This window comes from Pseudomonas sp. LjRoot277 (assembly GCF_964253845.1).
Lineage (GTDB): Bacteria > Pseudomonadota > Gammaproteobacteria > Pseudomonadales > Pseudomonadaceae > Aquipseudomonas.
In genome coordinates this window covers 5,435,417-5,493,087 of record NZ_CAXURI020000001.1, presented here as the reverse complement: position 1 = coordinate 5,493,087, position 57,671 = coordinate 5,435,417, and the positions used below count along the sequence as shown (strand labels likewise).

Below are 57,671 nucleotides of genomic sequence, written 5' to 3'. Positions count from 1 at the left end.
GCCATGACGTGGTGATCAGCGCTGCGCACTTTGCGACCCTTCCTGCCAGCGCCGTTGTCGGGCCGGTGCAGAAGGCCGGTGTGAAACGTTTGCTGGTGGTGGGCGGTGCCGGATCGCTGTTGCTGCCGGACGGCACTCGCGTCATCGACAGCGAGGGTTTTCCGCAGGCGTACAAGGCTGAGGCCAGTGCCGGTGCGCTGTTTCTGGAAAACCTGCGGCAGGAAAAAGAGTTGGACTGGACCTTTGTGTCGCCGTCGGCAGAGTTTGTCGAAGGTGAACGCACGGGGACGTTTCGGGTTGGCAAAGATGATTTGCTGGTGAGTAGCGCAGGGCGGAGCTGGATCACTTTTGCTGATTATGCGATTGCGATGTTGGATGAAGTGGAAGTGCCGAAGCATCCTCGGCAGCGGTTTGCAGTCGGGTATTGAGCTGAAAGCCACCCCTCACCCCAGCCCTCTCCCCATAGGGGAGAGGGGGAAAGGGAGCCGATCTCCATGCTTTTCAAAGCCTGAGTTCGACTCGATATTTCAGGTCGACGTAGCTTGAAAGAACAACTCGATCAGTCCCCTCGCCCCTCTGGGGAGAGGGTTAGGGTGAGGGGTGGATCTAACTGACACACCACGCCACACACATTCACCGCGCCTGAGCCTGCTCCACCAACCACCCCATCAATTCCCTCAACTTCGGCGAAGGCCCGGGTTTATCGGGGAAAACCAGGTAATACGCCAACCCCGTCTTCACCTTCAATTCAAACGGCATGACCAGCCGCCCCGCACTCAAATCATCGCCAATCAGCGACCAATCCCCGATCGCCACGCCTGTCCCCTGGGACGCCATCGACATCGCCAAATCCAGCGTTTCGAAATGCTGACCCTTGCCGACATTGCTCAAGCGAATATCCGCAGTGGCCAGCCAGGCTTTCCAGTCCCGTTCATCCCGTGTCGGGTGCAGCAACATGTGCTGCTCCAGATCCTCCGGCGTCATCAGCGGCACTGGACCTTCCAGCAGAGGTTTGGAGCAGACCGGTGTCAGTTGCTCATCGAACAAATGAAAAGAGGCCAGCGCGCTGTCCGGCGGTGCGCCGTACATCACCGCTGCATCGAACTGCTCGCGATGAAAATCCACACCGTGCTTGACCGTGGTGGTCAATTCCACCGGCACATCCGGGCGCTCACGTTGCCACTGCAACAGCCGTGGCAACAGCCAGCGCATGACACACGTCGGGGCCTTGAGTTGCAGGGTTTCGCGCTTCTCGCCGATCTGCTCCACCGCCTCGTCGATCAAGCCGAAAATCTGCTGGACCCGTGGCAGCCATTCCCGTCCTTCGGCCGTCAGGTCAAGGCCTCGGGCCTGGCGAATGAACAGTTCATAACCCAGATGTTCTTCCAGCCCGGCGATCTGCCGACTCACCGCACCTTGGGTGATGTACAGCTGTTCGGCAGCACGGGTGAAGTTGCAGCACTGCGCGGTAATCAGAAAAGTGTGCAGCGCCGGCAGGGGAGGCAATCGTTTCATTGGGATCCAAGGTATGACGTGAGGACATGGCTAGTATGACTTTTTATCCATTGTTGCGGCTACGTGTCGCCCGTTCCAATGAGGCCATCCCTGGACCTGCCCACTCATCATAAACACTGCGCAGGTCCGGCGTCTCAAACGAACAAGAAGGGCAAAGACATGGCGACGTGCGGCGAAGTATTGGTCAAGTTACTCGAAGATTACGGGGTTGAGCAGGTGTTCGGCATTCCCGGGGTTCATACCGTGGAGCTGTATCGCGGGCTGGCCCGTTCGAGCATCAACCACGTCACTCCGCGTCACGAACAGGGCGCCGGTTTCATGGCTGACGGTTACGCTCGCACCAGCGGCAAACCGGGTGTGTGCTTCATCATCACCGGCCCTGGCATGACCAACATCACCACCGCCATGGGCCAGGCCTACGCCGACTCGATCCCGATGCTGGTGATCTCCAGCGTGCAATCGCGCAGCCAGTTGGGCGGCGGTCGCGGCAAGCTGCACGAGCTGCCGAACCAGAGCGCATTGGTCGGTGGCGTGGCGGCGTTCTCCCACACCTTGATGTCGGCGGCTGAATTGCCGGGCGTCCTGGCGCGTGCCTTTGCTCTGTTCCAGGCCGGCCGTCCGCGCCCGGTGCATATCGAAATTCCGTTGGACGTATTGGTCGAAGAGGCCGATGACCTGCTCGCCAGCGTCCCGGTGAACATCGACCGCGCCGGTGCCTCGCCGAGCGCAATCAGCCGCATGACCGCGCTGCTGGCCGGTGCCAAGCGCCCACTGATTCTCGCCGGTGGCGGCGCCATCGATGCCGCCGCCGAGTTGACTGAACTGGCCGAGTTGCTGGACGCCCCGGTGGCCCTGACCATCAATGCCAAAGGCATGCTCGAATCCAACCATCCGTTGTTGATCGGCTCGACCCAGAGCCTGGTCGCGACTCGTGCGTTGGTGGCTGAAGCGGACGTGGTGCTGGCGATCGGCACCGAACTGGCCGAGACCGATTACGACGTGACCTTCGCCGGCGGTTTCGAAATTCCTGGTGTGCTGCTGCGTGTGGACATCGACCCCGACCAGACCGTGCGCAACTACCCGCCGAAAGTTGCGTTGGTAGCTGACTCGCGCAACGCCGCTCAAGCCTTGCTGAGCGAACTGTCCCACCACTCGCTGGCCGAGCGCCGTAACGATTGGGGCCAGGTCCGTGCCGCACGCTTGCGCGACGAACTGGCTGCCACGTGGGACACTCCGACCCTGGCCCAGACCCGTTTCCTGGAAACCGTCTTGCACGAACTGCCAAACGCAGTCTTCGTCGGCGATTCGACCCAACCGGTGTACACCGGCAACCTGACCTTCAACCCGGAACGCCCGCGTCGCTGGTTCAACTCGTCCACCGGTTACGGCACCCTCGGTTACGCCTTGCCGGCAGCCATCGGCGCCTGGCTCGGCGGCAGCGTTGAAAACGGCGCACGTCCTCCGGTGGTGTGCCTGATCGGCGACGGCGGCCTGCAATTTACCCTGCCGGAATTGGCCAGCGCCGTTGAAGCGCGCACCCCGGTGATCGTCCTGCTGTGGAATAACCAAGGCTACGAAGAGATCAAGAAATACATGGTCAACCGCGACATCGAGCCGGTTGGCGTAGATATCTACACCCCGGACTTCATCGGCGTGGCCAAGGCGCTGGGCTGTGCAGCCGAAGCCGTCTGCGGTGTCGAGCAACTGCGCAGCGCTCTGCGTGCCGCTACTGATCGTCAGGGTCCGACCCTGATTGAAATCGATCAGACTGTGTGGATGAAGGCGGTGTCGAAATGAGTTTTCCAACGACGCTGGATGGCCTTTTCATCAACGGCCAATGGTCGGCCGGCAATGAACACTTACGCGTGATCAACCCGGCAACCGAAGCCCTGTTGACCACCGTGAACGGCGGCGATGAACGTGCTGTCGATCAAGCCGTCACTGCCGCGTCCAATGCTTTCAAGGAATGGTCGAAAACCACCGGCGCCGAGCGCGGCGCGATCCTGCGCAGAATCGCTGCGGGCGTGCAGGCCGGTCGTGAACAGTTGATGCATTTGCAGTCGAGCAACAACGGCAAACCACTGTTCGAAGCGGCCATCGACGTCGACGACGTGATCGCCACCTTCGAGTATTACGCCGGTCTGGCTGAAGGGCTCGATGCCAAGCAAGACAGCAACGTGGAGCTGCCAACCGACGACTTCAGCGCTCGTGTGCGCCGCGAGCCGTGTGGTGTGGTCGGCCTGATCGTGCCGTGGAATTTCCCGATGGTCACCACCGCGTGGAAACTCGCCCCGGCCCTCGCTGCCGGCTGCTGCGTGGTGCTCAAACCGTCCGAAGTCACGCCGCTGCCAGAACTGGAACTGGCGACGATCATCGCCGACGCCGGTCTGCCCAGGGGCGTATTCAACCTGGTCTGCGGCACTGGCCTGGCCGTCGGCGCGCCGTTGTCGGCTGACCCGCGCATCGCCAAGATTTCCTTCACCGGCAGCAACGCCGTCGGTGTTCAAGTCATGCAACGTGCCGCAGAAACCGTGAAGGGCGTGAGCCTGGAACTGGGCGGCAAATCCTCGCTGCTGGTGCTCAAAGACGCAGACATCGAACTGGCCGTGGGAGTGGCCTGTGGCGGCGGTTTCTTCAACGCCGGGCAGATGTGTTCGGCCACCAGCCGCGTGCTGATCGCCGATGAACTGGCGGACGAATTCCTCATCCGTTTGAAGGCCCGCGCCGAAGCCATTCGCGTGTCCGACCCGTTCGACCCGAACGTGGAAATGGGCGCACTGGTCAACCAAGCGCAATACCAGCGCGTGCTCGGTCACATCGATCGCGGTTTGAGTGCTGGCGCCAAGCTGGTTTGCGGCGGCAATCGTCCGGCAGACCTGCCTCGCGGTTATTTTTTGCAGCCAACGATTTTCACCGAAGTGCCCCTCGACAGTGCGCTGTGGTGCGAAGAGATTTTCGGTCCGGTGATCTGCGTACGCAGTTTTGCCACCGAAGCCGAGGCGATTGCCCTGGCCAATGACAGCCAGTTCGGCCTCGTGGCCAGCGTGGTCACCCGCGACGCCGAAGCGGCAGATCGGGTTGCCAACGCTTTGCAGGCGGGGCTTGTGTGGGTCAACGCGCCGCAAGTGATCTTCCCGCAGACCGCTTGGGGTGGCTACAAACAGAGCAGCATCGGCCGCGAATTGGGGCCATGGGGCTTACAGGCTTTCCAGGAAATCAAACACGTGATTCGAGCGGTCTGACGGCTCGAAAAGGGTCAGCGCATGCCTCGTGATGAGGCATGCGCTGGCGTCATGGCTTCAATGAGTTTTTATCGATAGTCAGGTGTTTTACACGACCTCAGGATGAACCCGTCGGCTCAGCGCAAACCCCGTGAATACGGGGGGTTGAAGCAGATCTGGCGGCGCAGATGCAACGGTTGCGACCAGCCTCATACCTACAAAAACAAAGGGAGTCCGTAATGGGCGAGCATGATCTGAACAGACGTCAATTCATCAAAACTGTGGGCGTAGCCTCGGTGGCAGCGGCCGCCATGAGCATGCCGTTCATCAAGGCTAACGCCAGCGACACACGCTTTGCGGGCAAGACCCTGCGTTTGCTGACCTGGTCCGATGACACCGGCTTGGCAGCCCTGCGTAACATCGCCGCAACCTTCGAAGACAAGTACGGCTGCAAGGTCATCGCTGACCGCACCGGCAGCACCTCGGAAATGGTCGCCAAACTCAAGGCTGGCGGTGATCGTCCGCAGTACGACATCATCACCCTGGCCGGCGTCGGCGCCGAAGGTCTGGCCGCCGCCAACCTGCTGGAAAAACCCGACCTCAACCGCATCCCCAACCTGGTCGACGTACCGGAAAAATACCGCACCGGCGCCAACGGTCATGGCATCGGTTACTTGCTCTGGTGCAACAGCCTGGTCTACAGCACCCGCACCATCAAAGAAGCGCCGGACAGCTACGCCTCCCTGTGGGATCCCGAGCTGGCACCGAACATCTTCCTGCCGCCGCCGAACTGGACCGAAGCGATGGACCTGATCATCATCGCCGCCAAACTGGCCGGTGGTGACGAACACAACATCGAGCCTGGCTTCAAGAAACTCGCCGAGCTGAAAGATCGTGTGGTGACCCTGGGTGAAAACCCGAACCAGATCGCCGAGCTGTTCCGCACCGGCTCGCTGGACATGGGTGGCCTGTACGCGCCAGCGTTTTTCCCGAAACAGATCCGCGACCCGGCATACGGTCTGGGCGCTACGTTCGGCATGAAGGAAGGTTTCTACACCGACCTGATGCTCTCGGTGATGCCGAAGAATCGTCCGGGCGATACCGACCTGGCCTACGCCTTCATCAACCACTCTCTGGACCCACTGGTGCAGGGCAAGATGGCTGAGGACATCTACAACGGTCCGGTCAACGCCAAGGCGATCATCTCCGCCGAAGCGCGCAAGAGCCCGTACATCCTCACGCCTGAGCAGATTGCCGAGAAAGCGATCATGCACGACAACGCCTTCCTGGCCTCCGTGCATGACCAATGGATTCGTCGTTACACGGAAATCTTTTCTTCCTGATCGAGTGACGAACACAAGCCCCAAGAGCACAACAAATCAAATGTGGGAGCGGGCTTGCTCGCGAAAGCGGTGTGACATTCAACATTGATGTCGACTGACACGGCCCCTTCGCGAGCAAGCCCGCTCCCACGCTAGAACGTCGTGGTTTCAAGACTTGTGTTTGTCAGCTGCTTTCCATTGACGAGACCCTTGCTATGGAACACCAACCTCTGACTCATCCGGTCGCCGCCGCTCCTGTGCGCGTCAATCGGGGTGTTTCGCCGACGACGCGTGCCTGGATTTTTCTCTCGCCGTCGATGCTGTTTCTGGGCGTACTGATCGCCGCCAGCCTGCTGGTACTGCGCATGAGCGTGGGCACCAAAGGCGCGGAATGGACCGGGTTCAGCCTGGCCAGTTACGCCCAACTGCTGGAACCGTATTACCTCAAATCCTTGCTGCTGACCCTGCGTCTGGCGCTGATCAGCGCGGTGATCGCGGTCGTGTTGGCGATCCCGGTGGCCTACACCATGTCGCGCCTGACCTCACCGTTTGTGCGACGGATCTTCCTCGCCGCGGTGCTGTTGCCGTTGCTGGTCAACCTGTTGCTGCAAAGCTACGGCTGGCTGGTGATTCTGGGACCTGGCGGGATGCTCAATCAGGCGCTGATGGGCCTGGGCCTGATCAAGCGCCCGATCATGCTGCTCTACAACCAGAACGGCGTATTGATGGGCCTGGTGCAAACCGCGTTCCCGTTGGCCGTGCTGCCGATTGCCAGCGCCATGCGCGGCGTCGCCCGTACCTACGAAGAAGCTGCCGCAACGCTGGGCGCCAGTCGCTTGCAGGTGTTCCGTCAGGTGGTGCTGCCGATGAGCATGCCGGGGATCATCACCGGCGCGACGTTGGTATTCGCCTACAACGCCAGCAGCTTCGTTGTGCCTTTGCTGCTCGGTGGCCGACGTGTGCCGATGCTGGCCGTGATGGTGCATGACCAGATCGCCCCGCTGATGAACTGGCCCGCCGCCTCCGCTGCCGGTGTGGTGCTGATTGTCACCACGCTCGCAATCATGACCTTGTCCGAATACATCACTGGCCGTCGTCGGCGCATGCTGGAGGCTTCCCAATGAGCACCCTGATCAAGAAACGTTATGGGCTGCTGCCCGGAGAGACCGGCAAGTTTGCCGGCATCCTGTCGGGCTTCATCCTGCTGCTGGCGGTGTTGCCGATCCTGACCATGATCGTGATGTCGTTCAGCGGTGCGTCGAACCTCGACTTCCCGCCGAGCAGCTACAGCCTGCAGTGGTACAAGGCTGCCTGGCACACCTTCGTGTCGCCGGATTCCAGCGATGTGCTGAGCCTCGGCAAAGCCATGACCACCAGTCTGATGGTCGCGTGCCTGACCATGGTGTTTGCGACGATCGTCGCAGTGCCGGCAGCTTACGCGCTGACCCGTTGCGAGTTCCGCGGCAAGGCTGTGGCGCTGCAACTGATGTCGTTGCCGTTGGTGTTTCCGATGGTGGTGTTGGGGCTGGCGTTGCTGCTGGTGTTCGACAGCCTGCCCTTTCAAATCACGACGTCGCGATTGGTGATTGCCCACGTGATCCTGGCGCTGCCGTTCGTGGTGAAAAACTGCACCGCCGCGATGCTCTCCATCGGCAGCGAAGTCGAAGAGGCCGCACAGATGCTCGGTGCTTCGCCGACCCGGGCGATTATCGATGTGGTAGTGCCGCTGATGAAGTCGGGGATTCTGGCGGGGATGCTGCTGGCGTTCATCGTCTCGTTCAACGAATTCACCGTGACCTACTTCCTCTACACCATCGACGTCATGACCGTGCCGATCTGGATGTACAGCCGCACCGTGTCTTCGCTCGACCCAACCGTTTTCTCGTTTGCCGTGCTGATCGTGCTGATCGACTTCGTCCTCATCTGGGCGCTGGAGAAGCTGGTTGGTGAAGGTGGCGTTTCGTTCTGATTCTTGAGGTGCAACATGACTGGTCTGATTCTGGAAAACGTCGAGAAACATTACGGCTCGGCCTGCGCGGTAAAGGATGTAAACCTGCATTTGCCTGAGGGCAAACTGGTGTGTTTTCTCGGCCCGTCGGGCTGCGGCAAAACCACGTTGCTGCGGATGATCGCAGGGCTCGAAACCCTGAGCGGCGGCGAGATTCGCCTGGACGGTGAAGACATCGGCCATACGCCGGCGCATCAACGCAATTTCGGCATGGTGTTTCAATCGCTGGCGCTGTTTCCGCACATGACGGTGGGGGAGAACATCGCCTATCCGCTGAAACTGCGTGGGGTCAGCAAGGCTGATCAGCAGGCGCGGGTGGTGGAGTTGCTGCAACTGATTCAGTTGCAGGAAATGATCGACCGTCCGGTGTCGAAACTTTCTGGTGGCCAACGTCAGCGCGTGGCGATTGCCCGGGCGATTGCCAATCACCCGAAAATCCTCCTGCTCGACGAACCGCTGTCGGCGCTGGATGCCAAGCTGCGTGAATCGATGCAGGTGGAAATCCGTCAGCTGCAACAACGCTTGAACATCACCACCATCATGGTGACCCACGACCAGCGTGAAGCCATGACCATGGCGGATATCGTTGTGGTATTGGGTGAACATCGCGTGCAGCAAGTGGGCACGCCGATTGAGATTTATCGTCACCCGGCCAATGAATTTGTCGCGGACTTTATCGGCTCGGGCAATATTTTCCCGGCCACGGCGCTGGGTAACGGGAAGGTTGGGTTACCGGGCGGCGATGCGCTGGAAGTGCCGATCTGCAGCAGCATTGTGGTGGGGGAGAAAGTCAAAATGCTGATTCGCCCTGAGGACCTGCAACTGTCGCATCCACAGGCGACGGCGGGGAATCGGTTGCTCGGCAAGGTAACGTTCGTGCGTGATATTGGCGCGACGATTGAAACGACCGTGGAGTGTTCCGGGGTGTCGTTTACGGCGTTGAGCACGCCGTGTCAGGGGTTTGGGTTGAGCATTGGCAACCCGGTGTCGGTGACGTTGCCGGCTGAGGCGTGCCGCGTACTCGGCGCCTGACTTTATAGGTGGATTGACTGTACTGGCCCCTTCGCGAGCAAGCCCGCTCCCACATTCGACCGAGTTCCTTCATGAGAATACGGTCGAATGTGGGAACGGGCTTGCTCGCGAAGAGGGCGGTACATCCGACAAAAACCTCAGTTAGACGGTCAACCGCAGCCGCGCCAAATCCCGCAATGGTGGTGCCCCGAACAACCGGCTGTACTCCCGGCTGAATTGCGAAGGGCTTTCATACCCGACCCGATACCCCGCCGCCGAAGCCTCCAACCCTTCCGCCAGCATCAACCGTCGCGCTTCTTGCAGGCGCAGTTGTTTCTGATACTGCAACGGACTCATCGCCGTCATCGCCTTGAACCGGTGATGCAACGTCGACACGCTCAGGTTCACTTCCTTCGCCAGATCATCGATGCGCAACGGCTGTTCATAGTTGCCGTTGAGCCATTTGATCGCCTGGCTGATGCGATGGCTCTGGCTGTTGGCGATTGCGATTTCGTACAGCCGATGACCCTGCTGGCTACGCAATAGTCGATACAGGATTTCCCGGCGAATCAGCGGTGCGAGCATGGCGATGTCTTTCGGTGCATCCAGCAAACGTGCCAGACGCAACACCGCGTCGAGCATCGCGGTGTCGATCCGTTCGACATACAAGCCGCGTCCCGTCGGCCGGGTGGGCACACCGAGAGGGCCGGCATCGGCAATCAGCGCAGTGATTTCCGCCGGGTCGATATCCAGCCGCACCGCGAGGATCGGTTCTTCAGACGTGACATTCACCACACGCCCGCTCAGTGGCATCGAGACCGACACCACCAGGTAATTCAGCGGATCGTAATTGAAGTATTCATCGGCCAGCCTGACCTCTTTGCGGCCCTGCGCCATGATGCACAGCGCGGGTTGCGCCAGTACCGGGGCAAACTCATGGGACTTGCTATGGCGAGACATGAAGAGCGAGCCGACGGCAGTCGCATAAGTGCCATCCTCCGCCGTGTTATGGCGAATGATAGCGGCCAGTTCCGCGCGCTGTTTCTCCATGTCGGCGTCCAGCGGGGCTTCAAAGTGATCGAGCGACGACATGCACGGCATCCTCTGCAAGGCGTTGGTAATGAGCTGAGCTTAAGTTTGTGCAAGCAACAGCGGTAGACACATCCTGCCAAAAGCTTGCCTGATTCTGCATGGCGTGGATTAACGGTGCCTCTATGACAGGGCAACCCAAGGAAAACTTGCTTGAAAGCGCTGTTTCATTGGCACGAAAGCTTTTACAGGTTGATACGGGTTTTTCGAGAAACCGCGCAGGATTGTGCAATAAGCCGGCAGGAATCGACTAACCGCGCTTCTACCTGCGCGCTTAATCTTGGATCCTGTCGCAGCCCGTCCCACGGCTGCCACTCGAGTACCTGGGAGGGTTGAACATGTCTACGCAGATCCCCGTCAGTCATATGGCCTTTGTCCGAGCTCGCGCCGGGCGTTCGGCGGAGCTCGGCGCGCGCCTGAGCGCCTTGATCGAGCCGTCCCGCAGCGCACCGGGTTGCCTGAATTTTGCCCTGCAACATTCACAGTGCGATCCGGAGTTGTGGCTGGTGTCCGGTTTCTGGACGAACCAGCAGGCCATGACCGCTTACTTCAGCACCCCGGCGATGCAGATTTTTGCCGAGTTGGTGCAAGACCTGGTGGTCAACAGCCTGGATTTTCATACCTTCAAGGACGTGTCGGCTGCCCAGGCGCTGGGGCAGTCCCAGTCGTGGGTACACAAAATGGCGGGTTGAGGGTTTAATGGCTCAATTCTCCATTCAGCCAGGATCCGCGACATGGCACGCAAAGCCTTTGAAACCTTCGAAGCCGTATCTGCCGTAGTACCCCGTGAAGGCGGTTATCACGCCGCAATCGCCACCAAAGCCATCGGTGGTTCGGGTGCGCCGCGCTTTCACAAGCTGCTCGAAGAACAGACCTTCAAAACTGCCCATGAGGCCGATGAGGCCGCAGCCAAGGAACTGACCCGTCTCAGGGACGTCAGCGAAGACGGCGACCTGATCTGGTAATTACTTGACCGCCCCCGGGCGATACATCTTGAACAACGCCTCAGGCCCCAGCTGGAAATAATCCGCTGGCCCACCGCCGCGCAGAATCGGTTCTGCTGCGGCGGTGTCGTACACCCCATCCTTCAACAGCCACTTGGCGATATGCACGGCGACCACTTCGCCGAGAATCAGCCAGCTCGGCACCACGTTGCCATCGGCCCGCTGCAACTGAATGATCTGCGTGACCTTGCACTCGAAGGACACCGGACTTTCGGCGACGCGCGGCACCTGAATGATTTTCGACGCTGCCGGGGTTAGCCCGGACAGTTCGAACTCGTTGACCTCAGGCCTGACCATGGCAGAGCACTGGTTCATCTGCTCGGCCAGCGGACGGGTCGCCAGGTTCCAGGCAAATTCGCCGGTTCGCTCGATGTTATTCAGGCTGTCTTTGCGCCCGACACTGGAAAACCCAATGATCGGCGGAATGTAGTTGAACGCGTTGAAGAAACTGTAAGGCGCCAGGTTCAGGCGGCCATTGGCATCCTGAGAGGAAATCCAGCCAATGGGACGCGGGCCGACGATGGCGTTGAACGGGTCATGCGGCAGGCCGTGGCCGTTGGCGGGTTCGTAGTAATGGATGTCGTCAGCCATGGCATGGGGTTCCTGAATTCGGTTCGTAGCGAAGACGGCCATAGTGCAAGGGCTGACGAGTAATTTCCAGCGTGAGATCAGTTGGTACGGGTTGCTTCGGTGTGATCGGCGCCGTCGGAAGCGACCTCGGCTGAGTCAGTGCGATCGTTTCCAGCGGAGGCGACTGCAGCGCCACTTCCTAAGGTGAAAGCGGCAGAGCCGGTGCGATCGTAACCGTCAGCGGCGAAGGTATTGGCGGCCAGTACAGAGAGGGTCAGGGCGAGGATCAGTTGGGTTTTCATGGTGTGTACTCCAGGTTCGCTTGCACAATGCAATGAATCGGCGAGGAGAGTCCGTGGAGGGCGTTAACCGCTGATTAATTCGCTCTTTTGCTTATGTGACAAAATGTTCGTGGCGCACTGACTTGTCTTGATCGCACGCTTTCAGCGCCAATGAAAAAGGGGCAGACCTTTGCCAGGTCTGCCCCTTTTTTATGTCGCTGGCGGACTCAGTCCGTCTCGATCCGCGAATGTTTGCGGGTGTCTTTCATGGTCACGTAGACCAGCAACGACACGGCAATACACGCGGTGACATACCAGTAGTAACCGGTTTCCATGCCGATGCTCTTGAACCACAGTGCGATGTATTCAGCGGTGCCGCCGAAGATCGACACGGTCAGCGCGTACGGCAGGCCGACGCCCAGGGCGCGGATTTCGGTCGGGAACAGTTCGGCTTTGACCACCGCGTTGATCGAGGTGTAGCCGCTGACGATGATCAGCGCTGCCATGATCAGGAAGAACGCGCCCCACCAGGTCTGCACGGTGTGCAGGGTGGTCAGGATCGGCACGGTGAACAGCGTCCCGAGAATACCGAAGGCAATCAGGATCGGCCGACGACCGACTTTATCCGACAAGCCGCCGATGATCGGTTGCAGGCACATGAACAGGAACAGCGTGGCAGCGGAAATGGTGGTGGAGTCGGAGATGCTCATGCCGACAGTGTTCACCAGGTATTTCTGCATGTACGTGGTGTAGGTGTAGAACGCCAGGGTGCCGCCCATGGTCAGGCCGACCACGGTCATCAGTTCCTTCGGATGGCGCATCAAGGTGCGCATGGCGCTTTCCTTGGCCTTCTCTTTCTTGGTGAACGACTCGGTTTCTTCCATGCCACGACGCAGGTACAGCGCGACCACTGCACACAGCGCACCGATGGCGAACGGGATGCGCCAGCCCCAGGCGTACAGCTCTTCAGTGGTCAGGGTCTGTTGCAGCACGATCAACACGGCCAGGGCGATGAGCTGACCGGAGATCAGGGTCACGTACTGGAAGCTGGAGTAGAAACCGCGACGATCCTTGGTCGCCATCTCGCTGAGGTACGTTGCCGAGGTGCCGTACTCGCCACCGACCGACAGGCCTTGCAGCAAACGGGCGAAAATCAGCAGGATCGGTGCGCCGATGCCGATGGTTTCATAACCCGGGCTCAGGGCGATCAGCAGCGAGCCGAAACACATCAGGTACACCGAAGCCATCAGTGCTTTCTTGCGACCGGCCTTGTCGGCGTAGAGGCCCATCAACCAGCCACCGATCGGGCGCATCAGGAAGCCCACGGCGAAGATCGCGGCGGTGTTCAGCAGTTGTGCGGTGGTGTCGCCTTTGGGGAAAAAGGCCTTGGCGAAGTACAGGGAGAAGGCGGCGTAGACGTACCAGTCGTACCACTCGACCATGTTGCCGACAGAGCCGCTGAAGATCGATTTGATGCGACTGGCAGTGGTTCTTTCTTTGGCAGGCGTAGCTGCCGACCCAAGAGGCAGGGTTTGTGAGTTATCCATGACGGATCCTTCATTTAATTGTTTTTGTGGAGCGCGTTGAAACGCAGCCTGCTTGGGCTATAGCAGGAGCTGTGCCAACGGGAGGAGGGCCGGTTTAGAGGGGTTTTTAAGATTTCGTGAGCGGAAATCCGCTTATGCTGGATGGTGTGTGAGCGGAAAATTGCTTATAGGTCATGAAGTGCGTCGTCTGTGCCGGCCTCTTCGCGAGCAAGCCCACTCCCACATTTGAACTGTGTACACCGGACCATTGTGGGAGCGGGCTTGCTCGCGAAGAGGTCAGGTCAGGCAACGCAAAACTCAGCTGTCTTGCAGGAACATCTCGCGGGTCAGGCCATGACGCTGCATCTTTTCATTGAAGGTCCGGCGCGGCAGTTGCAGTTCTTCAAGCACCGCTTTCACGTCGCCCTTATGCCGGGTCAACGCCGCGCGCAGACAATGCGCTTCAAACGCTTCCTGCTGCGCCGCCAGCGATTGCCCAGGATCAATGCCCGCAGGTTCCGGCTCGCCCAGCCCCAACACTTGCCGCTCGGCGACGTTTGCCAATTCGCGCACATTGCCCGGCCAGTCGTGGCTCAGCAGGTGGCTCAACTGCGGGCCGCTCAGCGGTGGAAACGTACGCCCCAAACGCTCGGCGGCATTTTGCGCAAACGACTCGAACAACAGCGGAATGTCTTCACGCCGCTCGCGCAACGGCGGCAACCGCAACTCGGCCACGTTCAACCGATAGGCCAGGTCTTCGCGAAAGCGTCCGGCCCGGGCTTCGTCGAGCAAGTCGGGTTTGGTCGCGGCGATGATCCGCAAATCCACGCGGATGCTCTGATTGGAGCCCAACCGCTCCAGCTTCTGCTCTTGCAACACCCGCAGCAATTTCACTTGTTGGGCCAGCGGCATGCTTTCGATTTCATCGAGAAACAGCGTGCCGCCGTCGGCGTATTCGAGCTTGCCGATGCGTTTGCCCGAAGCGCCGGTAAACGCGCCGCTCTCGTGACCGAACAGCTCGGCCTCGAACAACTGCTCGGGGATCGCCGCACAGTTCAATGCCACAAACGGCTTGTCGGCACGCGGACCAAAGTCGTGCAGGCAACGGGCAACCAATTCCTTGCCGCTGCCGGTTTCACCGCGAATCAACACATTGACCGGCAGCGTCGCCAGGTCCAGCACTTGCCGACGCAGCGTCTGCAAACCACGGGACACGCCCAGCAACGTCGCATCGAGTTTGGCGCGGTTGTCCGCCTGCTCGTGCAGGGCGCGGTTTTCCAGCACCAGCCGCCGCTTGTCCAGCGCCCGGCGCAGACTGCCGAGCAGGGTTTCGGGGCTGAAGGGTTTTTCAAGGAAGTCGTAGGCGCCATCGCGCATCGCTTCGACCGCCATCGGCACATCGCCGTGACCGGTCAGCAGAATCACCGGCAAGTCGGCGTCGCGCCGCTGAACCTCGGCCAGCAGTTCCAGGCCAGTCATGCCAGGCATGCGCACGTCGCTGAGGATCACCCCGGGGAAATGCTTCGGCAGCTGCGCCAGGCACTCATCGGCGCGGCTGAACAGCTGCACCTCGAACCCCGACAGGCTCAGCCATTGTTCAACGGCACTGCGAATGCTGCTTTCGTCGTCGACCACCATCACTGAATTCAGCATGAGCCAGGAGCCTCCAGGTCGATGGGCAAGGTCACGGTGAACACCGCGCCGTTGGCATGATTGTCGGCGCTCAGGCGTCCGCCCGATTCGTGAACAATGGCAAAGGATACGGCCAGCCCGAGGCCCAGGCCATCACCCACCGGTTTGGTGGTGAAGAACGGATCAAACACGTTGGCCAAATGCTCTTCGGCAATGCCGCCACCGTTATCGGCGACGGTCAGGCGCCAGAGTTGTTCATCGGCTTCGAGACGGATTTCCAGGCGTTTGCAGGGTTTGTCCTGCATGGCGTCCAGGGCATTGCGCAGCAAATTGATCAGCACCTGTTCCAGGCGAATCGCATCGCCACGCACCCAGGCCGGGCGCGTCAGGTGCAGCACCGTGCTGACCTGTTCATCGCGCAACCTTGTGTCGAGCAGCTGCAATGATTGGTCCACCACCGCCGCCAAATCCAGCCGTTCGCGCAGGCCGCTGGGGCTTTTGCGGGCGAAGGTTTTCAGGTGACCGGTGAGGGCGGCCATGCGCGTCAGCATGTCGTCCACCGGTTTGAGCGCCTTGTAAGCGTCGTCGACCCGACCGTGATCGAGCAGCAGCCTCAGAGTAGCAAGCTGCATGCGCTGGGCGGTCAGCGGCTGATTGATTTCATGGGCCAGCGCGGCAGACATCTGGCCGAGGGCGGCGAGTTTGGCCGATTGCACCAGACCGTCCTGAGCGGTGCGCAGGTCGCGAGTGCGCTCTTCCACCAGTTGTTCGAGCTCTTCACGACTGCGCTGGCGCAGTTTGGCAAGACGCCAGCGCTGATTGAGGAACAGCAACAGAAACACCACGGCCAGCCACAACCCGGCGGCGGCGAGCCCGGCGTTACGGCTGTCTTCGAACGCGAGTTGCGGGCGGCGCAGCAGGTGCAGCGTCCAGCCTTCAGTGCTCAGAGGCAGCGATTCCCACAGGTAATTCGCCGTCCCGTCAGGACCCACGACCCGCGTCAGATCACTGTTGTCGTCGAAGCGCCGCACCGATTGATACTCGAGCGGTGTCAGCGGTTGTTTGTCGTATTGGCGGGTGACCTTGAGTTCGGCGTGATCGCTGTCACTCAGCGGTTTCAACAGGCGATAGCGCCAGCCCGGCTGGTTGGCGATGAAGATAATCCCGCGTGCATCGCTGACCAGCAGCGTGTCGCTGCCCTGACGCCATTCGCGCTCCAGTTCCGGAAATTCGAGTTTCACCACCATCGCGCCGAGGAACTGGCCGTCGTCACCGGTGACTGCGCTGGACAGGAAGTAACCGGGAATGCCGCTGGTTACGCCCACCGCGTAAAAGCGCCCGGTGCCTTGGGTGCGCGTCTGGCTGAAATAGGGGCGAAAACCGTAGTTGTGACCGACGTAACTGCTGGGCAGGCGCCAGTTACTGGCGGCCACCGCCAGGCCGGTGTGATCCAGTAATTCGAGGGTCGAGGATTGCGCCGCGCCGTTGATCTTTTCCAGTTTGCGGTTCAGTGCGTCCTGTTGTTCAGCGGATACCGAGCCGTCGAGGGCGCCGCGCAACTCCGGGTCTAGCGCCAATACGGCGGGCAGAGCGCGGTAGCGATCGATCAGGGTATGCAGGGAATTGGCGTACAGCGCCAGTTGCTGATTGGCGCGGGCGGCGTCTTCGACTAGCGCCTGGCGTTCGGCGTGACGCATGGCGAAACCCGCAGCCAGTGCGGCGCCGGCGGCAATCAGCAGGGTATAAAGCATCAAACGCAAGGAACGTGAAGTCGCAAGCATGGAAGTATCAGGCGAAAGACAGGGCGAGCACGATAGCACGCAAAGCGTGACGTGTTGCCGCCCGATCAGGCCGCCCTGAGCATGGTTTGTGTCCGCCTCAATTGTGCAATGGTTGCGTCTGTAGCGCTCCTCACGCTTGCGCGTGTGTCGCCGGGAGACTTCCCGAAAATTTTACTGAGCGGACTATAGGTATGAATTGAACTGCGTCCGGCTTGGTCAAACAGGCTTTCAAGTTCACTTACCCCAGCGTTCAATACCTCGATCATCCCGCTGATGTTTGCGTCCGCTCTGCCTATTTTCTCCTGAGTGAGCTCAGCACCTGCTCCTGCGATTTCATCCAGTATCTCAAATATGCCTGTCACGGTACTGAGCGCAGCGCTGATTTCACTGGCAAAGGGGGTGCCGGAAGCCTTCATACCGATGCCAGCGCCAACGTTCACTGCTTCCTTACCTCCCTTTAGCCACCCCTTTTTGTTCAGTTCAATGATGCCGCGGCCTATTCCCCTGAATTTGTTAATAGCGTATGAGCCATAATTCATGGTCTTGTATTCGCCTTTGGTCACTATTCGGTTTGGGTCCAGTTTGCTTGCCTTGAATTTAACCGAGGCGCCGAGGCTCGAGCGTTCTGAAGCAAAATCTACCCCCAGGCTCACCGCTTTTTTTGCCACGAACCCAAGAAAGATGCCAACGGCGACACCGACAGGTCCTGTGACGCTTCCCAGTGCTGCTGCTGCGGTGCCGATGCCGATGCCCGCTGCGTAACTGATGGATTGTCCTCCGATGTGCGCCACCGTCCTTATCGCTGCGGATTGTCCATGTGCCGTCGCTGACTGGTGGTTGAGAATTTGTGTCTCAGCTTCCTGGGCTCTTCGGGTGGTGAGCTCCAGGATTTTCGTATGTCGTACGATAGCCCCCGATAAGCTCATATTGGCTCTGTATTGAATTTGATCCGCTGCACTCTGACTTTTTCTTGTGGTTTGCTGCTCGTTCGTTTCAAAGAACCCGTCCATGAAGTTGTCAAAAGCCTGTCCATCGGTGTCTGTAAAAACGATCGGATTGTTACCCGCCATCGCGTACAGATTCAGCCCATCCACATCCCCCGCCGGGTCGGCACTCACCCAACGCTGCAACCACGGCGCGTAATAGCGCGCACCGTAGTAATACAACCCGCTGTCATCCATTTCCTTGCCTGAATAGCGGATGGTTTTGTAGTCGACGTCCACCTCGCTTCCCCGCGCGAACGAGGCGGTGGCGCCGAATGGGTAATAACCTTCCTGGCTGATCACCTGCGCCTGTTGATCGAGCTCCAGCGCGCAGGAACCCAAGTGGTCATCGAGGCTGTAGCGCAATTGATCGGCGGCGATGTTGGCAGGCTTGCCGCTGACCCAGTGCAGGCAACGCACGCTGCCGTGCCCGCCGGACAGGGTGATCATGTGCAGTTCTTCGCCGCTGTCACGGATGCGGGTTTCCAGCCCCGGCAGGTAGATGACTTCCTGGAAATGAGTGAGCGAGGGCGTATGGGTTTCATGGCGTTTGTACACGCGCACGCCCTGACTGTAGCGGTAGAACTCCTGGTCATCAGGGGCGTTGGCGCGTTTGATCAGCGTGACCGATGCCAGTTGGTCCAGGCTGTTCCACTGCAAGGTTTTGCCCGGCTGCAAGTCCTGGAGATTGCCGTGGCGGTCGAACAATTCGGGAAAATCGGGTACAGGATCTCCCTCTTTCCAGCGCACACCGCGATTGCTGGTGGGGTCGATGAACATCTCGCGGGTATGTGAGGCACCCGCCCGCACATGACGCAGTTTGATCAGGTTGCCGCCGTGATCGTAATCATAGTGTTGCGTGTAGTTGAGCCGATTGTTCGGATCGCCGGGCAGGGGCCGGCCCGGAATGTCCGACGGCGGGGCATCGTCGTAACCGGTGGCGCGGGTCAGCCGGTACAGCGAGTCATAGGTGAAATCGCGGTGACCGTCGATGAGCTGGTTGGCGAAGTAAATCGGTTTGAACGCGTGGTCTTCGATGCGCGTGATGTTGCCAACGCGATCGTAGAAGTACTCGAAGTTTTGCAGCGCCGGTTCGGCGTTTTTTTGCGCGCGTTGCGTGGACAGGCGGCCATCGGCCGGGTCGTAGGTCCAGGTGCTCAGCACGTCATTGCCGGCGCGTTGTTCGATGATCTGAGTGGCGGCGTTGTACTGCGCGTCTTTGAGAACCGGCTGCCAGTTCGGGCTGCCTTTTAGTCGCAGTTCAACCTGTTTGAGCTGCCCGGCAATGTCGTAACGCGATTGTTGCTGGTGGTCACCGGCATCGGTCTGGCTCAGCACCGTGCCGAGGGGGCCATAAATCCGGCTGCTGCGGTAGGGCTTGCTCTTGAGCAGGGTTCGGGTTTCGCGCAACGGTTGTCCGAGCAGGCTGTAGCTGTCGAGACTCAAGGTGCCGGAGCGGTCGAGCTGCTCGGTCAACTGACCGCGCAGGTTGAAACCAGGGTCGGCGGAGGCATCGGCATAGGTAAAGGTTTCGACGTTCGGCAGGCCGTTTTCCTCGATGCTGAGCGGGCGCAACAGAGCGTCGTAGGTGGTGCGCCAATGACTGCCGCGTTGGTCCCAGTGCTGCAGCGCCTCCCCGGCCAGTCCGGCCAGGCTCAAGCGCCAGCCAGCGTCGACGGAATCTACCTTCAACGGCTCGCCGGATAAGCGGTGTACGGTGATCAGGTTGGGGACGACACCGAACAGTCGCGGGTCCGATTGTTCGAGCAGTCGCCCGGCGGCGTCGTAGTGCTGACGGGTGATCAGGGTTTCCACTGGACCGCCAGCGACCTTGCGCAAGTATTCGATCTGGCAAACCGGCAACCCCCGGCTATCAATGGCCGTCACATTCGGGGTGCGCCAATGAACCGAGGTCGTCACGGCTTGCCTGCCTTCAGCCCACTTTCAGGCGGCGCAACGTAGGTGTCATTAAAGTCCAGGCTGGTGGTGTACCAGGGATGGATGATCTCGAGCGCGACATCTCCTTTGGCGTTGATGACTTTGTTCCGGCGACCCAACACGTCGTAATAGTTCTGATCGTGATGGCCGAACTCATGAAAGGAATGGTCCTTGATATAGCAGTGCTCATTGGCGCAGTAAGGGCGATACGCCCGAACGGGCAATCCCTTGTTGTTGTATTCCACACGTTCGCTGACGCGCCAGCGCGGATCGGCGTGCGCAATTTTTGGCTCGCCGTTTTCAATCACCAGCTCACCGTTTTCCACCACAAAAGCCGGACCGGGCTCGACCAATTGTTTGATCTGCAGTGGCCGGCCGAAACCATCCACGAAGGCTTTGACGATCTGGATTTGCTGCAGCTCATCGTCCCAATAGCGGTCAGCGGTGAGGACGACACTGTGCACCGGCTCGCGGGGAGTCGAGTGGATCAGGTCGAGCAGCGCTTGTTCAGGCCCGGTCAGGGACTTGAGCCGGGACAGGCGAAGGCGGGCGCTGGCGCGAATATGCAGGGTGGGTAGCACGTAACCTTGCGCAATCCAGGTGGTCAGCCAGTCAGGTGTCTGCCTGACGGAATGGGGGAGTTCGCCCATCCAGCTGAACAGGTCCTTGCGCAATACGCTGGCCGCCTTTTGCAGGGCGCCTTTCGGATCTTCGATGGCCGGGTCCGGACGATGGTCTATAGGACGTTCGTGTTCGTCGAGGGGGCGAAAACCCATTTTTTCGCGGTCTTCAGTTCCATAAAAACTGATGGCAAGGGGTTGCCCGGACGGCTCGTAAAGGGCTTCCTCGACATTGTCATTGGCATCGATGCTGCGCATGAGTTGCAGCGCGTGATAGTCATATTCGAAACGGGCTTCGCACTTGTCCGGCTGCGTGATGCTTTTCGGCAGCAGACAGTAGTCGTCGTAGCAGGCTGTCGTGGTGCCGTGACTGGACGTTTCGTTGTACTCCATCACTTTGTAAAAACTGTCGAGCTTGCCGTACTTGGCAAAACCATACCGGGACGACCATAGATTTCTCTCCTTGTCCTCTTCCTCGTCTGCCACCTTGTCTACCCCCAGCACCAGAGGCATGGCCGAATAGCCGATCTTTTCCAGTTCGTCCCGAATAACGATTGACGGCACTGTGTCGTAGGCGTCCAGCGCGGTCTTGTCCAGTTGTGCAATTTCCAGCGGTGCCCGCAGTGCCTCGAACTCGGCCTTGCCATCGGCAAGGGGTGTCTGATTGTCGGTCTTGAGGTAGCGATGTACCGACTGCGTGGTCAGCAACCTCTGTGCGGCCCATTCGGGCGTGGCGTACAGCTCGATAAACCGTTCATGGGAGATATCTGCCGGGGTAAGTCCTGCAGGTGCCGGCCCCTTGGGCAAGACCATTGCGTTGCCCCGTTGCAGATAGGGCAGACCCAGTCGCCAGCTTTGCAGGTCCTCCTTCAAATGAATGAACTCGGCGCGGGATTCGCTCAGGTAATAAGACTGTTGCGCCGGGTCGTGGGCATCCGACCACCATGTTCTTTCGTCGGGATCTTCGAAGGGGTTTTCTATCTTGGTGTTGGTCCTTCGCCGTGCATAGCAGACGGCGAAGGAATGGATGGGCAGACCGAACTCGTCATGGCCCAAGATGGTTTCATGCCGGCACCGAGGATCATTCACAAAGCGTTCGTACTGATAGCTGATCTTCTCCAGTGGCAAGGGCAGCATGATCGGGTAAGCGTCATGGTCTCCCTTTTTGCGCAGTTCGCGGACCTTGTAACGACTTTCCTCCACCGCGAACGGCACCGCCGTGGACGGGTCATCGTCGCCAGCGTAGGTCTCCACGCGCAACACTGAACCAGCGAGGGCGCGGGCGATTTCGTGAACGGTGGTGTCATCGGGTGGCGGGATCGGGTCATCAAAATCGTCGTTGCGGTGATACTGGCAGAACAGCGTGGGTTTCAAATCACACGCTTCGGAGTCACGGTTGAAATAGCCATCGCGTGGCAGGTCGATTTGCCGTCCGGTGTGAAACCAGGTGCAGACCAGCGCCGGGGCGGTAAAACCGATGTCATCTTCAATTGCAGCGGTTTCGCTGTCGGTCTGGCGCAGCAGCCCGAAACCGCGAAACTCCCGGTTCCGGCCATCGTAGTAACCCTGAAAATAATGGAAGCTCTGACTGAGGCAGTTGCCGGTGATTTCATCGAGCTGGCTTTGTTGCTTGACCACAGGCACCGGGAACGGCAGGTAGCATACCGGGTCGGTTGCCGGTTTTTCATCCAGCCATTCCTGCGCCGAACTGCGATAAACCACCTCGGTACTGCAACCCATGTTGTTGTTACTGGCGACCAGCATGTAAGGCTTGGCACCGACGAAATCGTAGCGCCAGTGCCGCGGCTTCATGTGCGGCACGGTCAGGATCAGGCTCGCGCACCCCAGGCCTTGCAGGTCGGCGAGGGTGACCTGGCACAAGTTGTCGTAACGAATGCCATTGGGCCAGGGGACCGTGACGGGGATCTGCTCCAGACCATTGCCACCGTGATTGAAATAGATCTCGAAACCGTCCGACTTCAGATAAATCAGTGCCGGTGCACCGGAGCCGTCGAGGTCGGCAATCCGCACCCGCGCCGCGTCGAATGTCGCGTAATCGAAGGGCAGGGCACTCATGACAAAACCCTTGCCGAACCGACCGTGACCGAGGTTCGGCCAGCATTTGATTTCGTCGTGCCGGATGCGGCACAGCTCGGTCATGTCGCTGCCCAGCAAGTTACCCAGCATCACCAGTTCGCTGCGTGAATGGCTGAACAGCGGCAGGCGATCGGTGTCTGGTGTGTGCTCGACGTCCTGGCCCTGGGCAAAACCGTCCTCACGCCGATTGGCGTACAGGCGCACGCTGCGCGGGCCGATCAGCGCCATCGAGCTGAGCCCGTCGCCCATCAAGTCGCCAGACTGTGAAAGCGTGTGGAAGAACTCCACCGGGAATGCCGAAAAGGGAATGAACCCTGACCAGCTGCGATCGGGGTTGAGGGTGTGGAAACCGCTCATGCCGGGTGAGGCGAGGATCCAGTCGAGCCGGCCGTCGCCGGTCAGATCGGTCAGCGCCTGATAGGTCGCTTGATTGCGATCTGCCACGGGAATTCGGGACAGTTCTGTCCATGGGCCATAGTGGATGTCATCCGCCCCCGTCAGCGCACGCAAGGGTTCGCGGTAATACCAGCTCTTGTCGTAACGACAGATAAATCCGGGCACGCCTTCACCGAACAAATCAACGCACTGATGGTGCACGCCGTCCTCGATGCCGGGCATGTTTTCGAACGGAAAGAACGGGCTCGACTGCTTATTGAGTTCGAAGCCCGAATAGTCGAATTCCACCGGCGGCATGTTTTCCACGGTGCCACTGGCGTCGTACGCCTGATAGTGCGCTGCTGCCAGTTGGGTGTACCCCAGAGGAGTCGTTTGGTATTGCAGCAGTAATCGTCGAATCAGCACCGGATTCGGGCCCAACTGCTCGGGGAAATGGTGAAACATCAGAACTTGATGGCACAGGCGTCGGGTACCCAGTTCGAATCCGTAGGTGTAGCTGTGAAAGGGATCCTTGCGCAGCTGCCACTCACCATAATCCTCGGGGGGCGCATCGAACGGCGGGCCGTAGAGCGGCTTCTTTTCCAGATCCAGGGTCCGCTCGCCATAGTCGAACACCAGGTGGAAATGCCAGTTCAGAGTTGCCGGGTTTTCCACCGTCCAGGCGTACAGGTCTTTGCTGGCCAGGGCATTGCCGTAATACACCCGGTGCAGAAAACTCTGGGCACGATAGTCGTGCGAGTCATCCGGGGAGTGAGTCTGATCTTCGGGCTTGTAGTCGAAACAGATGTGTTCGCCATGGGGGGTCATGCTTTCGAGCAGCAACCACACACCGATACGCTGCGGCGCGTCAGGGATGGCCGGGTCGACAGGCTCTGCACGGCGCGAAGCGTCGGTCTTGCCGTAGACATGAAGACTGCCATCGGCCCCGTGCACCAGCCAGAAGGGCAGCTTTTCTTCCGGTTGCCAGAGCTCGATCCGGTCGAACGAACTCTCGACCCGCGGCCGGTAGCACACCACGCGGTGCTCGCCAATATCATCGAGTTTGCCGTATTGGGTCTCGATTCTGGACTTTAACTTGCCCTCGTCATCCAGCTCGGGCATCAACTCCTCGCCACCTGGACCGACCATGATGTCGGTGGCGAGGTAATCAGGCACGCCTTTACTGGTCCGGCGGGTGATAGCACCGACGCCCAAACGCCAGCCAATACCGAACGGACCGTTACCGCCCTGGCTGTCATAGCTCAGCGCCATGGCGGGGTCGAAACCGCGTCCTCCTGAAAGGGGCAACGGTAACTCGAATGAAGCACTGCCCGTCACGCCGACCGATCCCCAGCTTTTGCCAATCGTGGCAATGGAAGCGCTCTTGGCGATGGAGGGCTCAGTGATGCTCAGGGAGGCTTGTTCTTCCATGGGGCTGATCCTGTGTCGGCTTGGCGCTCTCCCGTAGCAACGGAGTCGCGTGATAGAGCGACGCTAACAAAATCAGGGGAAGGTGTGACCTGTCAGATCTGACAGGTGAGGCGGGTTTTTTTAGATCTAATACTGTGAAAAACGCTGCGCTTTATTGCGAATAGTAAAAGTGGCACGCAAAAAAACGGCCGGATCATCTATAAGACGACCCGGCCGTAATGGCAGGCTGAAGCGCTTACTGCACTTCCACCGCCAGGCTTTCACTGATCTTTTTCTGCCAGATGGCAGGACCGGTGATGTGTACCGACTCACCCTTGCTGTCGACCGCAACAGTTACTGGCATGTCTTTGACGTCGAACTCGTAGATCGCTTCCATGCCCAGTTCGGCGAAAGCCACCACGCGGGATTTCTTGATGGCTTGTGCCACCAGGTAAGCCGCGCCGCCGACTGCCATCAGGTAAACGGCTTTGTGGTCCTTGATCGCTTCGATTGCGGTCGGGCCGCGCTCGGATTTGCCGATCATGCCCAGCAAGCCGGTCTGCTCAAGGATCTGACGGGTGAACTTGTCCATCCGCGTCGCGGTAGTCGGACCGGCAGGGCCCACTACTTCTTCGCGCACAGGATCAACCGGGCCGACGTAGTAGATGAAGCGACCCTTGAGGTCTACCGGCAAGGTTTCGCCCTTGTTGAGCATCTCGACCATGCGCTTGTGCGCAGCGTCGCGACCGGTGAGCATTTTGCCGTTGAGCAGGACGGTTTCGCCCGGCTTCCAGCTCTGCACGTCTTCCGGAGTCAGGGTGTCGAGGTTGACGCGACGGGCCGATGGGCCAGCTTCCCAGACGATTTCCGGGTAGGCGTCCAGCGGTGGCGCTTCCAGCGAGGCCGGGCCGGAACCGTCGAGCACGAAGTGCGCGTGACGGGTGGCGGCGCAGTTCGGGATCATGCACACCGGCAACGAAGCGGCGTGGGTCGGGTAATCCATGATCTTCACGTCGAGCACGGTGGTCAGGCCACCCAGGCCCTGGGCGCCGATGCCCAGTTGGTTGACCTTCTCGAACAGCTCCAGACGCATCTCTTCGATACGGTTCTGTGGGCCACGTGCTTTCAGCTCGTGAATGTCGATGGATTCCATCAACACTTCCTTGGCCATCACGGCGGCTTTCTCGGCGGTGCCGCCGATGCCAATGCCGAGCATGCCCGGTGGGCACCAGCCGGCGCCCATTTCCGGAACAGTTTTCAACACCCAGTCGACGATCGAGTCGGACGGGTTGAGCATGGCCATTTTCGACTTGTTCTCGGAACCGCCGCCCTTGGCCGCCACGTCCACTTCCACGGTGTTACCCGGAACGATGGAGTAGTGGATAACGGCCGGGGTGTTGTCCTTGGTGTTTTTACGAGCGCCCGCCGGGTCGGCGAGGATCGAGGCACGCAGGACGTTTTCCGGCAGGTTGTAAGCCCGGCGCACGCCTTCGTTGATCATGTCGTCCAGGCCCATGGTGGCGCCATCCCAACGTACGTCCATGCCCACGCGAACGAAGACGGTAACGATGCCGGTGTCCTGGCAGATCGGGCGGTGGCCGGTGGCGCACATCCGCGAGTTGATCAGGATTTGCGCCATGGAGTCACGGGCCGCTGGCGATTCTTCGCGCAGGTAGGCTTCGTGCATCGCCTGGATGAAGTCAACGGGGTGGTAATAGGAAATGAACTGCAGGGCGTCGGCAACGCTCTGAATCAGGTCGTCTTGCTTGATCACGGTCATGAGTCGCGCTCCTCTAAAAGACGGGAACATTCAATAAGGTGCTTGCAGCTTGGGTGCATCGGTCGGTTGCAAGCACCTTTACAAGGCACGCCGGGGCTGCTGGCGCGACGCTAAAAAGGCGCGGCAGTATAACGCGCCTCGGTTCCGGGCACACCCGCCGGTAGTCAATCGTTGGTCGCATAGGATTGGGGGGGGTAGGGAGATCCACCCCCTCACCCCAACCCTCTCCCCACGGGGGAGAGGGGGAAAGGGAGCAGATCGTGGGCTTTCAGATCCTGAGATCGACTCGGTAATTCAGGTCGATGTAGAGCTTTTAATCACCTCGGTCAGTCCCCTCGCCCCTTGGGGAGAGGGCTAGGGTGAGGGGAAATGGTTTACACGCGCAGTCATGACATTGGCGCCAGTTTTCCGCCCTTAAAATTGAATGGTCATTTATCAGGCACGCTACTAAAGTGGCATTCGGTCTGTAGAGTAGGACACTCAAGCAGCCTCCCTTCGCACGGTGAGTCAACGATTGACCCATAACGCCATCCAGCGCTTGTTGCTCAAACGCTTTGCCCTCGCAGCCGGCACCTACGCCCTGGCTTTGTTGCTGTTGTGGCTGGCGTTTTTCACCGGTCATTACGATGAATCCCTGTCCAACGTGGCCATCGGCAGTGCGCTGGTGGTCATCAGTCAGGCGGCGTTGTTCGCGGTGTTTTACAGCGGCTGCAACCTGCGTTTTTCCGACCCCAGCCTGACTGAAGCGCAAGTGTTGATGGGGCTGGGTTGGCAAACCTGGCTGATCGCCCATCTGGACGAGGCACGCGGCGCGTTCCTGGTGTTCTACGTGCTGATTCTGCTGTTCGGGTTGTTCCATCTTTCGCGCTTTGCCTTCTTACGGTGCGCGCTGTTGGTGTTCGTCAGTTTCAGCGCGATCACGCTGTGGGAGGGCTACCACTTCCAGTTACCCGACCCGGCACTGGCCGCGTTGCAGGTGTGCGTGCTGCTCATCGTGCTGGTCTGGCTGGAACTTTATGCCCGTCACGTGCAGGCCTCCCGTCAACGCATGCGTCAGCGCCGATTTGCCTTGCAGGCGCATCAGGACACCCTGCGCGGGATGATGCGCCAGCTCGAAGACCTGGTGGCCACCGACGAACTGACCGGGCTGTTTAATCGCCGGCATTTCCTGCGCCTGGCCTCCCGTGAGCTGAAGGCCATGGACGTCGATGTCATGCATGGCCTGGCACTGATCGACCTCGACCATTTCAAACGCATCAACGATGTGCACGGCCATGCCGCCGGTGATCAGGTGCTGCAAGCCTTTGCCGCCGTGGCCACCGCCTGCTTGCGCGATGGCGATGTTCTGGCCCGTTACGGTGGCGAAGAATTCGTCGTGCTGTTGCCCGATTGCAACCCCGAGCGCTTGACCTCCTGTTGCGAGCGGCTGCGCATTGCGTTCACCGATGTAGAGCTGGTCGGACTCAACGTCGCCCATCTCAGCTTGTCGGCGGGTATGACGTTGCTCGAACTGGGCGACGATCTCGATGAAGCCTTGCAGCGCGCCGATCAGGCGCTTTATCGCGCCAAGCGTGACGGCCGCAATCGTTGTGCGGCCGCGTGGGAGAACGTCGATGCCTGAGTTACGGGTCGGCGAACGCCAATGGTCGGTGGCGGCGGGCAGCAACCTGCTCGATGCGTTGAATCAGAACGGCGTATCGGTGCCCTACAGCTGTCGCGCCGGCAGTTGCCATGCGTGTCTGGTGCAATGTGTACAAGGGCTGCCGAGTGACAGCCGCCCCGACGCCCTGAGCGCAGACCAACGACAGCAAGGCTGGCGCCTGGCGTGTCAGTGTCAGGTGGTCGAGGACTTGCAGGTGCACACCTTCGATCCTCAGCAGGATGGCCGCCCGGCCGAGGTGGCGGCTGTCGATTGGTTAAGCGCCAGCGTGTTGCGTTTGCGCCTGACCCCCGAGCGTCCGTTGCGCTACAGCGCCGGCCAGCATCTGGTGCTGTGGGCGGGCAACGTGGCACGGCCATATTCCCTCGCCAGCCTGCCGGAAGAGGATCGCTTTCTGGAGTTCCATCTTGATTGTCGCCAGCCGGGTGAATTCAGCGACGCGGCCCGTCAGCTGAAAATCGGCGATTCGATCCGTCTCGGCGAGTTGCGCGGCGGGGCCTTGCATTACGACCCGGACTGGAACACCCGACCGCTTTGGCTGTTGGCCGCCGGCACGGGTTTGGGGCCGTTGTTCGGTATCTTGCGTGAAGCACTACGGCAAGATCACCAAGGTGCCATTCGCGTCATTCATCTGGCCCATGATGCCGAGGCGCATTACCTGGCCAAACCCCTGCAAGCCATGGCCGCCAGCCGCCCGAACCTGAGCATTGAACTGTGGACAGCGGCCGAGTTGCCCGCGGCTTTGGCGCAACTGCGGCTTGTTTCACGGCAAACCCTGGCCTTACTCTGCGGGGCCCCTGACAGCGTCGACGCCTTTGCCCGGCGCTTGTATCTGGCGGGATTGCCGCGCAATCAACTGCTGGCGGACGTCTTTGTTCTCCGCGGTTGAGCGCTGATTTTCGATGCGAGACCGACCATGAGCGATGCCATCCAATTTGAACGTGAGCGCGGCCTGCTGATCCTGCGCCTCAACCGCCCGGACAAGAAAAACGCCCTGACCCGTGCCATGTACAGCCACTTGGCTGAAGCGTTGAAACTGGCCGATACCGACCCTGAAATCAACGCCGTGCTGATCACTGGCAGCGCCGAGTGCTTCACCGCTGGCAACGACATCGCCGATTTCATCCAGCAACCACCGAGCAACCTCGACAGCCCGGTGTTTCAGTTCATGCTCACCCTGCTCGAATGCCGAAAACCGGTGATCGCTGCCGTGGCCGGTGCAGCCGTGGGCATTGGCGCGACGATGCTGCTGCATTGCGATCTGGTGTATGTCAGCCGCGATGCGCGCCTTCGCATGCCGTTCGTTAATCTCGGGTTATGCCCGGAGTTTGGTTCCAGCTTGATCCTGCCGCGACTGCTCGGGCAGGCCAAAGCTGCCGAGTTGTTGCTGCTGGGCGAAGGCTTCAGCGGTGAGCAGGCCGCGCAGTGGGGGATTGCGACTGAAGCCTTGGGCAGTGGTGAAGAGACGCTGGCCAAAGCGCGGGAGATGGCGTTGCGTTTCGAGTCGCTGCCACCGGAAGCGGTGCGCATCAGCAAGCAATTGATGAAAGCCCCGGACCGCGAACAACTGCGCAAGGCAATAGAAGAAGAGAGCGCACAGTTCACCCAACGGTTGCGCTCTCCGGAAGCGATGGCGGCGTTGACCGGGTTTATCAAACGCCACTGAAAAGCCTGCCCTCACCCCAGCCCTCTCCCGGAGGGCGAGGGAGCCGACCGAGTTGTTTGCGCTAACTACATCGACCTGAACGATCGAGCCGAACTCAGGACCTGAAACGCCCCCGATCTGCTCCCTTTCCCCCTCGCCCCCCCTTGGGGGGAGAGGGCTGGGGTGAGGGGGGTGGATCTGAAAGTCGACACAAAACTCAAGCCAAACACCTCCACACAAAAAGCAAAAAGCCCCGCCATTCACATGGCGGGGCTTTTGTTTTTCAGCGATTTGAAACTCAGACCATCTTGTCGCCAACGTGCAGGATTTTCATCCCGTTGGTGCCGCCGATGGTGTGGTAGCTGTCGCCCTTGGTCAGGATGACCCAGTCGCCTTTCTCGACTACGCCGCGCTTGAGCAACTCGTCGATCGCGGCCTGGCTGACTTGCTCAGGCGGCAGCGATGCCGGGTCGAACGGTACGGTGTAGACGCCACGGAACATGGCCGCGCGGGCCTGGGTTTCGCGGTGCGGGGAGAATGCGTAGATCGGAATCGAGGAACGGATGCGCGACATGATCAACGGCGTGTAGCCACTTTCGGTCAGGGCGATGATCGCCTTCACGCCCGGGAAGTGGTTGGCGGTGTACATGGCCGCCAACGCGATGCTCTGGTCGCAGCTTTCGAAGACCTTGCCGATGCGGTGGCTGGAGGTCTTGCTGGTTGGGTGCTTTTCAGCGCCGATGCAGATGCGCGCCATGGCTTGCACCGCTTCCAGCGGGTACAGACCGGCAGCACTTTCAGCCGAGAGCATCACGGCGTCGGTGTAGTCGAGCACGGCGTTGGCTACGTCGGACACTTCGGCGCGGGTCGGCATCGGGTTCTGGATCATCGACTCCATCATCTGGGTCGCCACGATCACAGCTTTGTTGTGGCGGCGTGCGTGCAGAATGATTTTCTTCTGAATGCCCACCAGCTCGGCGTCGCCGATTTCCACACCCAGGTCACCACGGGCAACCATGACCGCGTCGGATGCATTGATCAGCGCGTCGAGGGTTTCGTCGTCGGCCACGGCTTCGGCGCGTTCGATCTTCGCCACCAGCCAGGCGGTACCGCCGGCTTCGTCGCGCAGTTGACGGGCGTATTCCATGTCGGCGGCGTCACGCGGGAAGGACACGGCGAGGTAGTCGACCTGCATTTCGGCAGCGAGCTTGATGTCGGCCTTGTCTTTTTCAGTCAGGGCCGGAGCGGTCAGGCCGCCACCGCGACGGTTGATGCCTTTATGGTCGGACAGCGGACCGCCGATCAGCACGGTGCAATTCAGCTCGGTGGCATTGGCGGTATCAACGCGCATGACCACGCGGCCGTCGTCGAGCAGCAGCTCGTCGCCTACGCCGCAATCCTTGACCAGGTCCGGGTAGTCGATGCCGACGATGGTCTGGGTGCCTTCGGTCAGAGGATGGCTGGTGGAGAAGGTGAATTGATCACCGATCTTCAGCTCGATCTTCTTGTTGGCGAATTTGGCGATACGGATTTTCGGGCCTTGCAGGTCACCCAGCAGGGCGACGAAGCGGCCGTGCTTGGCAGCGAGGTCACGCACCAGCTTCGCGCGAGCCTTGTGCTCGTCGGGGGTGCCGTGGGAGAAGTTCAGGCGGGCGACGTCCAGGCCAGCCAGAATCAGCTGTTCGAGAACTTCCGGCGAGTTACTGGCCGGGCCAAGGGTAGCGACGATTTTGGTGCGACGGACGGACATGCATAGACTCCTGAGTTCAAGCGCTGAGTGAGGCTACTATGCTCTGCGGGTGTAGTCATTGTTCGAATGCACTACTTATTCGTTTCTTTATTGAACCGAATACTTTTGGTTACCGGCATCCTGAAGATTTCGCGTCACGGGTCGATACAGAGCTCAAGACAGGAGAACCCCCATGCGATTCGTGCTCATTGCCGCCCTTGCCATCACAGCCCTCAGCGTCACGGGCTGCACCCGTTGGTCGATGAACCATCATTTGAATAACGCCTACAGCGCCTATGACCGTGGCAATTGCGAGCAGGTGACGCTCGAGCTGTCCAAAGTTGAACGCGCCAGCCGCGCGCGGCCTTATGTGTGGCCGGAGGTGTCGATGTTGCGCGGGTTGTGTCTGGAACGGCAGAAACTGTTTGTCGATGCGGCGCAAACCTACCAGTTCATCATCGCCTCGTACCCGCAAAGTGAATACGCCTTCCGCGCCCGCGCCCGCCTGGAAACCTTGCAGTCGCTGGGCCACTATCCGCTGCGAAGTGCTGCTGCGGTCGTGCGCCCGACGCAGTTCTGATTGTCCTGGTTGTTCAGAGGCTGGCTCACCGGCGGTGGTGAGCTATAGTCGAATAGATCGGTGTTAGAGCCTCACCTCTAAATCGACGTAACACCTGTGATCGGCAGGAGTAAGCGACAGCGGCTCAAGGACTGTCGCACCGGGATCGGGGAGAGCGCGCCTATGCCTATATAAGAAATAGAAGCAGGCCCGTTCCGAAGCATTAGTGCGGCTCTGCTTAAGAGCCTTGCTGGGCCATTTGCGCATGTTTACTGACCGCCGGATCGAGCGGCATCAACTGCCGTATTTTCTAAGAGTGTTCAACAGCGTCACCGACAAACCCATCGGCTTTCTGGGCAACGTGTCCGAAGACGGGCTGATGCTGATCAGTCAGTTGCCGATGATGATCGGCGCCGATTTCGATCTGCGCCTGAAAATCCCCGCCAGCGATGGCTGCATGCAGGTCATTGATCTTCAGGCGTGTTGTTTGTGGTGCCATGAAGACACGACCCCTCTCCATTACGACGCCGGGTTCAGCCTGCAACGGGCACCGCCGGAATATGGGCAATTGGTCGAGGCGTTGAAGCAGTACTTCAGTTTTCAGCCGTTGCCTGCCTCCGCCTGAACGCCAACAACCTGTAGCAGCTGGCGCAGCCTGCGTTCGGCTGCGAAGCAGTCGTAAAATCAGAGCTCGCGGTGAATCAGGTAGGCCGGGCATCTCGGGTTTACGACTGCTTCGCAGCCGAACGCAGGCTGCGCCAGCTGCTATGTATGGACTCGCCCCCACTTTCAACCTGCTTCTGAACACTGCTACCCGGTTGCATCTATGTATCAGGCCTGTTCGAGGAAGCCTTGAACAGCTTCTGGCCAACATTGGATAAGCGCGCGGTATGCCGATTACAGTGAGGCCTCAAGGGCCGGTAGCAGCTCAGGCATCAATCCGCGACGGTCTGACCTGGGGTCAATGTTCTTTAGCATGGGTTGGAGCGGCTTAACGCCCCGGTGGCAGAACTCTATTGATCAGTGACTCATCGCAGCCTCCCGGCCATTGCCCGGCTGGCGACGATAAGTCTGGTCATTTTGCAGTAGCACCCAAAGAATGCGCAGGTTGCGGTTGGCCAATCGCACGGCCGCCTCCTTGCGACCCAAGCGGGAGATCCAACGCTGGAGACGTTGATCGTCCGGCTGCTCTGAGTCAGGTCGTAGCTGTCTTAAAACGGCATGAGCACCCTGGATCGCCAGACTGCGCAAGTAGGCATCGCCATGCTTGCACATCTTGCCCAACCGAACCTTCTCGGCGCTGCTGTGCTGGCTGGGGACCAACCCGAAGTAGGCGGCAAACTGCCGAGCGCTGGCGAAGCGTTCGGGCTCGGTCTGCTTGGCCAGCAGCGCCGTGGCGATGATTGGACCCACACCGCGCACCGTCATCAGCCGCTTCGCGGTCTCACTCTCTTTCGCCGCCGTTTCCAGCCGACCGGTCAGTGCGTTGACGCGGTCACCCAGTTGACCCCATTCACCCAGCAGTTCGGCGATCAGTTCGCGCAGTAGATCGGGCAACGGCTGGGTAGCGTCTTCCAATATCCGAGGCACGAGCTGGCTGATCGCCATTTCGCCCTGTGCCAGAGCCACACCCTGTTCCAGCAGCAAGCCGCGCACCTGATTGCTCACTGCAGTGCGGCGCCGTATATATCCCCGCCGAGCTCGGTGCAGTGCCTGCATCGCCAGTGCCGCCGCGCTCTTGACCGGAACGGCTGAGATCCTGCAATCGCGGCCTGCACGCAGGATAGCCAATGCATCGTTGCGATCGTTTTTCGGGCCACTGCGATGCTTGGCAACATGCTGGGCCGGCAGAATGCGCACCGGATTGCCCTGCATTTGCAGTAACCGCGCCCATGCCTGAGCGCCTGGCCCGGTTTCCACCAATACGGTCACGTTCACAGGGAGCTTGTGCAGAAACACCTGGAAGGTCTCGCGCGACTTGATTCGAGCCTCGAATATCACGTGACCGAGGGTATCCTCCCCTGCGACCTGAAAGACCCTTTTGGCAAGATCTACCGCAACTGTGGTGCATGCCGACACATCGGCTGACAAAGACTGATTGATCGTCGTATGCTTTTTCATGGCCTCGCCCTCGCTGTCGTTGGCTTCTATAAGAATGCCACCGTGGCGCACAGACGCCTCGGCTTGGGCGAGTCCATTCAATTACATATTTATTGCTACGTCGTCTTGATCGCCGTCTCGTTCTCCAGCGACCTCTCCACCAGCATCAACCCCAACTCACTCAACTGATAAATCGCCATCGCCAGATGTCGCGGCTTGTCGTCCAGGCTTTCGGCCAGGTCGAGCAGCAGAATGCTGACCGTCGAAAAGGTTTCGTAGGTCTGGATGGTCAAGGCTTCGGTGTTTGCATCGGGGAAATTAGACCACTGCAGATACGAAAAACCGCCGCGCCCGAGGGTGCCCTGCGCACAGCCACCATAGAGTTCAGGGATAGGGAGTACCTGAGCATTTGGCGTGCAGTGCACCTACGACCTCCGGGAGACTAAACCCGATTGCTGATGGGCAGCGACAGGGTTCACGTTAGCCATGGCGGCCAAGGCGCACAAGCAACCGGCGGAATCTGGCGGATGTGTAGGCTGCGGCGCAAGGAGATGTAGTCGCGGACTGAGGGAGTTGGAAACGCGGGGGAATTAAGGCTGGGAGACGGTTACCGTTCGTCTGGACTGTCATTTTTTACAGGTGTTTTGCGCACAGCCTTCAGGTTTTAAATGGCTTCAATAAAGTGGCTGTACGCCTCGCATCGGAGCGCCATCATGTTGGATCAACCAGATCAACCAGATCAACCAGATCAACCAGATCAACCAGATCAACCAGATCAACCAGATCAACCAGATCAACCAGATGCTGTTTATCCTTATCCGCGAAATCTCACGCGTCCTCGCAAGGGGGAGATGGTAATACAGAATTTTCTTGTCTCTGACAGCGGGTTATCGAATATCAAGGCAGTCCAGCTGGGTTTCAAGAAAGGTAGAAATCTAGAACATGTTCGCACTCTAGACCAGAGCGTTGAAGGCAGTACGTGGAGTATGTACGTAGGGGGTCTTGAACCTGATGAATATGTCATTTGGTACGCTCATTTGGGTACGAATGGCAAGTGGACAGATTGGTACACTACAGAGAGTTTCTACGTCGGTGTGAAGGTGACAGTCACCCAGCCATCACAGTCACTGTGGGGCAACACGCCAGTTATTTCAGGATTCGCAACACCGTACGGTCATGTACAAATTGTTCGGGCAGATAATAATCAAGCGCTAAGCGATCAAGCGACCCTGCAAAGTGGCAGTAACTGGTCACGAGCGCTGCATGCGTCATTAGAGCCTGGTACCTATGTGGCAAAGGTTAAACATGGGATGAGTGGCTACCCGCCGGAGACCTACTCCGATCCCTTTACCTTCCACTTGCGCCCGGCACCGTCCATCACCCTCCCGGGTGCCAATGGTGTGATCGGGGTGAGCAAGCCGGTTGTTTCAGGAACGGGTGAGCCAGGCGCAATGGTCTATATCCACAAATCGGGTGATGGTACGACGGTTTATGGCACCGCAAGGGTAGGGGAACTTCGTAACTGGTCGACGACGCTCACACGGGACTTGCCGCAAGGCGTCTACAAACTTAGTGCAAAGCAGAAAAAGGATAATAGTGAAAGTGGCTGGAAGGAGACCGCTTCTTCGGTGATAGTCCTGGGTGTACCAGCTATCACTGGCCCAGGCGCGGGGACGGAGCAGGAACAAGCCTTCACGATGACCGGTGGCAGCGGGTTGGGTAATCAGAATGTCCAGGTCGAAGTCTTGACTGACGCCACAAACAAATCTTGGGGCGTCGGTAATGTCCAGAGTAATGGAAGCTGGAGTGTGGCACTCAGTAACTTAACCCCGGGGCCTCTTTCCCTCACCGTGCTGCAAAAGCTGGGGGCTGTCAGTACTGCAAGAGCCGCTCCGAGGACGTATAAAATCCGACCGCCCAAGTTACAGCTGCCCACTGTCACGTACCTATCGTTTGCAACAGTAAAGTTCTCGGGGGCCGGGTACACGGGGGCTCTGGTCGAGATTTCCCATGATGGGGGGGCTGGAGGCGTTCAAGCTCAAGGTACCGTGGTTGGTAACAACTGGACGGCGGAAAAAACCAACTGGCTGCCGGGCACGTATTCAATGGCTTTACGGCAAAGCGTCTCTGACGGGGCAGGCGGTCGGATCTATTCCGTGTGGGGAGGAACACCGATCCCCGTTAACGTACCCGTGCCACCTCCGACCGCAATCGCACTCACCCTGAACGGGCAGATCCCGACGTTCACCGGGCGAGGCAACGTCTGGACGGGGCAGGCCGCTGCCAGGATCGAAGTCCGGCTCAACGGCAGCACTAATGTCCTTCTGCAAACAAATGTGGCCACTAACGGTACATGGACTGTCAGGGCTACTGCCAAGTTGCCCCCCGGTACTTACACGGTCACTGTCTTGCAGTGGATGAACAACCTCTGGTCCACTGCGGCAACAGCGCCCAATCTGATCATCAAACCTGACCTCCCGAGCGTCACCCAACCGGCTGCCAACGCGTCCGTGGCGCTGACGACACTATTCGTGGGCGCCACCTGGCCGGATGCCGAGGTCGTCGTGCGCTACAAGGATGGCGCGGAGATCCATAAGTTCAAGTCCAACGCCACGACAGGGGCGTGGAGTTTTAACGCCACGCTGACGTCTCCCGGCCGGATCACCGTTCAGGTACAAGCGAAGTTTGGCGGCCAGACATCGGGCTGGAAGGATCACACCTTCACGGTCAAAACCCCCGTGCCGGGCATTACTTACCCGCAGAACAATGACGAGGTGGGTTTCAAACTCATCGTCCGGGGCACGAACGCTTACCCGGGCAGCACGATCAAAGTGTTCGACGCTACGAGCAGCAGCAAGGTGCTGGGGCAAACGACTGTATTGACCACGGGTGCCTGGGCGGTTGAGCTCGAGAAGGAGTTCGAGAAAGAGGGGCAGCAGGTTATCTATGTCGTGCAACAGTTTGGGACGTATCCATCCGAACGCAGTGTCGAGAGAACCTTCAACGTCAAGGTGGGGTTGCCGATCATCACTACGCCCGCTGCTAATGCCCGGTTTGCTCGCCGCAGCGAGGTGGCGGGCACCGGTATACCCGGAGCGTTGGTCACGCTGAAGATTGGCACCGAGGTGATTGCATCCGACATTGAGGTGGGCGCGGATTGCCATTGGCGCCGGACTGTCAACCTGCCGACTGTGGGCCCGACAACAATGGTGGCCGAGCAGAGTTACAAGGGCGGGAAGCGGGCCAGTATCGCTCGTGTGTTCACCGTCGTATCGAATGCGCCGGTGATCGAAAGCCCGAGCGGGGGCGAATTCGTCACGCCAGCGTGGGTAGTGGCGTCCGGGGCGGGTTATCCCGGCGATACGGTGAGCGTGATGCGGGACGGTATCATGGATGTCATTGGTAGTTTTGTGGTGGATGAACATGGCTACTGGTCTGGCAAATTGACCAAAACGCTGATAGGGGGAAATCCTTACTCGCTTATTGCACGCAGTAGCCTCGGTGGAACGACGTCAGACTGGAGTATCGTCAGCATTGTGACGTTGCTCGCTGCCGGGCCGACCCTTTACGAACCGGCCGCCGGTGACTGGGTGGGCGCCCAACCGTTTTACCGGGGGCTGGCCACCCCGGGGGCGGCGATCATCGTTGCCTCCTGCTTCGACCCTGCGCTGGTGCTGGCGTCCACGACTGCCGATGCCAACGGGCGATGGGAAATACAGAGCTCGCAAACGTTGCCGGAGGGGGCTTACCGGGTCGTGGTGCGACAAATCTCTGGGGGCGTCGTATCGGAGTGGGTCGAAAGCGGGCGTTTTATGGTGAAGAAAATGGCCAGGGACTTCGCGGCACCGACGGTCGATTACCCAAAGTCAGGTGACCGCGTAGGGCGCAAGCCGGTGATGTCGGGCAGTGGTGTGCCAGGGGCTTATGTTCAGATTTTTGAAGCAGACGCCCTCAACGAATTGGCCAGTGGTTTCGTGGACCGCGAGGGTCGTTGGACGGCCAGCTTCAAGGAAGCGTTGCCGGAAGAGGCGTTTACCTATTCAGTTCGTCAGCTCCGGGATGAAGTGTCGTCGGCCTTGCGGCCGTCAAATCAGGCTTTCACTGTGGTTCAGGTAGCCGCCAATTTTCCAGGCCCCGTCATTACCGGGCCGCAGATGAACGAACAAGTCGAAGTGCAGCCACAGATCAGCGGTACTGGCATGCCGGGTGCCCGTGTCGATGTGTACAAGCACAACAACCTGACGCAGGTCCAAGCCAGCGCCATCGTGAATGCACAGGGTATGTGGTCGCTTCGTCTTCCTGTGCTGGCTGATGGGCCGTATCAGATGGTGGCGCGACAGTTTATCGACGGCCAGTTCTCAGTCTATTGCGCCCCGATCAGCGTCACCGTGACCACCACAATCAGCCCCTTGGTCGTGCTCAGCCCACAGAACAATGCTCAAGTCTCCCCTCGCTCATTGATCCGCGGCACCGCATTGCCTGGGGCGACCGTGAACCTGCGCAAGAGCGGTGACCGTCATACCGATTACGGCACGGGTGTGGCGGACGCTCAGGGGCATTGGGCGATCGTCACACGTGTGTTGCCAGTGGGCCTGTTTGTTCTTAACGGGAATGTAACCAAAACCGGGACAGCTTCTGACTGGATGCCGGTAAACGTCCAGTTGCGGGTGGTTAACGCGGGTTGAATGAGCGTGTCATCCCGATGCGTGAAACTTCAGACAAATGGTCGCGTCTACTGTCATTTATGACAGTAGACGAGGGTCCGGTGCAGGTATTGAATCTCCCCCACAGTGTGCGCTTTTCAAGCGCCCAGGCCGATGCTCGGCGCTATCGGTCAATCAAGGAGCATGACAATGACAGGTTCCAGTCTTCGTCCCAGCCAGCAACTGCTGGTTAATCTCTTCGATGAGGCGCGCATTGCCCGGTTGGGCACGTTGCAGGCGTTCATGGACAAGGGCGGTAACGTGTTCGATCTGGTGCAGCGACGCCAGGCCGATCTGTGCAAGGAGTTCAAACTCACCGCGCACGAGGGGCGTCTGTTGCTGCAGCGCAGTTACAGCCTGGCCCGGTACCTGGCGCGTGAGTTCCGCGAGCAGCGTTTAACGCGCCACGAGGATGCCGGCCGCGGGCCGCGTACCGGCGTGCGAGCGCTGGTTGACGGGCCGACGTTCGCCGATCTGTTCAAGCCGGATCTGGCCAACAGCAGCCCCGCCGGGTCTATTGAATCCAGCGTTTCCCCGGTGGCGTACCTGATGTCGATCATTCAATGGGCGTTACTCAATATTGAGCCCAGCGGGGCGCCAGGGCAAAGCATTGGTCTGAACATGCGACGTCCCGATCTGTGGGCTCTTTTGATCGACGAGGGTGCGGTCAATCGTGTGGAACCGGCGATCAGTATCGTGACCGAGGTGTTGATGGCCAACATCGAGGCCAACAAGCAGATTCCGTTGGACATCGACGGTTTGCTGATCACCACGCGCTACCCGAACACATTACCTTTCGACCGCTCCTGGCAAACCATTGAATCTTCCGTCAAGGCTCGCAGGACCTCCAACCTGCTGGGCGATATCGTGCGCCTGACTGACTTGCAGTATCCGTACTTCAAGGAAACGGGGGCCCGTGGTGCCAATTCCGATATTGCCTTGCGCATGACGTCAGGCCTGGCGCCCGGACAGCAGGCGCTGTTGACCGAGCCAGGGCACACGCCCGCCTCGTCCTCCCTCGGTGATAAAAGTCCAGTGGTGCCCTGGGTCAACCCGCGAACCCGGCATGTCGTTGAGCCCTCGAATACCCAGCTCGAGGACTTTTTTCGGGACAACTTCAACTGTGAGCGCTATCAGGATTTGCTGGACCTCGATGCATTCAGCCGGGCCACTCAGCTTGATCAGACCGGGGTGGAGGCGCTGTTTTCCATTGGGGAGTTTGCCCCTGTGTTGTCTCCCAATGCCCCGGCCCTGCTCAAGGGGCGAGACCCGCTCAGGCCGATCGACGAAACCAATCCTGCCGCGCCGACCACCCCGGTCGATTTCGGATCGGTGTATGTCAATGGTGGCCAGGGAGAGCCAATCTATCTGCAAAGGGTGAGCAGCGGCAACGCAGTGAATTTCAGGCTGCGGAATCTTGACAGCAGCAACCAGCATCGTTTTGACCGCATCAATCGCAAAGTGCGTCTGGATCGCTGGCTGGGTCTGGCGGCCTACGAGACTGACCAGTTGATCATTGCGTCAATCAACGCCGAAAACCGTGGAGGATCGGCGCGCGTCAAAGTCATCTGGATCACTGATGACACGATGCGCTCTATTGGCCTGTTTCAAGAGTTGCGAGGCGATTACGGCTGTACGGCGGAAGAGTGTGCGGCCTTTCTGGACGTTGTTTCGGTGTATGGGCGGGGCAAGGAGCTCTCGCAGTTCGACCGTATTTACAACGCGCAATCGTTGTTCCTCAAGCCACTGCAGATCGATGACGTCGAGTTCTCCGTGGTCCCGCAAAACGACGAAGATCAACGTACCGCCGATCACATTTGTGCGGCCCTGGGCATTACCTTCAGCACTTACCGGTATCTGGCCGTGTTGATTGCCATTGCCCATGACCCGGGGGCCGGCATGTCGGCCATGAAGCTCAAGCGCAGCCTCTCGGTGCTGTCGAGTTTTTATCGACTGGTGCGGTTGCCTCGCTTGCTTGGCATCAGCCCGCTGGAAGGGGTGGCGCTGCTGGATTTTCTGGATACCGAAAACGATGGTTGGCTCGCCCGGTTGGCGGGGCCTACGCAGGTTGCCCTGCACAAATTCACGACGCAGACCGATACGTTGAGTGTTATCCATGCAGCGCTTACGGCAGTGTTTTGGAGCCGGCACGAACAGTTGAGCGCAATGTGGCTGATGCAGCATGTGCAGCCGGTGCAGGTGCCGGTGGCGGCGGCCGATGCGGAACTCAAGTTGCTGGAGCAATTGAGTACCCAACTGCAACCGGTACGCATGAGCGAAGCACTACTGCTGGACGCAGGGGTACCACCCGACAAGACCCTTCGAGGCTGGATGCAGCTGCTTGCAGAGTTGGTGGACGATGCCGGGCTGATTATCGGCCGGAGTGGGGAGTCCGAAAACAGTTACCGGGATCGCGCGAGTGTGGAAATCAAGGCGGCAGTGAAGGTCGCCGACGTTCCGCCAGAGAGCAGGCCCTGGATAGAAGACACCATACTGACGGCGGTGTTGAAGACCCGGACGGGACAGCGCTCGGTGGTGCAGGAAAGTTTTGCGGTGTATCTGGAGTTGCCTTCGGACCTGGTACTGCCGGTTATCGACTGGTCGGGCGGTAATGCGTATCAACTCCTTGGCCAGGCGATCAAGGCCATTCCCGCAGGCCGGCTGGCGGACGCCGCCGAGGAGCCGGTTGAGCCCCCTGATCCTGAGGAGTCCGAGCAACGGGAATTTTTGCGGCTGCTGGTCGAATTGCGCCGGCGCAGTAGTGTGGCCCGCGAGCTCAAGCTCAGTTCAGCGATGTTGGTGCAGTACCTGGAAGGTGGGCAATCGACCTGGTTCGGCGTGGAGGACAGAAGCGAGCTGTCACTGAGAACCATCTTCTATCTGACCCTGTACGGTCGGGCCGTGAAACTGGCCAGGCAACCGGCTGAGAAACTGCTCGACTACTTGAAAATGGTCAATCAACTGCCCGAGGAGCTCTCCGAGGATGCCCTGAGCCTGGTACGTGATGCGGCGGCCGGGAAGCTGGCCGACTTTTTCGGCTGTGGCATCAGAGACGTTCTGGAGTGCGCCGTCCATGTCAACCCGCCTGCGCAGGACGGATCCGGGGCACCCAAACCGCTGATCCGCAATCTGCCGCAACTGGCGTTGCTGCTGCGGTTACTGGAAGGCGAGGAGCTGACAGGCATGGGGTTCTCAACGTTGCTGACGTTGGGCCGTTTGACGCCTAAAAGCAGCGACGAAGCCTATCGCGAGGCTGCAGAACGTGCGCTGGAAAGCCTGTCGCGCGCGTCTGTGAGCGGACAGGACGAGCCCCTTGGCGAGTTCGGCCAAAGCGTCGATGTACGTTGCCAGGTGGACAACAAAAAACTGGTGGCCAATGTGCCGGGTGAAATGGCGACCTTCACTCTGGTCCTGCGCAACTTCGCCGGCGAGTTGATGAAGTATGTCGATGTGTACTGGAGCCACAGCGGAGTCGGGGTGCTGTTGGATTACGCCACCCGTACCGACCATGAGGGCAAGACGTCGACCCGATTGCTGGCCGACAGTGAAATGGGCGCTGCTCATGTGTCGTATAGGCTGGACATGCGTGAAGAGGTCCATGCGGGCACCGTAGTGATCGATTGCGGTGATGCTCTGTACTTTAAGACGCTCAGCAAAGAGGTCGTGCCGGATCGCGACTTGCTGGCCGATGGGAAAGACACCGCCAGGGTTTCGGTGCAGGTCATCGATGAGTATGGAAACCTGGCCATCGGCAAGCCGATTTCCTGGTCCTCGACGATGGGCACTATCAGTCCGGAGGAAACCTTTACCAACAACGAGGGTATCGCCAGGGTGTACTTGACTAGTCGGCAGCCGGGGGCGGAGAGAGTCACTGCCCGGCATGCGCTCAGCGGGGAGGCCACAGTGTTCACCGACATCAGATATGTCGATGAACCCCGCATCAAAGCCTTTTATATCGACTCGGCAGCCGTGGTTGGCCGGTCGTTACGGTTGGTATGTGATGTGATTGGGTTAGACGGTGAAGGGTATTCGGGCTACGTGGTTCGATGGAGTGTGGGAGCCACTGTGGGAACCGAGAAGACCGATGAGCACGGTCGTGCTGTCTGGACGTCCCTGTTGGCCCACGCGGGTGAATCGGAGGTGACGGCGGAAGTCGGCACGCTCGGTCTGCAGGAGCGTATCGAGATCTTCGTGGCTGAGGATGTGTTGATTACGGACTGGTCCACCGACTATAGGGTCCCTGTCGCCGGGGCGCGTGAGCCGAGCATGCTTTGGATCGGGCTCAAGGACAGCCGCTTGAAACTCGCACGTCCGATCACGAATTACCCGGTCACATGGCGTAGTGAGTTGAGCTCGAAAAAAGGGGCCGTCACCCAAAGCATTACGATCGAAACCGATTCGGCCGGGCGCTCGACGTTCCCATTCAAGGTCAGTACCGAAGGGGAGTACAGGGTAACGGCTCAACCGGAAGACCAGCGCTCCAGTCAGGTTTTCGACTTGACCGTCGAGGCGGCTTTTATATGGGACGTCAAGCTCTTCAGGCTGGAGAACGACGCCGAATACCTCGTAGAACAGGTGAACGACACGCTGCCCTTGCTGAGAAACAGTCGCTACCGGCTGGAGATCGAGCCGGTGAGTGCGCTGCCCGAAAGGGAAAATGCGACCGCCGTTGTCGGCTGGAGTGCCATCCATAGCGCCGCCGCAATGGGCATTACGTTCACGCCAAGGCTTGCCGCTACCGAAGCGTTTAAACCGGACGAACCGTTGTCCTGGCTCATCGATTGCGCCGATGTGCGCGATGGCGATTTCCAGTTAGCGCTCAATTGCTCGCAAGTGAGCGAGATTTTTCTGTTGCCGGGCACGTTGAGAAAGCCCGCCGCGAGCTGAATGTCTCGCCGGGGCCATCAGGCCCTTGCGTTCGGTACACCACGGTTGCCCCGGCGCCCGCTGTCGGGCTGAGGCATTGAGTTATCAGGATGGGAGTCCAACATGTCGATGTCCAACCAGGGCCCAATGGCTCAGTCATTGCTCGACGCCGTCGCCAGCCTCGCGCGTAATCCACGACTGATTAAACAACCGGGTGGTGTAATACCGGTGACCCGGGACGATTTGTACGAGCTGTTATTCGTCGACCCGCAGGTCAGTGCCGAGCCTCGGACCACTCATGTGGCGCAGGCGATCGCCAGCGTCCAGCAGTACATCAATAGCGTATACAACGGCATGGAACCGGGTTATTCCGAGGCGCGTTTCGACCCTGAAGATGTGGAGTACTGGCAGAACATCGAAAGTCGCTTTGATATCTGGGCCGCCAATCAAATGGTCGAGGATTACCCGGAAAATTTTATCGATCCCTCGTTGCGGATCAAACGAACGAGTTTGTTCAAAACCCTTGAAAGCAACCTGAGCCAGACGAGGCTCACCGAAGATTCCGTGCACAGCGCGATCAAGGAGTATTTGCGTGCCTTCCAGGAAACCTGTGACCTGGAGGTGCTCAGCGGTTATATCGACCGCAGCGCCTTCAAGGACGCCACGTATTATTTCATCGGCAGGGAGCGCACTCCGCCTTACCGGTATTTCTGGCGTAAGGCGCGGATCGATGTCACTGACAACCCGAGCTATGTCAACCCGACGGCCTGGGGCGAGTGGCAAGCGATCGATATTCCGTTGACTGGAACGATGCTGGATATTCGTCCGGTGTTCTGGAGGGGGCGTCTGTCCGTGGTCTGGGCCACCTGGGTCGAGGCGCTGACTAACGATGAAGGTCAGCAGGTGAAGCCGGCGCGGCTGGACGTGCTGGCGTCTTTCGTGACGATCAGTGGGCAATGGTCCGCTCCGGTGACTTTGCACCAGTCGAAGTACGACAAGGACTTTGAACCGTTAACGGGGCGTCTGGTGGCGGTGGTGTTTGCTGAGCAACGCGGCGCGGATGACAAACTGGCGGTGTGTTTCACCGGCGTCTCGTCGATGGGCGAGGATGACGATGGCAAGCCTTCCATCTACGAGATCCGTGACACGCTGTTTCGCAAGCGGCCGAACGAAATGGCCGCCCTGTTGGAGTTGGCGCATGTACGGTTCAAGGACCGCGATACGTTGCAGTACACCGTCATGCCACAGGAGCGAATTGTGTTGACGGTGGACAGTAAAACCCAAGAGCAGGGAGGCCTGAATGCGTACCTCAAGCTGGAGGCGACCGTTGCGCGAGAGTCGGTTGCTGGCACGTTGAAGGACGTCCTGCGGGTGCGGGGAACCTGCGACAAGAACCTTGGCGGGGTCGAGGCGACGTTCAAACTTGAATTCACCGCCGCGACAGAAGAAGACCAGAAGGAATGGACAGGCAAGCTCAAGATCGACGGAAATCTGCGCACACCGTGGATGGAAATCAAACGCGATATTGGTTTATTACCGATCGGAGTGGCGATTCCTTTTGTGTTTGGGGCCGAGGGGCACGGTCGCAACGCTTTCGAGGTGAAGCTTTCCTCATCACCGCAAATGTATGAGGTGCCAAAACTCCATCGAAGCACCGACTCGGCGGCGCAGTTTCTGGACTTCAATAATGCGATCGACGGGCAAAAATTGCGTTATACCCGCCTGAATACGCTGATCGGCCCGCAACTGGTGGCCCGGGCGGATATTTCCGTGGCGGCGGTACTGGACTGGACGACCCAGCATTTGCCAGAACCCGCGCTGCCCAATGGTGCCGTAGAAATCAATGGCCCCTTCGACGGCAGCAATGGGCTGTACTTCTGGGAGTTGTTTTTTCACCTGGTGCACCTGGTCACCCGTCGCCTGCGCGATGAAGGGCGTTTTCTTGAGGCTCAGCGCTGGAGTCATTACCTGTTCGATCCGCAGTTGAAGGCGCAGTCTTTTGCGGACATCGAACTCGGTGTTCCGGACGCCCCCGACTACTGGCGCTGCCGGCCGCTCAACCTGCCTGGCGACATTGCCCATGAACTGGCCTTGCCCAATGACCCGGACGCCATTGCCTATGCCAGGCCCAGGCACTACCAGATTGCCTTGTTCATGGGGTATGTACGCACGCTGATCGAATGGGGCGACTGGTTGTACCGGCAGTTGACCCGCGACAGTCTGGCGGCGGCGCAATTGCATTACTTGCGTGCGCAGTCGCTGATGGGCGAAGCCCCTGAGTTTGGTACGGCCAACGATTGGGTGCCCAAACCCATCGAAGATCTGATTCGCGAACTGGGCGAACGTCAGACATTGAGGGAGTTCGAGCAAACATTCGTGCTGTCGGCGGACGCCTGGCCCCAGGGCACGACCACTCGACCCCGACTGGAGATGCTGGGGGTCAAAGTCTTTCGGGCACCGCTTAATCAGGAGTGGCTGAATACTTACCGTGAAATCAGTCAACGAATGTTCAACCTGCGTCATTACCTGACGCTGGATGGGAAACCGTTGTCCCTGCCCCTTTACGCGCCGCCAGCAGACCCTCAGGAATTGTTACGGGCACAAGCGGCCGGCACCGAAGGTCTGGCGCGACGGATGGGGGGGCAACTGGTGGTGCCGCCGCATCGGTTCAACACGATGCTGGCAATGGCCTTGCGTGCCCTGGAAATCCATGCGCGTTTTGGCGAGCAATTGCGCCTTCATATGGAGCAGCGTGATCGCGGTCAGCAGGAGGAATTGCAACAGAGCCATTTGATCGAGTTGGGTGCCTTTGCCGAAAATGTTCAGAAGGAAACCATCAGCCAGTTGCAAGAGGCCAGGAATGCGTTGTTGCAAACCCGGGGGCAGGTGCAGGCACGCATGGAGCACTACGAGCAGTTATCCAGCGAGAATGTGTCGGTGGCCGAATACCAGGTCATGGATCAAATACTGGCTGGCAAAATATTTGCTGCCACGAGTACCGGGTTGATGGGCGTGGGCGCCATTATCGATACATTTCCCAATGTCTTCGGTGTGGCCAATGGCGGTCATCAGGTTGGCAGCCCCTTTCGTGCTTTAGGTTACGGGATGCAAGTGATCTCGGAAGGCTTGCTCATGGACGCCGACCGCATGGCCAGCTCCGAACACTACCGGCGTCGCCAGCAAGACTGGAACTTCAACAGCCAGCAGGCCAGGCTTGAACTGCAGGCGATGGATCAGCAACTGGTGGCTCAAGACCACTCCATCAGCGCGGCCACGGCCAGCCTGCGCCAAACCGAAACCGCGAGTGCCCAGGCTCAGGCGCTTTACACGTTTTACAAACAGGAGCGCTTGACCACGGTCGAACTCAGCTCCTGGATGCTGGGCCAGATGAAGAACCTCTGTTTTCCGGCCCATGATGCGGTGATCTCACTGTGTCAGACCGTTGAAACCTGCATGCGCTACGAAACCGGCGACTATGACACCAAGTCCTTCATTCGCCCGGAAGTGTGGATGGAGAAGTACCACGGCCTGACGGCGGCCGAGTCGCTGAAACTGGACTTGCTGTTGCTGGAAAGCGAGTACCTCAAACGGCACGAACGGCGGCTGGAGCTGGTCAAGACGGTGTCGTTGCGACAGCTGTTCGACAATCCGGCTCATGCGCCGGATCAGGACTATGGCTGTTGGCGGGAGGCCCTGGCGGTATTTGACCCCATCGACGGGTCGGGCAGCCTGAACTTCAACCTCACCCAAAAGCTGTTCGACCTCGATTACCCCGGGCATTACTGCCGGCAGATCATTTCGGTCAGCGTTTCGTTGCCGGTACTGGTGGGGCCTTACCAGGACGTGCGAGCGATTCTGGTGCAGCGTGGAAGCCATACGTTGACCAAACCACTGTTTTCAGCCGTGCAGTTCATGCACGGGGTGAAGGACAGCGCGGCGGGGCCGGATATCAAGATCAACGTGCGCAACAGCCAACAGATTTGCGTTTCCACCGGCCTGGACGATAACGGCATGGTCGACATGGCGGCCGACGACCGTTACCTGCCCTTCGAAGGTACCGGTGCAGTGTCGAAGTGGACGTTGAGCTTCCCCCGGCATGGCAAGGAAGAACAAGCGTCAATGCTTGCGGCTCTCAGCGACATCATTTTTACCGTCCGCTATCGGGCCAGGGATGGTGGACCGGACCTGGCACGCGAAGTGGAAACGCTGCTCGCCCCCCCGGAGTCGACGCCGTGAGTTCCAGTGAGGGGGTTTCGGTGGGTTGCACAGTCGGCGACTTTGGTTGAACACAAGGACTTGATCATCATGAATAAGAAATCCGTAAGAAAAGGCGAGAGCCTGATAGTCAATGGCAGTTTTGACAAAGATGATTGGTTTGAGGGGTGGAAAAAGGGTGCCCCCCCACACGACGCTGCCAGCCTGGAGGAACCCGATTATGAAGGGGGACGGATCTACGTCGCGCGCCTGGTCGATCAGGCAACGCTCGAGCAAAAGTTCTTTTTGCCGGGGCTGCACAGCGAGGGTGTGACTCATGTATTGAGCTTTCTGTATCAAAGTAAGGGAGCAAGCGGCTTTTTCCGAATCGCCCGCGATGATGTATGGGGAGAGAACATTGAACTGCCGGTCGGGACCGTGGTGGCGTCAGACGACCCGCCGAACGAGATCCTGTCGATAGAAGATCCTCTGGATTTCATTCCCACGTATCGCGAGTACGTGGTTGACCTTCAGCCTGATGACTGCAACAAGTCACTTGCTGTGCTTTTTGGTTTTCCGAACGGAAGCGAGCCCGCCGGAATGAGCTTTACTCGTGTGCACTTCGGGATTGTACTAGAGCCTTTGAAGCTGCTTCATGTGCAGGTCGATGAGCAGGTGCACGCCGATGGAACCGTTTATCTGTGCCGGGGAGCCACTGAAAACGGGGCGCACACGCTGACGTTCCAGGAGGCGGCTGGCGGGGCGTGGCAAGGCTCCGAAGTTGCCTTGTCGATGGCTGACGAAAACGAGGACCTTGACCCAAATGTGGTCATTGACCCCAAACTGGGTCAATTGCAGATGCTGGAAAACCCTTGGTCATTCAGTATCTCGGGCACTGCATCTGTGCGTGAGCTTGAACTGATGATTGTCAGCAAGTGGGATGCTGAACCCTGTCCTTTGACACTGTCGATCGGCGATCACCGCGTCGCATTGGCAGACTGCAAAAACGGTGATTTCGATCCGATCGTCAATAAGCAGTCAGTCCGTCTGACAGGCACGGTGAAATCGTTTTACACCGACCTCCCCCTTGTGGATCGCCAGGTTGTCTGGTTGCTGGAAGGTGAGTCGAAAGTCACCCACACCGACAGCTCCGGTGGTGTCGGCGTTGAATACTCGCCTGCGGTAGCCGGCCTGCAACAGGTCAACATTGCTATTGATAGCCTCTATTACACGTCCGGCGTGTTGAGTAAAACGCTGGAAGTCAAAGTGCTGGCGGCTGATCCGTTTGACTCTGCACAGGTGGCTTTTGAGGGCGGAGCACAATCGTCCTGGGGTAGCAGGGCCGGCTATCCCCACCGCGGGGGAAAGTCCACCGTCCGCGTGAGTGCGTCCCCGGGCAGCGAGCTGCCTGACTATCCGTTGATGTTGATCTGGAAAGGTGAATCGGCCGAGTCGCTCGGCATCACTGTGTATCCACCACTGAATACGCCTGTTGATTGGACAAGTGGGGAGGTCGTCTGGACACTCGATTGCACCCATGCAACGAAGGACGGCGAGTTTGAGTTGTTGTTGGCGGCAGAACGGTTGCGAGACACGTCCAGCTCCAATCGGATGTCGCTGGGGCTCAACCGGTACATTGTCGGTGATACGCGCCAGGCCAATCGCTCCCCGGTAATCGATCAAGCTGAGCGCGTGCAGGTGCTGTTGCAGCTTGTGGAACCTGGGACCCGGGAGGGCGTGGAGAACGTGGAAGTCGAATGGCAGACGCCTGGCGGTTCTGTCACGACGCTCACCGGCCAAGGGGGCTGGACGGAATTGTCCTATCAGCCGACTGCAGCTGGCCATCAGGATCTTGTCGCCACAATCCAGGTTCGCGGCGAGGAGGGAAAAACGCTTGAAGAGACATTCCCGTTCACGGCCTTGGCGACGAACCCCTGGAAGGCCGAGGTTGAATGGACATTTGACAAGTCGCACGTACCCGCAGCGCTCGGTTTTGTCTGCTGGCGTGGCGAGGCCGTTATCCTGACACTTACACCCAAGTCGGGCAGCAAGTTGCTCGACGAGGATGTAACGCTGGACTGGCGGGATTCTGATCCGGGCCTGGGACTGACGTTTGACCCACCCATTGGCGTGCCAAAAAAGCTCACCTCTGCCGGACTGAAATGGGAGATCACGGGCGGCGCAACGAAGAGCGGCAGGTTCGAGTTGAAGCTGAGCACTGGGTTGATCATTCAGAACCTGGAGCTGTCTGGCCGATTGATCTCCAGAAATCTTGCCGATGAGGGCCGCGTCTCGCTGGATACAACCCCGGTGCTTTCCGCTGTGTCGTCGTACCCGTGCCTGGGGGCGAATCATGCATTCTCATTCCTGCCCAATCCATTGGGACCGCTGTCCGGTTTATCGATGGAACTCGTCTGGAACGGCATACCGGCTGAGCAACTGAACGTGATCGTCAGGCCTGCTGTGGGCGCTGGTGTCGAGATCGTATCGGGCGGGGCACAATGGTCGCTCGATTGCTCTAACAGCCAGCATGCAGGCGACTTCTCACTGCAGTTGACGTTGCCGCAACTGGCTATGACCTCGACATCGATGGCCATGTCGCTGGGGCACAACCGGCTGGAAATCATCGGCCAGCGTGAGGCGACGATCAGACCGGTGCTGGCGGAGAATGAAAGTGCCAGGGTGTGGGTTCAAGTGGGCTCGTTTTACACAAAAGCCCCCGTGGCGAATATTCCTGTGAGCTGGAAAGGAAAGGAAGATGCGCAAGCGTTGATCGTGCCCACTCGGGGGGACGGCTGGTCATCCTATGCCTATCAACCGAAGACCACAGGCGCGGCTGAGGTCAAGGCTGAGGTAAAAAGCCCTTACACGGGGCAATCATCATCGGCTTCCCTGGAGGTTGACGCGTTGCCGACAAGCCCGTGGCTGGGCGTGGTCTTTTACCGAACCCCCGAATCGGGTAACAAACTTGGGGAAAAAACGGCGTTTCCACGTCGCGCTAACAATTATTCGTACAGCATTGCGTGTACAACGGTCGACAATCCACTCATGGATACCCTTGTGAGGTTGGGCTGGGCGGGGACATTGCCGAACGACCTGAGCGTAACCGTGGCACCGGTGCTGGGGGATAAACGGCCGATGGGCATGGCTGGGCTGGCATGGGGCGTTGAATGTGGAAATATAAAGGACGGAAGTTTTAGTTGGTTTGCCGAGGCTGACATTCTGCTTAAGCTGTCGCCACGGCAGCCGTTTTCATTGGGCATCCTGTATGACTGACTCACGCCCTCGATTCTAGAGCCTAGAATGCTCCCGCTTTTTTCCAGGCCAGATAGCGCGTCACAATTTGGCTACCCAGCTCCCTGGGCCGAGCATCCACCACCGACACTCCATGAGCACTCAACCGCTCATGGAGTTCAGCCCGTTCATTCAAATAATCCACCGTCCCGCAATAGGCCAGCGCCTCCGGCAAGGTTTGCACCGGCGTGTGCCGCAGCGTGTCGAGCACGTCTTCGCGCAGGCTGGCCACCAGCACTCGATGTTGTTTGCTCAGGCGTTTGACGGCGGTCAGCAGTTCTTCATCGTCTTCATCCCGCAAGTTAGTTACCAGCACCACCAGCGCCCGGCGTTTTTGGCGGGCCAGCAGTTGGCTGGCGGCGGCTTGGTAATCAGCGGGGCGTTGGGTGCTGTTGAGGTCGTAGACGGTGTTGAGCAGGACCTTGAGTTGATCGGTGCCTTTGACCGGGGCGAGGTAATGCGGTCGGTCGCAGGCGAAGGTGCTCAGGCCTACCGCATCGCCTTGGCGCAGGGCGACGTAGCTGAGCAACAGGCAGGCATTCAGTGCGTGATCGAAATGGGCGAGCTCGTCATCCTGGCTGCGCATGCGGCGGCCGCAGTCGAGCATGAAAATGATTTGCTGGTCGCGCTCGTCCTGATACTCCCGCGCAATCGGTGTGCGCTGACGGGCGGTGGCTTTCCAGTCGATCTGGCGCAGGCTGTCGCCTTCACGAAATTCACGCAGCTGATGAAACTCCATACCCAGACCGCGTCGTTGGCGTTGGCGCACGCCGAGTTGGCTCAGCCAGTTGTCCACCGCCAATAGTTGGCCGCCGTAGAGGCGAGCGAAGTCGGGATAGACACGGGTGTTGTCGGCCACGTTGAGCAGGCGTTTGTCGGACCATAGACCCAATGGGCTCGGCAGGTTGACTTCGCAGTGTTCGAAGGTGAAATGACCGCGCTTGAGCGGGCGCAGGCGATAGCCGATCTCGCTGTGCTGGCCGGGTTGCAATTCGACCGACAGGGGCAGGTTTTCGAAGCTCAGACCTTCCGGTACATGGTCGAAAATCTGTACGGTCAGTGGTTGTTCAAAATCATGCTTGATCTCCAGTCGCACTTCACCCCATCGACCGAGTGCAAGGCTACCGGGCATTTGTCGTTGGAGGCGGGGCGAGGGCAGTCGTTTGAGACGGACACCGTCGAGTACTGCCAAGGCCAGCAGCGCCAGCAGCAATCCCCAGTTGATCGACAACAGGCTCGAGGGAACCGCGAATTCCAATGCCCGCAACGCGCCCAGCACGATGCCGATGGCCAGCAGCAATGCGAGCCAGATCAGCAGCAGGCGCGAGGGTTTCACAGGCGTGGCGCCGGCACTTGATCGAGCAGTTGCTTGAGTACTTGATCGACGTCCAGCCCTTCGATGTCCAGCTCCGGGGCGATTCGCACGCGATGACGCAACACCGCCAATGCGCAGCCTTTGATGTCATCCGGAATCACAAACTCGCCACCGCGCAACAAGGCTCGGGCCCGAGCGCAACGCACCAGGGCAATGGAGGCCCGAGGCCCGGCGCCGAGGATCAGGCCCGGCCAGTTGCGGGTGGTGCGGGCCAGGCGCACCGCATAGTCGAGCACCTGATCGTCCAGCGGCAGATCGCTGGCAATGCGTTGCAAGGCCAACACGTCCTTGGCTTGCAACACGGTGCGCAGCGGTTGCACATCGAGCATGTCGGCACGGGTCGAGCGGCTGACCTGGCGGACCATGTTCAGCTCCTGATCGGCGTCGGGGTAGTCCATGCGCACCTTGAGCATGAAGCGATCAAGCTCGGCTTCCGGCAGCGGGTAAGTGCCTTCCTGTTCGATGGGGTTTTGTGTGGCGAGCACCATGAACGGTTGCACGATGGGCAGGGCACGGCCTTCGAGGGTGACTTGCCGTTCCTGCATGGCTTCGAGCAGCGCGGCCTGGGTTTTCGCCGGGGCGCGGTTGATCTCGTCGGCCAGCAAAAGGTTGGTGAACAACGGACCTTTGCGCAGTTTGAATTGCTCGGTTTGCATGTCGTACACCGCGTGCCCGGTGACGTCGCTGGGCATCAGGTCCGGGGTGAACTGGATGCGTGCGAACTCGCCGCCGAAGCAGCGGGCGAGGGCGCGCACCAACAGTGTCTTGCCCAGCCCCGGCACGCCTTCGAGCAGTACGTGGCCGCCGGCAATCAGCGCGGTGAGGACGTCGTCGATCACGGTGTTTTGGCCGATCACGGCTTTCTGTAATTCGGTCCGTACCGCTTGGGCCAGTTGGCTGGCGCGCTGGCGTTGCTGCGTAGCGTGGCTCAGTGTGCCGGGCTCGATCTGTTCACTCATAAGGCGTTCCTCAAGGTTTGCAGGTGGGCGACCTGACGGCTGAATTCAGCGCTGGACAGCCGCTGTTTCGGTCGCGGGCTCATGGCCTGGCTGATAGCGCGTGTGGGTTGGCCGGTCAGGCGTGCGAGCACCAGCCATTGTTCGGCAACGCCGAGTTGTTCGAAACCGGGATGACGGCGCCGCACACGCCTCAAGATGTCGTGCTGCAAGGCTTGCACCAGGTGCTGCTGACCGTTTCGGCGCAACATGAAATCGGCGCTGGCGCGCAGGTGTTCCTGAAGTTGCCGGCGGGCCCTTGGGGCCGGTTCCAGCAGCGGACCCTGGCGCACGCCGACGTGCCAGAAGCCAAGACCGATCAGGGCAAAAAGGGCGACCAATGCTTGGGGGAAATAGCGCAGGAGCAAGGTCAGCAGATTGTCGTGATCGGTATTGAACAGCAGGGTCACGTTCGTGTCCGCGGTCAGGTACCAGAGCAGCCAGGCGTTGTCGTACTGGTCGATGGCCGGGGTTTTCCACAGGTCGGCGTCGGTGACCACGGTGATCGAACCGAGCCCGTGATTGAGCTGCATCATGTGCGTGGCCTTGCCGCTGTTGGCCCAGGCCTGGGCGAGGTTTTTCGGGTCTTCGAGATGGAATGCGGTATCGAAACTGGCGTAGGCCGGCGCGTCTTCGTCTTCCAGATACAGCTTGGTCAGCTTGGGATAAGGATCGTCGTCGATAGCGGGCGGCGGGTCCTTGAGATCTTTGCTCAGCGACTGGTGCAGTTGCACCCGGTCGAGCAACAGGTCATTGCTTTGGCCGGTCTTTTCATCCCACAACGACTGGGCCACAAACAAAAGACGCCCACCGGCCCGGGTCCAGTTCAACAGCTGATCGATCTGGCGCGGGGTCATGTTGTACCGGTCCCCGAGCAACAACAGACTGTGCTGATGCGGCTCCAGGGTGGGCAGGATGTCGAGGCTATTGGCGTGGCTGACGGTCAGGCCCTGCTTGCTCAGAAAATGCTCGGCAGCGAGGTACGGATTGGCCTGGGCTTCGGGCGAGGGGCCGTGATCGATGTCTGCCTGATAGGGCGTCGCCTTGACGTACAGATAAACACTCAGCGCGATCACTAGCACGGCAATGAACACGCCGATCGCCAGCCAGCGTTGCCGGTTCAACGCAACGCTCCCGGGGCGAACAGGGCTCGCCAGCCGTCACAGAGTTCCTGTTGCAAATGCTCGGGAGGCAGGCGATGCCCGTAGGCCATGTTCTGCCAGTGCCCGGTCAGGTTTTGACTGAAGGCCAGCAAGGCAGGTTGTTGCAGGTGTTCGATGCGCTGCAGGACCTGGCCTTCGGTGTCGGCGGGTTTCAGCGCCATGTTGAAGTCGTGCAGCAAGTGGCTGAGCAGACCGCGATAGAGCAATCCGAGGGCCTCGCGAGGGTGGGTTTGCCAGAGGCGTTCGGCGCTGGCGGCGATGTCGGCAGGCAGGGTTTCGCGGTTGAGGTCCAGGCCGAAAGCCTGTTGCGGTAACGGCCGCGCGACCTTGCTGTTCAAGATCGGTCGACGGCTGACGAAGGCTTGCAACCCGTCACGGTAATGCCAGATCAATAAACCAATGGCACCGATTAACACCCCCCACAGCACGATCTCAATCAGAGAGGCCACGGTGCCGAAGTGTTGGTTGTCCAGCAGCTTGAGCAGTGCCTCCAGCCATTCGGTTGTTGGGTCATCGTCCGCCGTGTCGGTGGCGGGTTTGTCCTCGCCAAACCGATAGCGCGTGACCGATTCCTTGTTCTTGAACGGAGGCTGATCGAGGATCGCCTTGATGCTGTCCCGGGACGCTTGACTGGTTAACGGCTGGTCCAGCAGACGCGGGCTGTCGGGTGAAATGACCGGCTCGGCGGCCCAGACGGTTTGCGCCGTCGGCATCAACAGGAACGCCGCCAGCAGCAGGGTGACAGCGGCGCTGCTCAAGCGTTGGCGCATGCGGCGGAACACCAGCTCGATATCCCAGGACTCCAGCACCGTGCGTCGATTCAGATAAAGGCTGAAACCGCAGGCGACATAAACCGGTTCCCAGACAATGAGCACCAGTGCGTAAAAGGCATTGGTCAGGTGTTCCAGCCATCGCCAGTCCTGTGTGGCGGCGGTGATCAAGGTCTGCCAGTTCCAGTCGAGTTCGACCTGTTGCGGCAAGAACAGGTAGAACAGCACCATCAGGCCGATCCATAACGCGCTTTCCAGGTGTACGCCGATGATGGTCAGCCATCGCGCGGCACCGGCGTTGCGCTGCAACAGCACCTGCAAGCGCTGTTGTCGTGGCTGCCCACTCAGCCCTTCGAGTTGCACCACCGGCATGAGGAAACTGCGACTCAGGCTCAGGCGTCGCCAGGTCAGACTCGCCAGCAGTTGCGGTTTGAGCAACTGCGGAAACTGGCGCAGCGCCTGCTTCAGCGTGGGCGTTTCGCCAAACATGGCTTTGGACAGTATGTACAGCGGCAGGCGGTCGAACACCGGTTTCAGCCACCAGAAGATGAACACGGCGAGGGAGGGCGAATCCCACAGCACCCAGCTGAGCAGGGCGAAAATCGGCAAGGTCACGATGGCCCAACTGGTCATCAGCAGGCGCCGATGTCGCTGGCTCAGCAGGATGCCCAGGTCCATGGCTTCCCAGGTTGTGCGCGGGCGGATGACAACCGTGGCGTCACTCAGGCGCATGGCGGGTCCGTCCGGCAAACAGCAGATAAGTCGCCACCAACAACCAGAGCGCTGCACCGACCAGGTATTTGGTCATTGGCGCGACCCCTGTCGTGGACGACCAATAAGCTTCGATAAACGCCGCAATCAGCAGAAACAGCATGACCCCGCAAATCAGCAGCACGCTCTTGCGTGCCGCCAATCGCAGGGCTTCGGAGCGGGGCAGGCGTCCCGGCGCGATCAATGCCCAACCCAGTTGCAGGCCGGCGGCACCGGCCAGGGCGATAGCACTCAGTTCGAAGGCGCCGTGACCAACCACGAATGACCAGAAGGTTTGCCCGTAGCCGATGTGCGTCAGGTGCCCGGCCACCGCACCAATCATCAAACCGTTGAAGAACAGGAAAAACGCACTGCCCAGGCCAAACAGCAAACCGCTGGCGAAGGTCTGAAAGGCGATGCCGATGTTGTGCATGATGTAGTAACCGAACATCACCCAGTCTTCACTGGCCGCCCGTTCTGCCGAGCGCCCCAGGTGACCGGCCTCGGGGTCGTACATGCCTTGCATCTCGCTGACCTGCTCGGCCGGGATCAGGTTGTAGACCAGGTCGGGGAACAGGTACACCAGCAGAGCGATGCCGATCAGGCTGCCAAAAAACATCAGGCCGGCGGCGAGCACGAAGCGCCACTGTTCGCGCACCAGTCGCGGGAAGTCAGCCAGGATGAAGCCCAGCACGTTGGCACCCAGTCGACTGCGGTGGCGATAAAGCTGTTGATGCCCGCGCAGCACTTGTTGCTGTAACGAGTCGATCAGAAAGCTGCTGTAACCACGTTCCTGGGCCAGCGCCAGATGCTGGCAGAGACGACGGTAAGCGCTGGGGAAACCGGCGACTCGCTGTGCTTCCTTGCCTTGCTCCAGCTGTTCAAGCACGAGGGTAAATTGCTCCCATTCGGCCTTGTGGCGAGTTTCGAAAAGGCTTTGCTTCATGTGGGGCCCAACAAGCCGCGGGCGATGCCATTGAGTTCGTCCACGGCCCCTGGCGCCGACACCTGCAACGGTTGCGCGAGTATGGCCGCCAGCTCTTTGACCCGTGCTTCAGAGAGTTCACCCTGACGCTCGGCAAACCCGAGGATGGCGCGTTGTTCGGTCAGCGTCAGCGCAAAGGCCGGGCGTCGGGGCTGAGCGGTGGGCAGTTGCGGTCGGGTGAGCGGTTGTTCGCGGTAGATCACCAGCGTGCCGGCAGCCAGATCGCCGAGGCGCTTGAAGGTGGGATGTTGCAGGCAACTGATGGCCCCGAGGAAATAGCCGAACGGCAGCATGTCGACAAATCGCAGCAGGTTGCGCAGCAGCGAAGCCGACCAGCCGATCGGCGTGCCATCGTCCTGCACCACCCGCAGGCCCATCCATTGCTTACCGGGCGAACGCCCCTGATTGAGCACTTCGAACAGCACCATGTACCACCAGCTCACCACGAACAGCAGAATCGAACCGAGCCCTGCGCCGAGTTTCCCGAGGAACGCCAGGACAATAAACAGCAGGCCAACGATCAGCCCGCGCAACCCGAGATCGATGGAGAACGCCAGCGCACGAACCATCAACCCGGCCGGGCGCAGTGGCAAGTCGATGCCTTCCGGCGTTTCGACTTGATACCGCGTATCCAGTGGCGGGGACAGCGTCGCTTTCCTTGGCAGTGCTGTGGTCTCGAGCATGGGCAACCTTGATGTGGCCTGTTCGGGATTCGATGTC

The 57,671-nt window shown here is 59.6% G+C and carries 36 protein-coding genes and 1 pseudogene (1 of these 37 cut by a window edge); 18 read left to right on the top strand and 19 right to left on the bottom strand.

Annotated elements, in window-relative coordinates; all coding sequences use genetic code 11:
• Positions 1-428: the 3' portion of an NAD(P)-dependent oxidoreductase gene (locus tag ACSQ87_RS25695; protein WP_436274651.1), read on the top strand. The gene continues 187 nt to the left of window position 1, outside the view; the window shows 428 of its 615 coding nt (coding positions 188-615); its start codon lies beyond the left edge, outside the window; the stop codon is at positions 426-428.
• A 205-nt stretch (positions 429-633) separates the two neighbouring features.
• Here ACSQ87_RS25695 and ACSQ87_RS25690 read toward each other — a convergent pair whose 3' ends face one another.
• Positions 634-1,515, bottom strand: coding sequence for a LysR substrate-binding domain-containing protein (locus ACSQ87_RS25690; RefSeq protein WP_436274650.1), 882 nt, complete (start codon positions 1,513-1,515; stop codon positions 634-636).
• A gap of 159 nt (positions 1,516-1,674) precedes the next feature.
• Here ACSQ87_RS25690 and ACSQ87_RS25685 point away from each other — a divergent pair, with 159 nt between their 5' ends.
• From ACSQ87_RS25685 to ACSQ87_RS25660, 6 genes are all read left to right on the top strand, one after another.
• Positions 1,675-3,312 (top strand): 5-guanidino-2-oxopentanoate decarboxylase, encoded by a 1,638-nt coding sequence (locus ACSQ87_RS25685; RefSeq protein WP_436274649.1) that lies wholly within the window; start codon positions 1,675-1,677, stop codon positions 3,310-3,312.
• Positions 3,309-4,757, top strand: coding sequence for an aldehyde dehydrogenase family protein (locus ACSQ87_RS25680; protein WP_436274648.1), 1,449 nt, complete (start codon positions 3,309-3,311; stop codon positions 4,755-4,757). The genes ACSQ87_RS25685 and ACSQ87_RS25680 overlap by 4 nt, the downstream gene beginning before the upstream one ends.
• Before the next feature lie 218 nt (positions 4,758-4,975).
• Positions 4,976-6,079 carry an ABC transporter substrate-binding protein gene (locus ACSQ87_RS25675; protein WP_223430276.1) on the top strand — a complete coding sequence of 368 codons (1,104 nt, stop codon included), beginning with the start codon at positions 4,976-4,978 and terminating at the stop codon, positions 6,077-6,079.
• Positions 6,080-6,273: 194 nt separating this feature from the next.
• Positions 6,274-7,182 carry an ABC transporter permease gene (locus tag ACSQ87_RS25670; protein WP_046049702.1) on the top strand — a complete coding sequence of 303 codons (909 nt, stop codon included), beginning with the start codon at positions 6,274-6,276 and terminating at the stop codon, positions 7,180-7,182.
• The gene (locus ACSQ87_RS25665; RefSeq protein ID WP_201182994.1) at positions 7,179-8,027 is read left to right on the top strand and encodes an ABC transporter permease; all 849 of its coding nucleotides are present in this window, start codon (positions 7,179-7,181) and stop codon (positions 8,025-8,027) included. Before ACSQ87_RS25670 ends, ACSQ87_RS25665 begins: the two co-directional genes overlap by 4 nt.
• Before the next feature lie 15 nt (positions 8,028-8,042).
• A complete protein-coding gene (locus ACSQ87_RS25660; protein ID WP_150658566.1) occupies positions 8,043-9,098 on the top strand; it encodes an ABC transporter ATP-binding protein in 1,056 nt (351 codons plus the stop codon).
• 141 nt (positions 9,099-9,239) lie between these two features.
• Here ACSQ87_RS25660 and ACSQ87_RS25655 read toward each other — a convergent pair whose 3' ends face one another.
• Positions 9,240-10,169: an AraC family transcriptional regulator gene (locus tag ACSQ87_RS25655; RefSeq protein WP_149628398.1), complete on the bottom strand. Its 930-nt coding sequence runs from the start codon at positions 10,167-10,169 to the stop codon at positions 9,240-9,242.
• A 335-nt stretch (positions 10,170-10,504) separates the two neighbouring features.
• Here ACSQ87_RS25655 and ACSQ87_RS25650 point away from each other — a divergent pair, with 335 nt between their 5' ends.
• Positions 10,505-10,858: a putative quinol monooxygenase gene (locus tag ACSQ87_RS25650; protein WP_134417483.1), complete on the top strand. Its 354-nt coding sequence runs from the start codon at positions 10,505-10,507 to the stop codon at positions 10,856-10,858.
• 42 nt (positions 10,859-10,900) lie between these two features.
• The gene (locus tag ACSQ87_RS25645) at positions 10,901-11,131 is read left to right on the top strand and encodes a hypothetical protein (protein WP_008156042.1); all 231 of its coding nucleotides are present in this window, start codon (positions 10,901-10,903) and stop codon (positions 11,129-11,131) included.
• Here the strand turns inward: ACSQ87_RS25645 and ACSQ87_RS25640 are convergent, their stop codons facing one another.
• The 8 genes and pseudogenes from ACSQ87_RS25640 to ACSQ87_RS25605 form a co-directional block, all read right to left on the bottom strand.
• Positions 11,132-11,761: a flavin reductase family protein gene (locus tag ACSQ87_RS25640; RefSeq protein WP_223430278.1), complete on the bottom strand. Its 630-nt coding sequence runs from the start codon at positions 11,759-11,761 to the stop codon at positions 11,132-11,134.
• 92 nt (positions 11,762-11,853) lie between these two features.
• A pseudogene (locus tag ACSQ87_RS25635) lies at positions 11,854-12,042 on the bottom strand (hypothetical protein); the annotation flags it as partial.
• 206 nt (positions 12,043-12,248) lie between these two features.
• Positions 12,249-13,568, bottom strand: coding sequence for an MFS transporter (locus ACSQ87_RS25630; RefSeq protein WP_095133165.1), 1,320 nt, complete (start codon positions 13,566-13,568; stop codon positions 12,249-12,251).
• Between the two features lie 297 nt (positions 13,569-13,865).
• Positions 13,866-15,200 (bottom strand): sigma-54-dependent transcriptional regulator, encoded by a 1,335-nt coding sequence (locus tag ACSQ87_RS25625; protein ID WP_223430280.1) that lies wholly within the window; start codon positions 15,198-15,200, stop codon positions 13,866-13,868.
• Complete coding sequence (locus ACSQ87_RS25620; RefSeq protein ID WP_436274647.1) at positions 15,194-16,960, bottom strand: sensor histidine kinase; 1,767 nt, start codon at positions 16,958-16,960, stop codon at positions 15,194-15,196. Before ACSQ87_RS25620 ends, ACSQ87_RS25625 begins: the two co-directional genes overlap by 7 nt.
• A gap of 65 nt (positions 16,961-17,025) precedes the next feature.
• A complete protein-coding gene (locus ACSQ87_RS25615; RefSeq protein ID WP_436274646.1) occupies positions 17,026-19,863 on the bottom strand; it encodes an RHS repeat-associated core domain-containing protein in 2,838 nt (945 codons plus the stop codon).
• Complete coding sequence (locus ACSQ87_RS25610; protein ID WP_436274645.1) at positions 19,860-24,404, bottom strand: SpvB/TcaC N-terminal domain-containing protein; 4,545 nt, start codon at positions 24,402-24,404, stop codon at positions 19,860-19,862. Before ACSQ87_RS25610 ends, ACSQ87_RS25615 begins: the two co-directional genes overlap by 4 nt.
• A 235-nt stretch (positions 24,405-24,639) precedes the next feature.
• Positions 24,640-26,163, bottom strand: coding sequence for a fumarate hydratase (locus ACSQ87_RS25605; protein ID WP_129437918.1), 1,524 nt, complete (start codon positions 26,161-26,163; stop codon positions 24,640-24,642).
• Between the two features lie 514 nt (positions 26,164-26,677).
• On the opposite strand from ACSQ87_RS25605, the gene ACSQ87_RS25600 reads away from it, so the two are divergent.
• From ACSQ87_RS25600 to ACSQ87_RS25590, 3 genes are read left to right on the top strand one after another with little or no spacing between them, the layout of a single operon-like run.
• Entirely contained in the window at positions 26,678-27,784 is a 1,107-nt protein-coding gene (locus tag ACSQ87_RS25600) for a GGDEF domain-containing protein (RefSeq protein WP_223430284.1), read from the top strand.
• A complete protein-coding gene (locus ACSQ87_RS25595; protein WP_223430285.1) occupies positions 27,777-28,712 on the top strand; it encodes an iron-sulfur-binding ferredoxin reductase in 936 nt (311 codons plus the stop codon). Before ACSQ87_RS25600 ends, ACSQ87_RS25595 begins: the two co-directional genes overlap by 8 nt.
• 27 nt (positions 28,713-28,739) lie before the next feature.
• Complete coding sequence (locus tag ACSQ87_RS25590; RefSeq protein WP_436274644.1) at positions 28,740-29,489, top strand: enoyl-CoA hydratase-related protein; 750 nt, start codon at positions 28,740-28,742, stop codon at positions 29,487-29,489.
• A gap of 277 nt (positions 29,490-29,766) precedes the next feature.
• On the opposite strand, the gene pyk is transcribed toward ACSQ87_RS25590, so the two are convergent.
• The gene (gene pyk, locus ACSQ87_RS25585) at positions 29,767-31,218 is read right to left on the bottom strand and encodes a pyruvate kinase (RefSeq protein ID WP_046049690.1); all 1,452 of its coding nucleotides are present in this window, start codon (positions 31,216-31,218) and stop codon (positions 29,767-29,769) included.
• A 172-nt stretch (positions 31,219-31,390) separates the two neighbouring features.
• On the opposite strand from pyk, the gene ACSQ87_RS25580 reads away from it, so the two are divergent.
• Positions 31,391-31,777, top strand: a complete 387-nt coding sequence (locus ACSQ87_RS25580) for a tetratricopeptide repeat protein (protein WP_436274643.1) — start codon at positions 31,391-31,393, stop codon at positions 31,775-31,777.
• 244 nt (positions 31,778-32,021) lie between these two features.
• The gene (locus ACSQ87_RS25575; RefSeq protein ID WP_436274642.1) at positions 32,022-32,381 is read left to right on the top strand and encodes a PilZ domain-containing protein; all 360 of its coding nucleotides are present in this window, start codon (positions 32,022-32,024) and stop codon (positions 32,379-32,381) included.
• A gap of 395 nt (positions 32,382-32,776) precedes the next feature.
• Here ACSQ87_RS25575 and ACSQ87_RS25570 read toward each other — a convergent pair whose 3' ends face one another.
• Both ACSQ87_RS25570 and ACSQ87_RS25565 read right to left on the bottom strand, forming a co-directional pair.
• Complete coding sequence (locus ACSQ87_RS25570) at positions 32,777-33,835, bottom strand: IS110 family transposase (RefSeq protein ID WP_436275078.1); 1,059 nt, start codon at positions 33,833-33,835, stop codon at positions 32,777-32,779.
• A gap of 137 nt (positions 33,836-33,972) precedes the next feature.
• Entirely contained in the window at positions 33,973-34,281 is a 309-nt protein-coding gene (locus ACSQ87_RS25565; protein WP_436274641.1) for a DUF6124 family protein, read from the bottom strand.
• Between the two features lie 288 nt (positions 34,282-34,569).
• Between ACSQ87_RS25565 and ACSQ87_RS25560 the strand changes: the two genes are divergently transcribed.
• The 4 genes from ACSQ87_RS25560 to ACSQ87_RS25545 all read left to right on the top strand — a co-directional run bounded on the left by ACSQ87_RS25560 (position 34,570) and on the right by ACSQ87_RS25545 (position 50,895).
• Positions 34,570-38,541 carry a hypothetical protein gene (locus tag ACSQ87_RS25560; RefSeq protein ID WP_436274640.1) on the top strand — a complete coding sequence of 1,324 codons (3,972 nt, stop codon included), beginning with the start codon at positions 34,570-34,572 and terminating at the stop codon, positions 38,539-38,541.
• A 168-nt stretch (positions 38,542-38,709) separates the two neighbouring features.
• A complete protein-coding gene (locus ACSQ87_RS25555) occupies positions 38,710-43,446 on the top strand; it encodes a Tc toxin subunit A (protein ID WP_436274639.1) in 4,737 nt (1,578 codons plus the stop codon).
• A 102-nt stretch (positions 43,447-43,548) separates the two neighbouring features.
• A complete protein-coding gene (locus ACSQ87_RS25550) occupies positions 43,549-47,661 on the top strand; it encodes a neuraminidase-like domain-containing protein (RefSeq protein ID WP_436274638.1) in 4,113 nt (1,370 codons plus the stop codon).
• 69 nt (positions 47,662-47,730) lie between these two features.
• Positions 47,731-50,895, top strand: coding sequence for a hypothetical protein (locus tag ACSQ87_RS25545; protein ID WP_436274637.1), 3,165 nt, complete (start codon positions 47,731-47,733; stop codon positions 50,893-50,895).
• A gap of 22 nt (positions 50,896-50,917) precedes the next feature.
• Here the strand turns inward: ACSQ87_RS25545 and ACSQ87_RS25540 are convergent, their stop codons facing one another.
• The 6 genes from ACSQ87_RS25540 to ACSQ87_RS25515 are packed head-to-tail and all read right to left on the bottom strand — an operon-like array spanning position 50,918 to position 57,634.
• Entirely contained in the window at positions 50,918-52,249 is a 1,332-nt protein-coding gene (locus tag ACSQ87_RS25540; protein ID WP_223430293.1) for a DUF58 domain-containing protein, read from the bottom strand.
• Positions 52,246-53,247 (bottom strand): AAA family ATPase, encoded by a 1,002-nt coding sequence (locus ACSQ87_RS25535; RefSeq protein ID WP_436274636.1) that lies wholly within the window; start codon positions 53,245-53,247, stop codon positions 52,246-52,248. Before ACSQ87_RS25535 ends, ACSQ87_RS25540 begins: the two co-directional genes overlap by 4 nt.
• On the bottom strand, positions 53,244-54,407 hold the full coding sequence (locus ACSQ87_RS25530) for a DUF4350 domain-containing protein (RefSeq protein ID WP_436274635.1): 1,164 nt from the start codon (positions 54,405-54,407) through the stop codon (positions 53,244-53,246). The genes ACSQ87_RS25535 and ACSQ87_RS25530 overlap by 4 nt, the downstream gene beginning before the upstream one ends.
• Entirely contained in the window at positions 54,404-55,948 is a 1,545-nt protein-coding gene (locus ACSQ87_RS25525) for a DUF4129 domain-containing protein (protein WP_436274634.1), read from the bottom strand. The genes ACSQ87_RS25530 and ACSQ87_RS25525 overlap by 4 nt, the downstream gene beginning before the upstream one ends.
• A complete protein-coding gene (locus ACSQ87_RS25520; protein WP_436274633.1) occupies positions 55,935-56,912 on the bottom strand; it encodes a stage II sporulation protein M in 978 nt (325 codons plus the stop codon). Before ACSQ87_RS25520 ends, ACSQ87_RS25525 begins: the two co-directional genes overlap by 14 nt.
• Positions 56,909-57,634: an RDD family protein gene (locus tag ACSQ87_RS25515; RefSeq protein ID WP_223430298.1), complete on the bottom strand. Its 726-nt coding sequence runs from the start codon at positions 57,632-57,634 to the stop codon at positions 56,909-56,911. The genes ACSQ87_RS25520 and ACSQ87_RS25515 overlap by 4 nt, the downstream gene beginning before the upstream one ends.
• Positions 57,635-57,671: the final 37 nt, after the last annotated feature.

Bases quoted from the DNA above. Each gene is read 5' to 3' on its own strand.
- ACSQ87_RS25605 (WP_129437918.1), bottom strand. From the start codon at position 26,163: ATGACCGTGATCAAGCAAGACGACCTGATTCAGAGCGTTGCCGACGCC.
- ACSQ87_RS25660 (WP_150658566.1), top strand. From the start codon at position 8,043: ATGACTGGTCTGATTCTGGAAAACGTCGAGAAACATTACGGCTCGGCC.
- ACSQ87_RS25595 (WP_223430285.1), top strand. From the start codon at position 27,777: ATGCCTGAGTTACGGGTCGGCGAACGCCAATGGTCGGTGGCGGCGGGC.
- ACSQ87_RS25560 (WP_436274640.1), top strand. From the start codon at position 34,570: ATGTTGGATCAACCAGATCAACCAGATCAACCAGATCAACCAGATCAA.
- ACSQ87_RS25645 (WP_008156042.1), top strand. From the start codon at position 10,901: ATGGCACGCAAAGCCTTTGAAACCTTCGAAGCCGTATCTGCCGTAGTA.
- ACSQ87_RS25555 (WP_436274639.1), top strand. From the start codon at position 38,710: ATGACAGGTTCCAGTCTTCGTCCCAGCCAGCAACTGCTGGTTAATCTC.
- ACSQ87_RS25620 (WP_436274647.1), bottom strand. From the start codon at position 16,960: ATGCTTGCGACTTCACGTTCCTTGCGTTTGATGCTTTATACCCTGCTG.
- ACSQ87_RS25545 (WP_436274637.1), top strand. From the start codon at position 47,731: ATGAATAAGAAATCCGTAAGAAAAGGCGAGAGCCTGATAGTCAATGGC.
- ACSQ87_RS25665 (WP_201182994.1), top strand. From the start codon at position 7,179: ATGAGCACCCTGATCAAGAAACGTTATGGGCTGCTGCCCGGAGAGACC.
- ACSQ87_RS25675 (WP_223430276.1), top strand. From the start codon at position 4,976: ATGGGCGAGCATGATCTGAACAGACGTCAATTCATCAAAACTGTGGGC.
- ACSQ87_RS25640 (WP_223430278.1), bottom strand. From the start codon at position 11,761: ATGGCTGACGACATCCATTACTACGAACCCGCCAACGGCCACGGCCTG.
- ACSQ87_RS25680 (WP_436274648.1), top strand. From the start codon at position 3,309: ATGAGTTTTCCAACGACGCTGGATGGCCTTTTCATCAACGGCCAATGG.
- pyk (WP_046049690.1), bottom strand. From the start codon at position 31,218: ATGTCCGTCCGTCGCACCAAAATCGTCGCTACCCTTGGCCCGGCCAGT.
- ACSQ87_RS25550 (WP_436274638.1), top strand. From the start codon at position 43,549: ATGTCGATGTCCAACCAGGGCCCAATGGCTCAGTCATTGCTCGACGCC.
- ACSQ87_RS25520 (WP_436274633.1), bottom strand. From the start codon at position 56,912: ATGAAGCAAAGCCTTTTCGAAACTCGCCACAAGGCCGAATGGGAGCAA.
- ACSQ87_RS25610 (WP_436274645.1), bottom strand. From the start codon at position 24,404: ATGGAAGAACAAGCCTCCCTGAGCATCACTGAGCCCTCCATCGCCAAG.
- ACSQ87_RS25525 (WP_436274634.1), bottom strand. From the start codon at position 55,948: ATGCGCCTGAGTGACGCCACGGTTGTCATCCGCCCGCGCACAACCTGG.
- ACSQ87_RS25630 (WP_095133165.1), bottom strand. From the start codon at position 13,568: ATGGATAACTCACAAACCCTGCCTCTTGGGTCGGCAGCTACGCCTGCC.
- ACSQ87_RS25575 (WP_436274642.1), top strand. From the start codon at position 32,022: ATGTTTACTGACCGCCGGATCGAGCGGCATCAACTGCCGTATTTTCTA.
- ACSQ87_RS25670 (WP_046049702.1), top strand. From the start codon at position 6,274: ATGGAACACCAACCTCTGACTCATCCGGTCGCCGCCGCTCCTGTGCGC.
- ACSQ87_RS25685 (WP_436274649.1), top strand. From the start codon at position 1,675: ATGGCGACGTGCGGCGAAGTATTGGTCAAGTTACTCGAAGATTACGGG.
- ACSQ87_RS25655 (WP_149628398.1), bottom strand. From the start codon at position 10,169: ATGTCGTCGCTCGATCACTTTGAAGCCCCGCTGGACGCCGACATGGAG.
- ACSQ87_RS25625 (WP_223430280.1), bottom strand. From the start codon at position 15,200: ATGCTGAATTCAGTGATGGTGGTCGACGACGAAAGCAGCATTCGCAGT.
- ACSQ87_RS25690 (WP_436274650.1), bottom strand. From the start codon at position 1,515: ATGAAACGATTGCCTCCCCTGCCGGCGCTGCACACTTTTCTGATTACC.
- ACSQ87_RS25580 (WP_436274643.1), top strand. From the start codon at position 31,391: ATGCGATTCGTGCTCATTGCCGCCCTTGCCATCACAGCCCTCAGCGTC.
- ACSQ87_RS25515 (WP_223430298.1), bottom strand. From the start codon at position 57,634: ATGCTCGAGACCACAGCACTGCCAAGGAAAGCGACGCTGTCCCCGCCA.
- ACSQ87_RS25535 (WP_436274636.1), bottom strand. From the start codon at position 53,247: ATGAGTGAACAGATCGAGCCCGGCACACTGAGCCACGCTACGCAGCAA.
- ACSQ87_RS25650 (WP_134417483.1), top strand. From the start codon at position 10,505: ATGTCTACGCAGATCCCCGTCAGTCATATGGCCTTTGTCCGAGCTCGC.
- ACSQ87_RS25590 (WP_436274644.1), top strand. From the start codon at position 28,740: ATGAGCGATGCCATCCAATTTGAACGTGAGCGCGGCCTGCTGATCCTG.